We start from the raw sequence: 57,671 nt of genomic DNA, 5'->3' as shown, positions 1-57,671 counted from the left end.
GGACTTAAATCTTTGATAGCGCAAGAGTATATCGAGGTCATCCGTGCTCAAGACTTCATACGAGAGTGTCTTAGACCTTTTGATTTTCTTTATACTTTGTGACGAATTGAAGAATAAGGAGTCGTTGCGAGCGTATGTGTTTTCCGTAAAATCTAATTCTACCTGATACCCAAATATTTTTTTCCAAATTAGTATAAATCCGCTGGCTCTTATCTCTACTGGTAAATTGATCTGTTTATAATCTGTATCCAAAACCAGATAGTTAGGGACATTTCTAAAACTGATGTTCAACGATACCTCTTCTTTATAGGCATCCTTATATTTCGAAATAAACCACAAAGTTGCTACTACACAAACTACCAGAACAAAACCTAAAATACTTTTATATTTCATCTATTTAAAAAATAATTCAGGAAACGCTTCGGTTTCATTTTTCTTTAAAATTTTAATTTTCCACCAAGATCGTAAAAACCCTGTTCCATAACCATAGAACTGTAAAAGCGTTGCTAAAACAGATCTCAAACCCACATGGACCCCATTTGTAATAGAGGAATGAATAAACAATATACAGAAATAAAAGAGATATAGACATAAAAGTAACTGATATCCCAGCACAGATGCACCTACTGCTATCAAAAACAAAATAAAAAATAGAGCAGGAAACCAATATATAATTTTAGCCGTCTCTGGATGCCATTTGTTAAGGATCATCCTCACCATACCGAATTTATAGACCTGCTTATAAAATGACCTCCATGAAATTCGTCTCTCGTGATAGACATAGGCATCTTTTATAAGTACTGTATCAAAATTATTTTTCCATAATCTAATGCTTAAATCTGGATCTTCACCTGGATGAATCTTTCCAAACCCACCAGTTGCTTCAAAAGCTTTTTTACTCAAACCCATATTGAAACTACGCGGCTGAAATTTACCTAATTGTTCACTGCCTCCCCTGATACCTCCTGTAGTGAGAAAGGATGTCATGGAATAATTAATTGCTTTCTGTAGATTATTAAAACCTGAATGGGCAGCATCTGGACCACCATAACAATCTATAAAATCAATTTTCAAATACTCATCAACCACTTTTAAATAGTGACTAGGTAAAATACAATCGCTGTCTAGAATAATAAAAAAATCTCCCGCGGCATTACTCATCCCAAAATTCCTTGAATCCCCCGGACCAGAATTAGGTTTATATACATAGTTGATCGTTAGGTTTTCGCAAAAGCGAGAACAAACTGCTTCACATGTTAAATCAGAACCATCTTCAATTACAACGACTTCAAAATTTCTATCGAAAGTTAGTTGAGCTATACTAACGAGTAACTTCTCCATCTCTTCTGGTCTGTTGAAGACAGGTATAATAAAAGAATAATTGATTGCTTTCACAGGTCAAAAATAGACAATAAAAAAAGGCCATTCTCTAAAGAATGGCCTTTTTATTAATTACCTATTTTTCTAGTTGCGCAGTACTTTAACTACTCTGCTCTGTTCTCCTGAAGCGACCTCAATAAGATACAGTCCAGATGGGAAACTAGATAAATCTATACTCGTGGAAGTCGCATTAGGCTTAGCAACTAATAGTTGCTGTCCCAACAGATTTCTTACTGTTATTCCATCAATAACTTGCTGACCGTTAAAGTTCACAAGGCTATTGGTAGGATTAGGATAGTAATTGAATTCAAAAGAATCCATATCATTACTTCCAGCAGTACCATCAATTACAAACAACCCTACATGAAAATCGTAATCTTCTGTATCATCTACAGTACCATCGCTAGCTAAGAAAGCAAATTGCACTACTCCAGAATATGATGATAAGTCTATTGAAAAACTAGTCCCTACAGTTGCAGGCTGATTTGCAGCATTCCATGTTGTTAAGGATGTCCAAGTAACACCACTATCTGTAGTTATCAAAAGATCTACTTGATCATCAGAACCCATAACTGCTGTGTCTGCTGCTGTAGAGGCACCTGTAAAAAGATAATCAGTAACGGCAACTTCAACCGTAAGTAAGTCGTTACTTGTTCCTGTCATATCATATACCTCAGAAATCAACCACTCTCTATCTACACTTTGCCATAAGTTAATGACATTAGAAGGAACCGCTGTTCCAGAAACATTTTCATAAGATCTATTTGCTTTCCAGTCAGAAGCTCCTCTGGTAAGAGGTCCGTCTGCGATCTCTCCAGAACCTGCTTCATCCCAACATTGATTTGGAACATTATTGGTAAAGTCAGTTGTATATGGAAAACCTGTCACTACGGCACATGAAGTGGTAAATGTAAAAGGCCCTACCCATGCAGAGAAGTTTCCACTGCCACAATCAGATCTAACGAAATAATCATAGCTAGTTGATGCTGATAAACCAGTTGCCGTTACCGGATTTGTAGCAATCATATCTTCAAAAATTATACTAGCAGTGGTGCCCTGATCGATTCCAATAGGCTGCACTTCCACTTGCCATAAACTAGCTGTTCCAGTCTCCATCCAAGCTAAAACAGAAGAAGTTTCAGCTATTTGAGAAGCGGTAAGTGCTGTTGGAGCAGGACAAGAAGGTGGCGGTGCACAAGTCACATTAGCAGACCAACCATCTCTCGTAATTGAACCATCTGACGACCATACGAAAGTTAAACAACCAGATGCGGTAGAACCGATTAGAGTTTCTAATGTCAAATCACCAGTACCACTAGTACCATCCCAACACCACTCAGTACCACCAGCTGGTGTATTGATCGTTGGAAAGGTAGTATCAGGACCATCATAAATGGTAAGCCCATCATAACAAAATGCACCAAAACCTTCCATTTGATTCATAGTAAAGTTTACATAAACTGTATCACCAGCGTTATCTGGACATATGTTATAGGTGATATTTTCATTACTAGCATACTGTCCAGTAGCTCCTCCAGAGTCAAGAAACAAATCACCTCCACAATAATCTTGTGACGTGGTAACACTTGAACAGGATTGAGTAGATACCACATTAGTTGCGCTGTCGCATATCGCAGTAACACATACTTCATATTCTGTTGAGCTCAAAAGACCAGAGATAGTCACGATAGTACTTGTAGGATTAGGTGCAACCACAGTAAAAGCGGTAGTTCCAGTCTCTCTATATTCTACTAAATATTCTGTAGCTATAGAATTGTTAGTCCAAGCAAAATCAAAAGCCGAAGAACCTACCGATGCAAAAGTCAACTGCGTTGGCTCTTGACAAGATGGTGATAGTTCATAAGTAATGTCATCTAGGTACAATGCATCAAAAGTTCCTGCAGGATTAAATTTAAAAGCTATAAAACCTGCTGTAGAGGTAAGCGAGCTGAAATAAACAATTTTTTCCTCATAAACATCATCAGCTAGATCAGAATCTGTAAACGTAGCAACCGCATTGAAAGTTGAGGCGTCCGTTGGATCAGTCATTGTACCTACTTCTAAACCGCCATTGTCACGATCATACACACTAAATCGCACTCGTTTATCTGAAGAAAGATCTGAAAATTCAGGTAATATATATATTACATCTGCACCAACAGTAGAGCCTGCATATAAATATAAGTGTTGGGTTCCAGTATTAGAAATCAAGTCTTCCACTTCTACTAGAGCGCCATTACCTCCGTTTATAATACTGCCGTCGCAATTGTTCAAACCATCTAAGGGATCAGACTCAAAGTCAGTAGTGTATACAGCCGTTAAGGGAACACATCTCGTTGAAAATGTAAATGGTCCTTCGTACACACTTTGATCAGAAATAGAACAGTTTGCTCTGACATAGTATTGATATACTGTATCTGGTGTAAGTCCAGTAATAGCTTGAGGATTTGTTGCTGGATCAACAACAGTACCTTGTGAAGTACCAGGAACTGTAATTACTCCAGTTTCTGCATATTCTATAGTCCATTCTGTAGCAGGAGTTCCATTATTCTCTGTCCAGGAAAAGCTAGCTGCCGATGAAGTTACTACATCTACTTCAAGGAAGCTTGGAGATAGACAAGAAGGAGCTTCTATAACTGATAAATCGTCAATAGCCATATCTCCCCAGTAATCATCTCCGGAACCACCACTTTCAGCTCTAAATCTCAACTGTACAAAACTAGTATTATATACAAATGAAGATAAATCATATCCATATTTAGACCATAAAGCGTCTCCAGTGTTAATAAGCGCAACTTGTTGCCATATTCCAGCACCATCGATAGCCTCAATATACAATTCATTTCCTGGTGCATATCCAGTAGTACACATCCAGTGGTATAACTCTACATAAGGAACTGTTAATGCTGAAACATCAATTTGAGGTGTTTCCAATATGACCGCTGTATCTGTTCCAGAAAAGTCTAACCATGCAAAAGAACCAGAATTTCCAGTACGATCTGAAGCTGCTGTAGAACATTCTACCGTGTTAAAACCACCTCCACCGTTTGTAGACCAAGGTCCACCAGTGGTAGCTGACTGAGTCCAGCAAGTTGGATCTGAATTCAAGACGTTAAAAGACTCTGTAAAGGGAGCTATTAAATCATCACATAACGTATCGAATTGAAATGGACCAGTATAAAGTGAAGTACCTAATCCTCCTCCACAATTAGCTCTTACATAAAAGTCATAAGCAGTACTACTAGCTAGACCTGTGACTGCATATGGATTAGATGTCGCCGTATTTGTCGGTGTTCCTGTAGGAGTAGTTCCTGCAATAACAATTTCAATATCCCAAGCACTCTCCCCACTACCTCCAGTGACCCATGATAATTCTGCACCATCTATAGTTGAATTAGTTGCTGCCAAACTAGTTACCTCTAAGCAAGTTGGCGGTGCTGCACAAATGTATTGAGCAATCCATCCATCTCTAGTTACAGATCCATCAGAACTGAAGGTAAGAGTTATAGCGCCAGCAGCGTTAGTAGCTCTAAAAAGATCTGGAGCTTCTAAATCTGTTGAAAAAGCAGTTGCTGTGTTATCTAAACCATCAAAAATTTGCAAGGTATCGCAACAACTTTCGAGATCAACAGCGGTAAAATTCAAAGTAACAACATCTCCCGCATTTTGAGGAAGATAAGTTATTGTATAGGACTCACCATTAGTATATTGCCCATTTGCACCACCCGTATCATAGATAGTATCTCCACAGGAAGGAAGTGTTGTAAAAACAATAGGACCAGTCCAAAGACTTTCATCTCCTACAGCACACACCGCTCTCAAATAGAATTCATAATTTGTACCGCTTGATAGATTTAACGCATCATAAGGATTAGTTGTCACAGCAGCTTGAGTTGGTGTTCCCGTAGGAGTAGATCCAGCGAGGACTAATTCTATATCCCACAAGGTCTCGGTATTACCATTAGTCCAGCCTAATATAGCAGAGACATCAGTAACACTTGAAGCTGTTAAACTTCTAGGCGCGGCACAAGAAGGTGCTTCATCGATAACTATATTATCCACAGCAATGTCTGATGCAGTACCATTTCCACGAGTCGCTCTAAAAACAATCTGAAATGTCTGACCCGCGTAAGCGGTTAAAGGAATGTTCATATTTATATAAGGGTCTGTAACGGCTCCCTGTTGAGCACCAGTTAAAGTACCTACTACGTTATCTATCCCGGCAACTCTTACTATAATTTCTAAAGAACCAATATTAGCTCCTACCATGTGGTAATCAAAACTAACAGAAGGAACGGTTAAAGCATTGGAGTCAAAAAGCGGCGTATTCAAATCAGCCACTGCACCGTCAGTTCCATTTCCTTCTGCATAAAAATAATTACCAGTAGTAATTGATGGATCTGGCCCCGTACCTGCAGTCCCTGTAAAAGCCCCACTAGCTATGGCCCAGAAATAGCTGCTATTAGTTGCAGAATAACAGTTTTCTCTATCAAATGCGTCTCCTATTCCAGGAAAATTTGTAGTTATAGGAGTGAAACCATTCTCAAAATCTTCTAAATATGGGGCAACAGCAGCATCACATTGTGTTGTGAAAGTAAAAGGCCCTGCCCAGGAACTAAAGCCATCAACTCCACAATTCGAGCGAACATAATAGTCATAAGTAGTTTGTGGCGTTAAACCTGTTGCCGTTTCTGGGTTAGTAGATGTAAGGTTTTCATAAGCAGCTCCTAGAGTACCTTGAAGAACTCCAGTAGGCTGTACCTCCACTTCCCAAGAAGTGGCAAGTCCATTCTCTGACCAACTTAAATCAGCTGTTGAGTCTGATGTAGCATCAACGGCTAATAGACTCGGATCGGGACATGCCGGTAACTCACCAACGGAGAAATCATCTAAAGCAATATCTCCTTCATAACTTCCTCCTGAGATAGCTCTGAACCTTATTCGCACCGTTTGACCAGCATAAGCATCTAAGCTTACAATTTGTAATAGCCAGTCATCTACTTGAGCAGTCTGTTGTGCACCAGAAATGGTACTCACCCCTGTCCATCCTGAACCGGAGAAATCGTCAACTTCTAAAATTAAATCACCTATTTGACCTCCAAACATGTGGTAATAGAATTGTACCGATGGATTTGTTAAACCTGAAAGATTAAATTGAGGACCTGTTAGTGTAGCGATACTAGTGCCCGCAGTAGCTCCACTAGCTTCTGTATAGAAGTAATTTGTTCCTGAAAAGGCTGCATTAGGGCCGGTTCCTGTAGATGGTGTTCCACCATTATCATCTAGATTCCAGTCATAACTATCAACTGCGGCGCCGGTCCAACACAACTCTTCTGTAAATCCTAAAGACGCTGGAAAAGATTCAAAATCCTGTAAATAAGGAGCGCTAGAAGTAGGAGTAAATTCCAAACATAAAGTTGTTACCGTAAGTTGAGTTGGTGCGCTATAATCTGGCAACATAGGATCACAAAAAGCTCTTACAAAAACATCATAGACTGTTGCATCGGTTAGACCTGTTATAGGTGTTGATGGCGTCGATAAACCATTAATTCTAGTTCCCTGCGGAAGAGTTGAGAATGGAGCTGTAATAATTCCAGCTGGAGCGTATTCTACTTCCCATGCTGTCTCTGCTCCACCGGCAGTCCATGAGACATCAAGAGAATTATCTGTGATCACATCAGCTTGAATTCCCGTTACTTCAGGACAAGAAATTTCTGTAGTAGCGGTATACGGACCTTGCCAAAGACTAAAATCTCCCATTCCACAATCATATCTTACATAAAAATCGTAAGTAGTTGCAGACATTAAGTTATCTATCAACGCAAAGTTTCCGAAATTTCCATTTGCAAACTGACCAGTTCCTGGGCTTTGTACAAATGGAGACACATCATAATTGACTTGATTATTGATACTTGAATTTCCGTTTGCATCCCAGGTGAATTGAATTTCAAAAGCTGACTCAGCTATTGAATCAAAGTTGGATGGAGATGGACACGACTCTGTCGTAGTAAACGAAATAGGACCTTGATTGCTGCTTATATCACCCATACCGCAATCTGCACGTACATATACGTCGTATGCCGTACTAGACATTAAACCATCTATATTCCAAGGATTTGAAATTGCGTTATCAGTGGTTCCTGCACCAGGTGTAAAACCTACTGGACCATATTCTACTTCCCAAGCAATTTCTGTTCCTGTTGCTGTCCATCCAATATCTGCACTGGTTGCAGTGACCGTATTTGTTGTGAGCTGCGTTACGGCAAAACAGGTAGGACAAGTAGCTGTATCTACATATATATCCATCATAGAACCTTGACTGAATGGAGAAGCATACACTTCAATCCCTTCAGAATCTAGAAACCTAAACCCTGCATCACCAGGAAAAAAGGTGGCACGATAGTCAATATCTAAGGCATCCCCGTCGTTTACAGATATCGTATAATTTTCTACAACGGGCGTATTAGGAATTGCCGATGGATTCACAACTAAATAAGTTGTTGTCGTTCCATTTAACGTAATGTCTACACCAGCATTTGCTGTCAAGTTGGCTCCTGAATCCCATTCACTACCGAAGTTATCGGTAAGCTCTAACGTATAATCACATTGAGCTGAAGAGATCGATGCGATTAGAAACGTTACGAGACATAGTAATTTTATTTTCATTTCATTTTGGATTAAAAAATTGAAATGTCAAGATATGGTTATTATACTAATTAACATTCTTTTAAAACATTAAATTTGTGTACATGTTGACATTTTAACATTTACCACTTTCGCGAAAGCTGAAAACAAAAAAAGCTGCATCGAAGGATACAGCTTTTTAAAATTAATTAAATAAAGGTGATTAAAATTTCTCGATAACTTCTTGACTTACCCCAGTATTAGAGAAACCACCGTCATGAAAGAGATTTTGCATAGTCACTTTTTTTGTGTAGTCTGAAAATAGGGTTATCGTGTATTCTGCACAATCTTGCGCCGTGGCGTTTCCTAATGGACTCATTTTTTCAGCATAACTTAAGAATCCATCAAATCCTTTTACTCCGCTTCCTGCAGTTGTAGGTGTAGGTGATTGAGAAATAGTATTCACTCTAACCTTTTTATCTTTTCCAAAGAAATATCCAAAACTACGAGCAATGGACTCTAGATACGCCTTGTTATCTGCCATATCGTTATAGTCTGGAAAAGTGCGCTGCGCCGCCATATATGTAAGCGCCACAATACTTCCCCATGCATTCATTGCATCATTTTTATGAAGCGTTTGCATGACTTTATGAAAAGAAACAGCACTTACGTCCCAACCTTTTTCCGTATACTTATAATTTTGGTCTGTATAGTGCCTTCCTTTACGTACGTTCACACTCATTCCTATAGAGTGAAGAACGAAATCTAGCTTACCGCCTAAAATCTCTACTGATTTATGAACTAAATTTTCAAGATCTTCAACGTTAGTAGCATCTGCGGGAATGATTTCACTGCCTGTTTGCTTAGCCAGTTCACTGATTTGCCCCATACGCATTGCTACAGGCGCATTGGTAAGTACAAAAGTCGCTCCTTCTTCATGAGCTAATTGTGCTGTTTTCCAAGCGATAGAATTCTCATCTAACGCACCAAATATGATTCCGCGTTTTCCTTTTAATAAATTGTAAGCCATAGTTCTTGATTAGACCGCAAAGATATAAAACTAATTGAGTAGGGCACGTGCATTTTCTCTTGCAGCGCTGGAAATAGTTCCACCGCTTAACATCTGTGCAATTTCTTCAAGACGTGCCTGTTTATCAAGACGCTCTATAGTGCTGTAGGTCATGCGATCATCAGTTACTTTCTTTACAATAAGGTGGTCATTACCGGAAGCAGCAATTTGCGGTAAATGTGTAATTGCCATTACTTGCATTTCTTTACTCATAGAGGTCATGATCTGGGCCATTTGAGTAGCAATTGCTCCACTTACCCCAGTATCAATCTCATCAAATATAATAGTCGGTAATTTTTTACACCTAGAAAGTATGGACTTGATCGCTAACATTAATCTAGAAAGCTCTCCACCAGAAGCGGCCTTATCCAATGCTAATAGTTGCGAGCCTTTATTTGCAGTAAACGTAAATTGTGTGTGATCGACACCATAATCTCCATAAGCACCTAGTGGAGAAACTTCTATAATAAATTGAGCATCGGGCATTCCTAAATCTTGTACTATACGAAGTACCTCAGCTTCAAGCGCTATTTTATGTTTGTCTTTAAAACCAGTAAGTTCCTTCCCTAATTTATTTAAATTATTTTCTACCTCCTGAAGCAGCTTCTCTTGTTTTTTGATTTTATTATCAAGACCCATAGAAACAAAAACTTTATCTGCCAGTTCATCCCTTAATTGAATCAATGATGGCACATCTTCTACCTGATGCTTTCTGTATAAATTTTCTAAAAGACTTAGAGAAGTATTTATTTTATGCAATCGTTCTGGATCTGCTTCTATCTTATCCACCTCGTTAGAAGATTCTTGATAGACATCTTCTAACTCAAGTAAAACCGATGATAGCCTTTCCTTAATAACACAATAGCTTGATGAATAACTACTGATACTTTGAAGTTTGTTTTGCAATTGCCTTAATTGATCTAAGATGCCTAAATCATCCTCAGAGAGAACCGCGTTGAATTCTGTAAATACATCAGTGATACTTTCTACATTACTTAGTTGTTCATTTTCTTCTTCTAGTACTCGTTGATCTAATTGATCTAAAGCAGCTTCTTCCAGCTCTTGTAATAAAAAAGTGTTGTAATCCAATTCTTTAGATAACTGAGCTTCTTGACTTCTTAAATTTTTGAGCTCTTTTTGAGTATTTTTATGAACAATCAACTCAGTTCTATAGCTCTGTAAAGACTGAGAAGCGGGTTTTGCTTCATTTTTTGTCGCTTCTATAATAAAAGCGTTCAAAACATCTGCTTGAAATATATCTTTTGAAAGTTGTAAAGTTTGATGTTGCGAATGAATATCTACCAAGCGCTTGCCTAGGTTATCCATTACAGCAAGTGTCACTGGTGTGTCGTTTATAAAGGCCCTACTTTTTCCAGAAGGTAAAATCTCTCGTCTCAGAAAACTCAAATCTTCATAATCGAGATCAAGTTCTTGAAATAACTCCATCAAACTTAAATTAGAAATTTGGAATTGGGCTTCTACGACACATTTTCGAGAGGTATCTCTTATGGCGCTTAAATCTGCTCGCTTCCCAAGTATCAAACCCAGAGCACCTAATAATATAGATTTACCAGCTCCAGTCTCTCCAGTAATCATGGTGAGGCCATTTTGAAGATCTAATTCTAAAGAATCAATCAACGCAAAATTTTCTATTTGAATATGTTTAAGCAATTTTTATAAACTGGGTTAAGCAACAATAAGGGTACTATATTACAAAATATAAATCTAGGTAAAAACTAGGAGGTAAAAAAGATACTATACTTTAATATTGCGCCATTTTGATGACTGGTTAGGGGCTATTTTTTGCAAAGTTTCCTTTAACTGTCTTATATCTACAGCTGGACCTGAGGAATAAACACTCATGATTTCGTCTGCTTTTGCGTCAAAAAAGGTGCGTTGCAACAGGCTGTTAGGCCTTCTATCATGAAGCTCATTAAATTTCTGAATATGCTTTTTAAGAAGGATCTTTCCCGCTTTTGAGTCCTTTGAAAACGTGTCTAGGCCTTTTAAGTGATACGAATACATGACTTCTCTATACTCTTTATAAGTTTCAGAAAGCATGTCATCGTTAAGTCTAAATCTAGAAATCAATCCGTCACTTGCCTTCCATCCTTCGACACCTTGAGATCCTTGAGCTAAATTAACTATATTTTGAGCCTCTTCATGAAAAGTTTGACCACCTCTTAACTCAAACGTATCGCCATCTATTCCTAAAACAGTGTAGGTATAAAAAGAAATAAGGGAGATCAAATTATTTTCGTATTGATTTCTATTATAAAAGAAAGGAGCATACTCAACGTATTCAAATGCAATGTCATTATCCTTGAAATTAAAAACAGGGGTTGTGTAGGAAGAATTAAAAACTGGTCTCGATACTGAAATTTGAAAATTACCTCTAAAACGATCATTATCGTAAGCAGTAACAACGAAGACTAAAGAAGCGTTTATTTTTTCTTCCTCTTTGAACTTTTGATCTGTCCACTTGGTATTATTTAAAAACTCTTGTAGAGATGTTTCCAAAGTTTTAAAAATCGATTGATCAGGCTGCACTACATTTTGCGCATTTACTTGGACTGTAAAATTAAACTCTTGAGCATAGCAAGAGCAAACTGTGCCTAAGGCAATAACGAGACTACAAAATCCTTTTAATAATTTCATTTACTATATCTTTTGCTACTTCCGTTTTTAATTTGGTTTCAAAACGAAAAATATTTTTATCCTTATCTATAATAGTTATTTTATTGGTTTCTACACCAAAACCAGCACCTTTATCTCGCATAGAGTTTAACACGAGCAAATCAGTTTGTTTTTTTTCTGCTTTTCCAAAAGCGTGTTCCATTTCATTCTCTGTCTCTAAAGCAAATCCCACTAAAAATGGCTTGTTTTTCATTACTCCTACACTCGCTAGAATATCAGGATTTTTGACCAACTCAATAGTTAACGTTTCAGACTTCTTTTTTATTTTCTGATCTACCGGATTTAATGGTCTATAATCTGAAACCGCAGCACTAAAGATAGCAACATCTACCTCATGGACAATTTTATGAACCGCATCATACATTTGTTGTGCGGTCTTAACATCTACTCGATTAATTAAATGATGTTCTGTAGAGACAGCACTAGGACCCATAATTAACTGAACTTGAGCCCCTTGATTTGCCAGTTCTATGGCAATCGAAGCACCCATTTTTCCACTGCTGTGATTTCCTATAAAACGCACTGGATCAATTGCCTCGTAGGTAGGCCCAGCCGTGATGAGACAAGCCTTACCGCTCAATGGAAGCTTGCTCTGAATATCTTGCTCTATAAATTCTATGATTTCATGCGGCTCTGCCAGGCGACCTTTTCCCGAAAGACCGCTAGCCAACTCTCCATCTCCCGCTGGAATCATGATATTACCGTAAGAAGTTAGCTTTTCAAAATTAGCTTGGGTAGAAGGATGCTTGTACATATCTAGATCCATAGCAGGAGCAAAATATACAGGACACTTTGCGCTGCAATAGGTGGCAAGAAGTAAATTATCTATAGCACCATTTACCATTTTACTCATGGTATTTGCTGTAGCAGGCGCGATGAGCAATAAATCTGCCCAAAGACCTAATTCTACGTGATTGTTCCACAAATCATTTTCATCTTCTTCATTTGTAAAATGGGAGAGAACAGGGTTTTTAGAAAGCGTAGATAAAGTGAGCGGTGTCACAAAGTCTCGTGCTGATGGAGTCATAATTACCTTAACTACAGCGCCCGCTTTTACAAGCAGGCGCACAATATAAGTAGCTTTATAAGCAGCAATACCGCCAGATATACCTAGCACTATTTTTCTTCCACTTAACACAGATTTCATATGACTTGAATTACTCTTCAGTAGCTCCAGTATCTCTAAAGTAAATCTTACCCTGCAACCATTCTTCAATAGCTATTGCAGCTGGCTTAGGAAGGCGCTCATAAAACTTAGAAACTTCAATTTGCTCTTTGTTTTCAAATATCTCCTCAAGAGAGTCATTGTAAGTAGCAAATTCCTCTAACTTTTCAATAAGCTCTTCTTTAACGTCTGTATTAATTTGCTCAGCACGTTTTGCGATAATAGAAATCGCCTCATACATATTACCTGTAGGCGCAGTTAATGCATCTCGGTTGTACGTAATGGTTGTATTAGGGGCAGTTAAGTTTTTAGTATCCATTGTTATTATTTGCTTGTATTCTTAAAATTATAATCCTCTATTTTAGCGAGTATCTCATCGGCATTTTCTCTATATTCACTAGAAGGATATCGTTTTGCAAAGGTATCATAATATTCCTTAGCTTTTGTCAGTCTTTCGGGAACTAAATCAGAAAAGCTATTTATCCCATATTCATATTGGGATTCTAATAAATAATACTGGGCATCATCTTGATAATCTGATCCAGGATGATCTAGGATAAAATTTTCAAAAGCACTTATAGCGGAGATGTATCCACCTCTAAAATTTCCAAAGTGATGGTACTGTTTAGCAGTCTCGTATGCCTTTTTATCTAGCTTGTCACGCAATTCACCAACTAAAACATTTGCTTCAATTGAAAATTCACCTGTTGGGTATACATTAATATATTCTTGTAATTTTGTCAACGCAATATTCGTGTCATTTTGATCCTTTGAAAATATAGGAGACATTTGGTAATGACTTTTTGCGGCCATGAATAAGGCGAGTTCTGCATTTTCATTTTGAGGGTGTGATTGAATAAAACGCTCGTATTGATAGGCACTGTTGACATAACTATTATCCTCATACAAGGCTTTGGCATATTTAATTGCCATAGGAGCGGCACTGTCAGTCCCTCGGTAGGCTGGTATAATTTGCTCAAATAAAGCTAAACTTTTACCGTACTTTCCTTTTGCAAAAAGCGTGTCAATCATGACCACTTTCTCCGTGTTATCTTCAGACTTAAGGGCTTTCTGATAGGAACCACAACTCACGACAATAGTGGCGATAAGGAATACAACAACTAGGTTTTTCATAAATAACTTTAATATACGTACAAAGGTAACTTTTTATAGTGAAAGAGAAAGGCCGTTCACACTGGTTAACGTGCAAATAGTATTTATTGTTAAAAACGTCCACAAAATGAATATATTTCTAGCTCGTCATTAATTTCACGTGAAATATAACCATAACGATTACTATTATTTGATTTCAACTTCATCTGGTTACTGTATGTAACCTACTGCTGTAGTCGTTATCATTAAAAACTGATACGTTATTAAATTTAGTAAGACTCTAAAAAAGTTTTTAAGCGTTTGTTGAGAAGAGTATCCACTTTTACCAGCGGCAATCTCACCTCATTACCACACAACTCTAGGTGTTGCAACAGTGTTTTTATGCCCGCTGGATTCCCTTGTTCAAATATCATTTCTACAACAGCTGCCATTTTATAATGAAGCTGATATGATTCACCAACATCACCATTTAAAGCATAACGTATCATGTCCGAAAAATCTTGGGCCATCGCTTGACCTATTACCGAAATAACTCCAGCTCCTCCAGCAAGTGTCATAGCATTTGCAATCATATCGTCTCCAGAAATAACTAGAAAATCTTTAGGAGTATATTGAATCATTTTCATAGCCTGCACTATATCACCGGCAGCCTCCTTGATGGCTATTATATTTTCAAAAGCAGAAAGTCTAACAACAGTTTCCACTTCCATGTTAGTGCCGGTTCTTCCAGGAACATTGTACAGTATGATCGGTATAGAACTCGCTTGAGATAGCATTTTAAAATGCTGGTAAATCCCTTCCTGTGTAGGTTTGCTGTAAGATGGGGAAACTGATAGAATAGCAATAAAATCAGTCAAGTTCATTGTTTTTAATTCATTTACGACGACTGCGGTATCATTGCCTCCTAAGCCCAAAACCATGGGAAGGCGTCCATTATTAGCGTCGTTAATAGTTTTAATCACGTCTGCTTTTTCCTGTTTAGAAAGCGTGATACTCTCTCCTGTAGTTCCTAGTACTACTAAATAGTCTATCCCGTTTTCTACTTGGTAATGAACAATACGGGCTAGAGCCAAATGATCTACTGCTCCTTGAGCATCGAATGGAGTTACAAGTGCAACGCCAGTTCCTATTAATTCTTGCATGCTATGGATTAAATATTTTTAGATACTTGGCAATTTCGGAGATAAATAGTTCCTGATTTGTTAATGGAACGTTAACAGCAAGATCGTAAGTGATTTCTTCATGAGTCGCATAACCAACTTTAATACTGCTATTAAGACTCATTGTTATAAATTTTTTAATCTGACTTGACACCTCGTAATAATTGATTTGCAAATCGTATTTAGAATTCAACAGTTCTGAAAGATGGTCATCTTTTACACCACCCTTCCATTTTATCGCAGAAGGATCAAAAAGAGTGGCTCCTTCTAGGTACTTTTTTTTGACATTTTTGGTATAGCCCAATAAAGTCATTTTATTTGAAGAAATATCAAGCTTACCGCACCATTTTTTAAAAACCTCTAAATCATCAAACTGATCTGCATTAAAAACAACAACAAGAGATTCAGGCCAATATCTCTGTTGGTCTCTTGAACTATTGCCTAGCCTAATACACTCTTTGCGCAACCATTGCTGCTTTAAAACGTCAAAAATCATGTACTTTTACTTTTGTAACTAGTTCGCATTAATATAGGGCGTTTAGATCGTTTACGGTAATCAACTATTTCTGTTTAAAAGAATACTCCCTTACAAGTATTCCCTTTTCACCTTTTAAGAACTAGTGAGAAATGATTGAATCTAGTACCGCCAAATTTTGAATCAAATTAAGAACATTTTAGTGTGTAAAACTAGTACAATAGCAAATGCTTTATGAAAAAAAATACGTTAGAAAACAAGAAACATTTGTTGGCTTATTCCGCTTTCGCGAAAGCGGTACTATTATCAACTGCCCTACTCGTTTCTTGCGGCAAAAAAGAATACCACTTGGTAAAAGTAGCTGGAAGTATAACGGAGATAGACTCCACCCTTAAAAGCGTTCCAAAGATAGAAGAGTACATTGCTCCTTTCAAAAAATCTTTAGATGTACAGATGAACGAACCATTGAGTTACAATCCAGTGTCTATGAACAAAAACGATACTAAATACAACACTGCCATAGGGAATATGCTTGCTGCGATAGTACGTGAACAAGGCGCACCTATTTATAAAAGTCGTACTGGAAACCAAGTAGACATGGTCTTGCTTAATCATGGAGGAATTAGAGCAGGAATGCCAGCTGGACCAGTTACCATGCGTAGTGCTTATGAAATCATGCCTTTTGATAATGAAATAGTAGCCGTAGAGCTGAATGAAACTCAAATGAGCGCACTTATCAATTATCTCATTGAAAAAAAACGCGCACATCCTTTTGACGGAATTAAAATACATATTCCAAAGAATGGGCTGCCACAAGTTACCAGGAGTCACAAGGAGACTTATCATATTCTAACAAGTGACTACCTTTACACTGGCGGTGATAACATGAGCTTTTTTAAGGATGCTCCTATGTTTAAAATCGATTTTAAAATACGTAATGCAATGATCGCTTACTTTAAAAAAGTGGACACTTTAAGATTTGAAAGTGACAACAGATTTGATAGCGCACAATAACAGTTTTTTAAGGTAAATTATTATGGAAAGAAGAAAATTTATACGCAATACCAGCGCAGGAATAGTAGCAGGAACCGCTTTGTGGTCCAATTATGCCCTAGCAAACGGAATTTTCACTGCTCCAGAATTAGAGCCTGGAACTAAGAAGATAAGCATTCTCCATACCAACGACACACATTCCCATATAGAACCCATTTCTGGTGGTCGCAACAATGGCCGTGGCGGTGTGGCAAGACGTGCAGCCTTAGTCAACAAAGTACGTAAAGAAAACCCAAACACACTTCTCCTAGACTGTGGTGACATCTTTCAAGGAACGCCCTATTTTAATTTTTATGGTGGCGAACTGGAAATTAAATTGATGTCTATGATGGGTTATGATGCTGCAACAATAGGTAATCATGATTTTGACAACAGTATAGAAGGACTTTACAAACAATTGCCCAATGCCTCCTTTGACTTTGTGATTTCTAATTATGATTTTTCCAATACCCTTATGGATGGTCATATAAAATCTAGAAAAGTGATCGTTAAAGATGGCATTCGCATAGGGCTATTTGGTGTTGGAATTCAGCTTCAGGGACTAGTTGAACCTAAAATGTACAAAGAAACAGTGTACAACGACCCTGTTGAAATTGCCAAAGATCAAGCGCGATTATTAAGAGAAGAAGACCACTGTGATATTGTGATTTGCATGTCTCATTTGGGATATTCTTACAGAGGCGATAAGGTTTCTGATTTATCGCTGGCAGCAGCCACATCAGGAATAGATTTGATTATAGGTGGCCACACGCATACTTTTCTAGATGCTCCAGAAATTGTGAAAAACGCAGCGGGCAAAAATGTCATGGTGAACCAAGTAGGTTGCTATGGAATCCATCTAGGACGTATTGATTTTTATTTAAAAGAAGGAAAAGTAGATAAAGGTATGGACATGGTTTATGAGATTTGACCCTAATACAACACTAAATAGCTAATTCAAATACTCTATTTAAGAATCATACCCTATAAATATAAGGGTTAATGATAAAATATCTTACGTATTTTAAACTCATACCCTATATTTGAAAAATCAACCAAATGATTTCAAAATGGGAAGAAAGGTCAATTTTATAGTTCTTGCAGCTTTAGTTTTAATTAGTTTAATATATAGCAGTCCTTATACTGAAAATGGAGACATGAGCGCTATTGATAGTGGTGATACTGCCTGGATGTTAATAGCATCTGCTTTTGTATTATTAATGACGCCAGGACTTGCCTTTTTCTATGGCGGCATGGTCCATAAAAAATCCATGATTTCTACTATGCTTCAAAGCTTTGTCGCACTGGGCGTGGTGAGTATTCTTTGGGTACTTATAGGTTTCTCTCTTGCCTTTGGAGAAAGTTGGTATGGTATTATAGGAAATCCTATGACCTTTTTCAATTTTAAAAATGTAGGACTAGCTCCTAATCCAGACTTTGCTGGAACCGTTCCCTTTTTAGTTTTTGCTTTATTCCAACTCAAATTTGCCATCATCACACCAGCATTGATTACAGGGAGTTTTGCAGAGCGTGTGCGTTTTAGAAGTTATATATTATTCATGGTATTATTCACCCTATTTATATACGCTCCACTGGCTCACATGACTTGGCATCCTGACGGATTACTGCGTAATTTAGGAGTATTGGATTTTGCTGGAGGAACAGTGGTTCACATGAGCGCCGGATTTGCAGCACTTGCTGGTGCTGTATTTTTAGGAAAGCGCAAAAAAATTACGCATGATCCTGCAAACGTTCCTTATATCATTCTAGGAACTGGACTGCTTTGGTTTGGATGGTTTGGATTCAACGCAGGTAGTGCACTTGCTGCAAATACCGATGCCGTGATCGCTTTTGCCAACACAAACATAGCCAGCGCAACAGCCATGATTACTTGGATGTTTTATGAACGATTTAGGAATCGCAAGATGAGTGCTGTAGGAGCCTGTATTGGCGCAATAGTAGGACTGGTAGCCATTACTCCAGCAGCAGGTTTTGTGACCATATCACAAAGTATATTCATAGGTTTTGTGGCAGCTATAACTAGTAACCTAGCTATCTCATGGTTTTCAAAAACAGGAATAGATGACACGCTTGATGTGTTTCCTAGTCATGGTGTGGGCGGTATAGTAGGGATGTTATTAACTGCCGTATTTGCTAAAGATGTAGGTTTGATACATGGCGAGACAGCTACTTTCATGTGGCATATCATTACACTGATAGGAGTTTCTATTTTTACATTTGCTGGCAGTCTGACACTTTATAAAATAGTAGACCTACTGCTACCCATTCGAGTTACCGCTGTACAAGAAGAGCGCGGCCTGGACGCAAGTCAGCATGGGGAAGAAGTAAGTTAACTACTCAAGCAGCACCTTATAAAAGAATCTCTTTTACAGGTCTAAACCATAATTAGAAACTCCTGCTCACTAATCATAGTGATATTTAACTTATTTGCTTTCTCTAATTTAGAAGGCCCCATACTTTCTCCACGCACTAAATAATCTGTTTTGCTAGAAAGAGAACTACCGACCTTACCTCCATTATCTTCAATGAGCTTTTTTAAATCATTTCTAGACATTTCAAACACGCCTGAAATAACAAAGCTTTTTCCTGACAACTTATCCGTTTGACCTTCCAATTGTTCTTCAGATAATGCAAATTGTAAGCCGGCTATTTGCAATCGATTCACTATTTCTACTTGTTGTTCATTGGCTATAAACTCTACGACAGATTGCGCTATGGCAATTCCTATTTCTGGGATACCGCTTAACTCTTCTATTTTCTTATCAGCTGGACTTGTAAGATCTGCAAACAGGTCTATGTTTTCTTTATCCGGCGCAAGTGACACAGCCATTAAAGCGTCCATATTTTTATAGAACTTAGCTAGTTTTTTAGCCACTGTTTCACCTACGTACCTAATTCCTAAACCAAACAACAACCGCTCAAAAGGAACTTGTTTACTCGCTGCGATACCACGGACCATATTTTCAGCACTTTTTTGTGCCATACGCTCTAATGGTAATACTTGTTCCACCGTCAGGTCGTATAAATCGGCATAGTTGTGAATGAGCCCAGACGCTACTAATTGACCTACTGTCTCTGCTCCTATTCCGTCTATATCCATGGCTTTACGCGAGATAAAGTGCTCTATTCTTCCTTTTACCTGTGGTGGACATGCCATTTCATTAGGACAAAAATGCTTGGCATCTTCTTCTTTCCTAACTAACTCTGTATGACATTCTGGACAGTGCGTGGCATAAACGGTAGGAACAGAGTTTTCTGGTCTCTTAGATACATCTACCGCGATTATTTTAGGAATGATCTCGCCCCCTTTTTCTACATATACCTCATCACCGACTCTTATGTCTAGCTTTTCAATTTGGTCGGCATTGTGCAAACTGGCGCGTCTTACCGTTGTTCCTGATATCTCTACTGCTTCAAGATTTGCCACTGGAGTTATCGAACCTGTGCGGCCTACTTGATACGTGATTTCTTCTAATCTGGTAGACACTTGCTCTGCGGCAAATTTATAGGCCATCGCCCATTTAGGAGATTTTGCCGTAAAACCTAGCTCTTCTTGCTGGCGCAGTGAGTTGACCTTTACTACTACTCCATCCGTTTCATAAGGCAATTCTTTTCTTGCGATATCCCAATGATTGATAAACTCAAAAACTTCTTCAATAGAAGGAACTAGTTTCGATTCCTTAGGTGCTTTAAACCCCCATTTTCTCGCATATTCTAAAGAGTCCGATTGTGTTTTCACAGGCAAATTATCTCCAGCGAGCGAATACAACAGACAGTCTAAAGGTCGTTTTGCCACCTCAGCACTATCCTGAAGTTTCAAACTCCCACTAGCCGTATTGCGCGGGTTGCGGTATAAATCAAGACCTTGTTCAGCACGTTCTTTATTCATTTTATGAAAACCCTCCCATGGCAATACGATCTCTCCTCGTATTTCAAATTTTTCAGGAATTTCATCACCTTTCAATTGCAATGGAACCGATCTAATGGTGCGCACATTTGCCGTTACTTCATCGCCTTGATTTCCATCACCACGAGTGACCGCTTGAACAAATTTTCCGTTTTCGTAATGCAAACTTATACTGGCACCGTCGTATTTGAGTTCGCAGGTGTATTGAATCTCTCCATCAACGATTTTTTTTATGCGGGCTTCCCAATCTTTCAGATCCTCTATGGAATAGGAGTTATCCAGTGAGTACATGCGATTGATGTGCTTAATGGTCTTGAAGTTTTTAGTCACCTCGCCACCTACTCTTAGGGACGGACTGGCCGCATCATACAGCTCAGGATGAGCGGTTTCTAGCATTTTTAATTGCTCCAGCTTTTTATCAAACTCAAAGTCTGATATGGTAGGATTATCATTAACGTAGTAGTTATAATTGTGCTCACGCAACTCGATACGTAAGGATTGTATTTGTTCTTTTGGACTCATAGAAAATGTGCTATCTTCTGCTCTAATTTTAAAATTCTAAAATACAATAATGAGCGCTAGATTTTTAATTCTTTGCAGTTTGATATTAACACTGTTGTCATGCAGGGAGCCAGAGATAAAACTGTCGAGTCCCTCTGTCATTCCCGCACCTCAATCGCTACAAGTTCTTCCTGGTCGTTTTACTATTGACCAGTCGACCGTTATCAGAAATGCAGATGACTTTACGCATTCTGTTAATTTTTTAAAAAGTTTTTTAGAAGTTGAAACCAACCGCAGTTGGGAAACAAAATACGCCACAGAAAATGTCATTCTATTTGAATTTGATCCCTCGATAACAGCCGCCGAAGGCTATACCATAGAAACTAATGCGCAACAGGTACTCCTTAAAGCCAGCACAGACGCAGGAGCTTTTTATGCCGTCCAGACTTTGATCCAACTCCTTCCCTTGGAGTTGGAAAAATCTAAGGAAAATCACCTCCTTCACATTCCTGCGGTCGCCATAAAGGATGAACCGCGTTTTTCTTATCGCGGCATGCATCTCGATGTTTCGAGACACCTATTTGATGTGGAGTTTATCAAAAAATATATAGATGCGATGGCCCTGCTCAAGATGAATACCTTTCACTGGCATCTTACAGATGATCAAGGCTGGCGCATTGAGATTAAGAGATACCCCAAACTTCAAGAAATTGCGGCTTATCGCGACAGTACTCTGATGGGACATTATAACGACTCACCACGTTTATATGATACTAAAAAGTACGGTGGTTTTTACACACAGGAAGAGATTCGTGAGGTGATCGCTTTCGCGAAAGCGCGACACATCAACATCATCCCAGAAATAGAAATGCCAGGTCACGCACAAGCTGCCATTGCTGCCTATCCAGAATTGGGATGTACCCCAGAAAAGGTGAACGTAGCGACAGAATGGGGCGTTTTTGAAACTATCTATTGTCCGGACGAAGAAACTTTTACCTTCTTAGAAAACGTACTGGATGAAGTCATGGAATTGTTCCCGTCGCCCTACATTCACATAGGCGGTGATGAAGCGCCTAAAACACAATGGAAATCAAGTCCAGTTGCGCAACAAGTCATCAAAGAAAATGGACTGAAAGATGAGTACGAACTGCAATCCTATTTTATTCAACGCATAGAAAAATACCTAAATTCTAAAGGCCGCAACATCATAGGATGGGACGAGATTCTTGAGGGTGGACTGGCGCCTAATGCAACGGTGATGAGCTGGCGTGGGACCACAGGCGCTGTTGAAGCAGCAAAGTCGGGTCACGACGTCATCATGACGCCTACTTCTCATTCCTATTTTGACTATTATCAAAGTGAGAACGAAAACGAACCCACCGCAATAGGCGGCTTCCTAGCATTAGAAAAAGTCTATAATTTTAACCCGATTCCTAAAGAACTCACTGCCGAAGAAGCAAAACGCATTATAGGACCCCAAGGAAATCTATGGACAGAATACATGACCACCAGCGACCAAGTAGAATACATGGCTTTTCCTCGCATGCTCGCTATGAGCGAGGTGGCTTGGACTCAAGCAGAAAACAAAAACTATTCTAGTTTTATAAATCGTGTGGAATATTTTCATCAAAGAATGGAGGCACTAGATATCAATTATGCCAACCATCTGTATGAAGTTAAAGGATTTTTAAACGACCAACAGCAGTATAAATTAAGCACAGCAAGCCTAGGGAAAGAAATACGCTTCACAACAGATGGCTCAAAACCTACTGCCACTTCTGCGATTTATAAGCAAGCCATTCCTTTTACAAAAAACCTCTCCATAAATGCTGGTGTATTTAAAGAAGGAAAATTATTAGGCAAGGTTTTCAAACAACAGCTGCTTTACCATAAAGGCGTAGGCGCAACGATTACCATCAATAAAGAACCCAATAAATCCTATCCAGGCAGTGGCGCACAAGGTTTAATTAACGGAATTAAAGGAAGTGACTCGCGTTATGGAGATAGCGAGTGGCTAGGGTTTTGGGGCGATGATATAGAGATTGAAATTACTTTTAAAGAACCTATTTTAGTTGACGAAATTAAATTGAGGTTTTATAATGCGACAGGGCAATGGGTTTATGCGCCAGAAAAATATTATATTTTCTTAGAAACTAAAAATGGGATGATAAGTGATTTAGTTGGATTACCTAAAAATGATAACACTCTGATATTGTCGAATTACAACTTGAAACGCTTTAAAGGGTTTGAAAACAAAAAAATTAATTCACTAAAATTTAATATTCCCAACTACGGCATTATCCCAGAGGGCAAACAAGGTGCTGGAAATAAAGCTTGGACTTTTATAGACGAAATCATCATCAACTAATATGCTACTAGAAATTTGCGCTTCCAATTATCAAAGTGCCATCAATGCTCAAAATGCAGGAGCGCACCGCATAGAATTATGCAGCGAGCTGGCCGTAGGTGGCATCACTCCTAGTTATGGATTACTTAAAAAAGTGATGGAAGAACTCACTATCCCAGTAATGGTATTGATACGTCCACGTTCTGGAAATTTTGTTTATCGTGATGACGAATTGGATATAATGAAACGTGATATCCAGCTTTGTAAAGAATTGGGCTGTGCAGGAATTGTTTCTGGCGTTTTAAATGAAGATTTTACGATTGATTTAGAATCTACAAAAGCATTGGTTGAACTAGCTAAACCAATGAGCTTTACTTTTCACAGAGCTTACGATCATGTCTCAAATACATTTGAAGCAATTGATCAACTTATTGAAATCGGTGTGGATAGAATTCTATCTTCTGGTAGTTCGAAAAGTGCGGTTTTAGGTATCGATAATCTTACCGAAGACCAAAAAATCGCTGGGAATAAACTTATAATTATGCCAGGTGGCGGAATCAATGCTGCTAATTGTATCGCATTTTATCAAATGAGATTTAAAGAAATTCATGCCAGCGCAACAGAGATTATAGAACAAACTACACGTACTTTAGCACCTATGAATTCGCTTAAATTTATTCAAGAAAACATAGAAGTAATTTCTGATACCAACCAAATAAAAGCCATTCTTAAAAATAGTCATCATGAGGTATAGTGTGCTTTTACTTTTGCTCGTCTTCTGTTATTCTTGTCAAGAAAAAAAACCTAATTTACAAAGACAATACTTAGATACTCCTTGGGAATTATATCTAGAAGAATTTACACATCCAGTCGCAGATTCCATTGGAATACCGTCTACCGTTCACAGTGCCATTATAGGTAAAACAAAACATCCATTTAAAGGGAATAATGAAGATCAATTGCAATGGCTTACTGAGACTACCTGGACATACAAAACGCAATTTAATGTAGGTGCTAAAACGCTAGAAAAAGAACACCTAGAATTACATTTTGAAGGAATAGATACCTACGCTTCTATTCTTCTCAACGGCATCGAGATTCTAGAAACGGACAATGCTTTTTTACATTGGAAAAAAGAGGTGAAGCCTCTTCTAAAAAAAGAAAATGAGCTGGTAGTTGTCTTGCATTCCCCACTAGAAATAGGGAGAGAAAAAGCTGCGGCAAATCCATATGTATTACCCGAAGGAAACCGAGTATACACGCGCAAAGCGCAATTTCAATACGGCTGGGATTGGGGACCCAAACTCAATACCATGGGAATTATAAAACCTATCTATCTGGAAGCCTACAATCATTTTAAAATAGAAGATATTTATATCAAACAGAATTATATACAAGATTCTACCGCAAATCTAACAGCACAAATAAAGCTTTCTACAGCTGTCTCGGACCCACTAACCTATCAAATTAAGGTGAATGACAGCATCTATCCTATTAAAATCACAGATTCCTTGTTACAATCTCAGTCCCACGCTACACAAGAAGTACATTTTGAAATTAGCAAGGCGCATCTCTGGTGGCCCCATAATATAGGTAAGCCCTATTTATATGACATCGAAATCTTGATTTCAAAAAAAGGGGAACTCATCGATTCTAAAAAGCTCAAAAGAGGTATCCGTACCATAGAGCTGATCAATAAACCTGATAAAGACGGCACTTCTTTCTATTTTGAGGTAAACGGCGTTCCTGTTTACATGAAAGGTGCTAATTACATTCCTCAAAACTCCATGCAGGATCTTGTCACCGACCAGCATTATGAGAAGCTTCTCAGTGATGTAGTGGACGCCAATATGAACATGCTGCGCGTTTGGGGTGGTGGTAGTTATGAGAAGGACATTTTTTATGAAAAATGTGATGAAAAAGGAATCTTAATCTGGCAAGACTTTATGTTTGCTTGTGCGATGTATCCTGGTGATGCACACTTTCGTGAAAGCGTAACCAACGAAATAACCCAGCAGGTCACTAGACTGCGCAATCACAGCAGTATTGCGTTGTGGTGCGGTAATAATGAAACCAGTGAAGCCTGGCACAATTGGGGCTGGCAAAATGGAAGATCACAAATAGAACGGGATCTTATTTGGGAAGATTACCGCTCTGTTTTTCAAATTGCGATGCCTAAATACGTGAGCGAGCTCACCAAAGAACCTTACTGGGAAAGTACACCTCAGTTAGGTCGTGGGAATCCGCGCTATGAATTTGAAGGCGATGCGCACGATTGGCGGGTATGGCATGATGGCTATCCGTTTGAACATTTTGAAGAACATGTACCTCGGTTTATGAGCGAATTTGGCTTTCAAGCGCATCCTTCCTATGAGGCGATACGTTACATTAATAAAGATGGGAGTCTGGATATAAAATCGAAAGATTATGCCTCACACCAAAAACACGAACGCGGGAACGAACTTATCCTAGAATACATGGAACGCAATTTCCCAGTCCCTACAAACGATGAAGATTATGTCTATGTAAGTCACCTATTACAAGCCTATGGAATGTCAAAAGGTTTCCAGTCGCATAGGCGCGCCAGACCTTATAATATGGGAACGCTTTACTGGCAGTTAAATGACTGCTGGCCTGCTGTGAGTTGGTCCAGTATTGATCATTTTGGGAATTGGAAAGCTTTACATTATCAAGTAAAACGTGATTTTGAGAATGTATTGATCAGTAATTATGTAAAAGAGGGTGTATTGTACAGCTGTATAGTGAATGACCATCTGTACGACATCACTGGTGGCTATACGATGGTGATCAAAGATTTTGATGGCAAAGAATTATATAAAAAATCTTTTATAGGAACTGCTAGAACGAATTCCAGCAATCAATTTCATGAAGTCAAGTTGAAAACTTTAGGTATAGATCTGAGAAAAGTTTATGTTTCTACTGAGTTTGATTCCAGCAAAGTAATTGATATTTTGACAAGCCCAAAGGTTTTGGACTTACCTAATGAGAATTTAGAATGGATCAGTAAAAAAATAGACGGCGGCTATCAAATTAAATTGCAATCGGCCGCTTTTGCTAAAGATGTGTTTTTCTTTACTAATTTAAAAGGGCATTTCAGCGATAATTTCTTTGACTTGGAGCCGAATAAGACAAAGACCATAATCTTTGAAACAGCAAGTGATGTGGAGCCCGTGTTTGAATATAAAAGCCTGAACAGGTTGATCACTGATCTCGATCTATAATGAATTTCAATAAATTAGGCAAAAGCATTCTTCCCATTAAAGACAATGCCACTAAAGTTTTTAGAAGAAAAAGGTTGTGAAAATTGATTTGAAAATTATTTTTGATAGCAAATACCAGTTCGAGCGAGAGTCCAAAAACGTTATAATGTCTCTAACTTAGTTTATCGTAGATTCGAGCATAAAGTTAAAGTCAAACCTAAATCCCTTCCAGCGGAAGGGATTTAGGTTTGACTTCATTTAATGTAAAATTTCGATATTCTCTAATCGTTATTCAAGTTCTAGTTGGAGTTCAAATTCAAATTCTCTCGCACTTCATCATTCTATAATTACCATTCAAGTCTTTAAAAACTTCAGAATCAAAAGCTAATTCTGTGCCGAGTGCTTTCATCTCTTCAGATAAGTATTGATTGATTTCAAAGTATACAGTTCCTTTTGGTTTTAAAGAGTTTTGGGCCAGCTCTAAAATCTTGCGATAAAAAATCAATGCATTGCTGTCGTCTACAAACAATGCTATATGAGGCTCGTTCTTGAGTACGTTATCATGAATCTCTTGTTTCTCTAAATTTCTGACATATGGCGGATTGCTAACGATAACATCATACTTTTCTGGCAACTCCTTTAATCTAAGTACATCTTGTAAGATGGTTTTTACAGGAGTTTTTAAGTGGCTGGCATTTGATTGTGCCGTTTCTAACGCTTGCTTGGAAACATCAACCAATGTCATGCTACAGCTAGGCATAGCGTCTTTAAGCGATAAACCTATACAACCAGTTCCTGTTCCAATATCGATCATATTGAGGTAGGTTTCTGACTTATGATTTTTGATAATCATATGAACTAACTCTTCTGTTTCCTGACGCGGAATTAAAGTATGCTCATTTACCGCAAACTCATGACCGTAGAAATGTGCTTTACCAGTAATGTATTGAACCGGTTTTGAAGTGCGTAAATCTCTCAATGACTTGTGAAGAACCTCTTCTTGCAGATGATTCATTTCTTCTCTATTATTCCTCATAAAATCAGAGCGTGACCAGTTCAATAGATCTTCACAGACTATTTGTAACAGGCTATAAATTTCATTTTCTGGGTAGAGCGGCGCCAGTTGTTCTTGATACAGAGTTTTGAATTGGTTGAGAGTCATTGGGCAAAGGTAAAAGCATTTTTCAACCTTTCCGATCAAATTTCCATAAACTCCCATTTGCCCTCCTTTCCCTTCCCAAAAATACCTTTTAACAACTTATCAAGGACTGAGAAAAGGAGCTCTTGATTTTGATAAAAATAAAAAGCAACTAAAAGCTGAGAATCAGACATAAACCAATACATACTCCTATTTTGAGCTTGTTGAAAATCTACCCGACTAATGCCTATTGCCACTCCTCATTTATCATTAAAATTATTTTTAGGCAAACCATCTTTACCGTGCGGTGCGTTATTTTGATCTATTCCTTGTTTTATGGAAACACCGTTATCGAGTACTACCATTTTTTTTTAAATCGCTTGTAACTAAATTGAATCGTTTTTACGTTTATAGAAGCAAAAATCGCAGCGTAGCCTGTGTTAAAGAAATGTTTTATTCAAGAACAAGAAAGGTGAAAAAAGCGATTTATATGCGGCAATTGAATCCTAAATCGGTAGAAGCTAAAAAAAAGAAAATACCTTCCTCAAGGGCCAAAAACAATATTCTAGACATAACTTCCACTATTTCACTTTAAATTTCAGGATTAAATTTTTGAACAAATTATAGATCCCGACTGCCGCTCCACCATACATTTTATGACAACAACAGAGATTTGAGCAGCTCAGTACTTAATGCAAGTTTAAAAAGTTTTAAGCATCTGCACGGGACATGAGAAATGACCCGTATCCCCTAATGGCTGCTTAAGTAGTGTAAAACCTACGTTTTTATACAAGCCTTGTGCCTCGTACATATTATCCATGGTTTCTAAATAGATGCTTTCAAAACCTAATTGGACAGCACGTTTCAGACAAACCTGCATCATTTTCTTTCCGTACCCTTTACCGCGCGCTTCTGGTTTGAAATACATTTTTTGAAGTTCACTCACATTACCCTTATAATTATCAAGTGGAGCAACACCTGCACCACCGAGTACGACACCATCCACTTCTAATACATAATACGTCCTGCGTGGTTTTTGATAGTACTCATACATAGCTTGAGTTGAAGCATCACTGTACGCTGTTCCTATTTTAGGAGCACCATGCTCTAAAATGGACGCCTGTATAATATCTTTCATAGTTTTATTATCTTTGGGCACTATTTTGCGAATTTCCATAATGCAAATCTAATTTATCGCGATTAAAGAATGAGTTTTGCTTTACAAAAAATTAGGCGCTTCAGTACTCATTTAAGAACATAGCTCCGACTGCTATTTTGGTCTGATATTAATGTAACGTTACTGTTATTTGAACAAAATTGATCATTATGCCTTCTCGGTAGCTATCGACTGCGGCTCCAGCATAGCTTTTATTATTTTGGCTTAAATTTTAGCAAAACCATTATGTAGTTATCACAGACAGTACCAGAACTAATATTGTAAATGGGTATCATTTTGATTTTAAACTGCCGACTTCGAGAGCCTCAGTCCTCGCTCTTAACATACTTCGAGCAACATGTTTACAGCATATAGATGCTCCTTAAATAGCATACAATTGTAATAAAATATGAAATAAACCCAGAGACTCACAAACTCAAAACTTGTTTTTGATTTTATTTTGATTTTGATTTTAATTCGTCCGTACCTTTGTAATCGATGACTATACAAGAAGACTACATGCAGCGTTGTTTGCAACTGGCACAAAACGGATTGGGCACCACCTATCCTAATCCACTAGTGGGAAGTGTTATTGTTTCTGGTAGTGGAGATATTCTAGGGGAAGGATGGCATAGAAAAGCTGGAGAGCCACATGCTGAAGTAAATGCGGTGCTAGATGCTGAGAAAAAAGGTTGTGCGGAGTCCGCTTTTGCGAAAGCGGTATTATATGTCAACCTAGAACCCTGTTTCCACACGGGAAAAACACCACCCTGCGCATCCTTGATTATCAAAAAAGGCTTTAAAAAAGTAGTCGTAGGAACGCTAGATCCACATGAAAAAGTAGCTGGAAAAGGTGTTGCTTTATTAAAAGAAGCTGGAATTGAAGTAATTGTGGGCGTTTTAGAAAAGCAATGCAACGAATTGAATAAACGTTTTTTTACCTTTCACACAAAACAACGTCCGTATATTATATTAAAATGGGCAGAAACTAGCGATGGTTTTATAGCACCCGTTCAAAAAGAAGAGCAAAAACCCATCTGGATTACTACTCCGTATTCCAGACAACTCTCGCATCGATTAAGAGCCGAAGAGAATGCTATTCTCGTAGGTGCCAAGACCGTGTTAGACGACAACCCGTCGCTTACCTGCCGCGACTGGAAGGGAGTTCACCCTAGACGTGTCGTACTGGATTCAAAAAATAGCATCACTGCTGATTTTAAAGTTATGAACAGCACTGCTCCGACTTTAAAATTAAACCATACATCCACTGATGTAGAGGGAATTCTAAAAGCACTTTATAAAAACAGAATTCAATCTGTGATTATAGAAGGCGGTTTCACCACTATTCAGGCTTTTATCGATGTGCAAAAATGGGATGAAGCCTACCAATTTATGGGCACTGAAATTTTATTTTATCAAGGCTTAAAGGCACCTATTTTGAAAGGGAACTACCAGATCAAAAAACGCAAAAACATCAAAAATGATGTTTTAAAAATATATTGGAATATATGATTTGGCTAATTTTAAGCATTACCACATCAAGTCTGCTTTATGTGATTTTTAAGTATTTTGAAGTTTTTAAAGTCCATACACTTCACGCGATCATCCTTAATTATATCGTTGCCTGTGTCACTGGCTTTATAGCTCATGGAAGCGTACCAGAGGTAGAACAAATCATAAGTGCCGACTGGTTGTTCTACGCTCTATTTTTAGGCGCTTTATTTATATTCATATTTAATATCATGGCGCTAACCAGTCAAAAAAATGGCTTGTCTGTTGCCGCTGTAGCTGGTAAAATGTCACTAGTTATTCCCGTAATGGCTGGATTCTGGTTGTATGAAGAATCTATAGGATGGATAAAGATAGCTGGCATTCTTCTGGCTTTAACCTCCGTTTACCTCACCTCTGTAAAGTCTAGGGATCGTTTAAAATTTAATACGAGCTTGCTCGTTCTACCTATAATTTTATTCATAGGCAGCGGCGTTATTGATACGACACTAAAGTATGTTGAGAAAACGCATGTTCTTCCTGGCGAAGAGCCTTTATTCAGCGCCATGTGTTTTGCGACGGCTTTTGTACTAGGTATACTTATCCTTATATACGAAGCTACTCAAAAGAGATTTCTTACTATTAAATCTCTAATCGCAGGAATTATTTTAGGAATACCAAATTACTATTCCATATATTTCATTATTAAAACACTTAAAAATGGTATGGAAAGTAGTGTGGTATATCCCATCAACCACGTAGGAACCGTCCTTTTCACCTCGTTATTAGGAATTTTACTCTTCAAGGAAAAACTGATTCCTAAAAATTATATAGGAATTGTAGTGGCTGTTGCAGCTATTCTTATGATTGCTTTCTAATTTTATTTTAAAATTAAAAAATGAGCATGAGGCAGATCAGGTCAGGAACCTGACATAAAAAAAGTTTTTAGATGAAGAGATACTTTTAATTAGAATCTATCAGTTCTATTGCCTTTCAAAGTCGGCTGAACCATCAGTATCTATTACTAAAGTCCCTCCACCAGCATTTTGAGTTGTGGAACCAGTAATTTCAAAAACTAAATCAACAGCATCCAGTGTGTCGATTATGATCTCGGTATCATCTGAGGCAAATAGAGACGAAGAACCAGGCGTGGTACTACTGAATTCTATAACATCTCCAGTGATTAGATAAGTTCCAGCATCGTTAAGCGCGCTGGTTTGATTCCCAAAAGAGACTCCATCAACAAATGATTCAAATGTTAAATCTCCTATGCACGTATAGGTTCCGTCAGAATTAAAAGTTAGGAGTACATCTGAACTTACAAATTCAACAAGGGCAACAAAAGTAACAGCGTTCCCCATTACAGTAGTCGTTGTTGTCGTTGTAGTTATCACATCTGTATACAGCCAATCACCAACTATAGAGTCCGTAACATTCCCTCCACCAGGTACGTTACCAGTTGTTCCGCCAGTGTTAAGACTAGGGTCTAGAGGTTCTGTATCACAAGCGATTAAAGCCGTTACGAAAAATAATAAGGTATAGAACTTTTTCATGATGAAGTTTTATGGTTATTTTGCTAAAATATATCAATCCATCACTTCTACATACTATTAAATTTTCTTTAACATAATTTTACAATTGACTGACTCGTACAAAACCATCGTAAAACCAACAAAAGAAATCCTATATAAAGACCGCGGAAGTAAATTCTATGGTTATGCCTTTCCCATAAGCAGTTCGGAGGAAGTAAACGACCTTATTGCTCCATTGCGCAGTACACATTCTAAAGCGGGACACCACTGTTATGCCTGGAAATTGGGTGCCGGAAACGATAATTATAGAGCAAATGATGATGGAGAACCTAGTCACAGTGCTGGAGACCCTATTTTAGGTCAGATTCTCGCTCATGAGCTTAGTGATGTTCTTATAGTGGTCTCGAGAATCTTCGGTGGTACAAAATTAGGAATAGGTGGTTTGATTTCTGCTTATCGTGAGACTGCAAAACTAGCCCTAACCGACGCAAAAATAATTACAAGAACTATTACAGCAAATGTAGAGATCCATTTTGAATATCCACAAATGAGTCAAGTAATGCGGTATATCGATGAAAACAACTTTAAAATAAACTTTCAAGAACTAACCACCACCTGTATCATAACTGTTGCGGTTCCAGTATCCCAACAAAAAGAGATTTGTGAAACCATACATAGGATGTACCCTATAACTTCAAAAATTCCCGATTAAGGAACTATCCACTCGCCTTTCCAACCGTCTTCAATTTTAAAAATAGCGCGCAAATGGTTAGGTCTTTTAAGTCTCAAATACTCCACAGAATGAGGGACGAATTTTAGAGCTAAAAAATTATTTTCTTTTCTGGTGACATAATTAACGTGCTCTGGACTATCGATAATACTCCCAGGGGGCATTGTAGTGGTATAATCCTTAATCGCGTTTTCTGAGACTTTTTGAAACAATCTTTTAATTTCTAATGGGTTTTCGATAATTACTAACTCACCATCCAGTCTCAGTTGCATCAATTTCTTAGGATGATAGGCAAGCATACAGGCTTTATTATTCCTATTGAGATGAACAGCTTTCTCAGATCGAGCATCTGTAAAGACAATACATTCGAGAGATTCTGAAACTTCTCTCAACACTATTGTTCGGGATCGCGGTGCCATTTGTTCATCAACGGTTGATAAAGTCACATATTTAAAAGGATGCTTCTTTTTATGAAGCGCACCTCTTAGCTCGTGTTTTAAGTCAGAAAAAAGTTCTTGAAGCATTGTTTTAAAGGATATTTATTAGAATTTTATAGTTCGAAAAGCGAGTATATAAGATATTTCAATTTAAACTAGTTGTTGACATGCAGATAAAAAATTTGCTATAGGCCTTCTAGGTCTAAATGTTTGAGCATCTGTAAAAACTAAAGTTAGCTCACAAGTACTACAAATTTGATCCCTTTGATTAACTATCTCGTAATCAAAAATAACCTTCGTTGTAGGGAGAGATTTGAGCTTAATTCTGACCGTAATTTTATCTCCCAATTTAATCGGTTTTTTGTAGGTAATATCGATATTATACACGGGTAGAAGGACACCATCTTTTTCCATTTTGGCATATGAGAAACCCAACTGCTCTAACCATTCTAACCTCGCTTGTTCTAGGTAGATCAAATAGTTAGCATGATGAATGATTCCCATTTGATCCGTTTCTGAATATCTAGGATTTATTTTTATACTTACTGGTAACATATTATTTATTATTATTAACAATGTTTAAAAAAGCGAGTTATGCAACTTTTTTTTCAGAAATCAAACCTAAAATAAATTTTTTTTTAGGTTTTTTATACACATATTTGTCATCGATTAAAACGACAAGATCTCTTTGTAATTTCAGATTATAAATCGACCCAACTCTAATACAAAAAACAACCTTTATGGCACTGACTTCAGAATCGGTATGGGACAATTGTCTTGCTTTCATAAAAGATAACATTGCACCGCAAGCTTACAAAACTTGGTTTGCACCTATTAAACCTGTAAAGCTAACTGATACTGCTCTAAGTATACAAGTGCCTAGCCGTTTTTTTTATGAATGGCTAGAAGAACATTATATAAAATTATTAAAGGCTGCGCTCACCCGTGAACTAGGGGAAGGAGCAAAATTAATATATGCTATCAGAATGGAAAACCCTACGAAAGGTATGGAAGCCTTCACGGAGAAAATACCTAGTAGCAATCGTTCTATTAACAACTCACAGTCGGTAGATTCTCCAGTGAGAAGTAAAAGTCCAGAACTTAAAAACCCATTTATAATTCCTGGTATAAGAAATGTGAAAATTGAGTCCCAATTGAATCCTTCTTATAATTTTGAAACCTTTCTAGAAGGAGATTCAAATAGGCTAGCACGTAGTGCTGGAATGGCAGTTGCTAACAAACCTGGAGGCACGTCTTTTAATCCGCTACTCATTTTTGGTGGTGTAGGATTAGGAAAAACACACCTTGCCCACGCTATAGGCGTAGGAATAAAGGAAAACTACCCTGATAAAACGGTTCTTTATATCAGCGCAGAAAAGTTTACACAACAGTATATAGAGTCGGTACGTAAGAATAACAGAAATGATTTTATTCATTTCTATCAGATTGTGGACGTGCTTATAGTAGATGACATCCAGTTTTTTGCTGGTAAAGCCAGTACCCAAGATGTATTCTTCCACATATTTAACCACTTGCATCAAAATGGCAAACAGGTGATTCTAACCAGTGATAAGAAACCTGTAGATATGCAGGATATTGAACAAAGACTTCTTTCTCGATTCAAATGGGGATTGAGTGCAGAGTTGAATCATCCAGATTATGAGACTCGTGTTTCGATAATTAAAAATAAACTATACCGAGATGGTGTGGAGATGGATGATGATGTTATTCATTATCTAGCAGACAATATTAAAACGAACATTAGAGAATTAGAAGGGGCTATAATCTCTTTAATTGCTCATTCTTCTTTTAACCGCAAAGACATTACTATAGAGCTTGCTCGTAAGATTGTAGAAAACTACGTTAAGAATACAAAACGTGAAATCTCCATAGATCAAATACAGCAGGTAGTCAGTGACTATTTCTCTATGGATGTAGAGACTTTACAATCAAAAACGCGTAAACGACATATTGTACAAGCGAGACAACTTGCCATGTATTTTTCTAAAAAACTAACTAAAGCCTCTTTAGCAAGCATAGGGACCCAAATAGGGAAACGTGATCACGCTACCGTTCTCCACGCTTGTAAAACTGTTGACAACCTTGCTTCTACTGATAAGCAATTCAATAAATATGTGGAAGATCTTCGTAAAAAACTATCCAATTAGTGAGCGAGAAAACAAACATATTGATGATATGTTTAGGGAATATTTGTAGATCTCCACTTGCCGAAGGCCTGATGAGATCAAAACTTAACTTCACAAAATTCATGGTCGATAGTGCGGGAACCAGTAATGGCCATAAAGGACAGGCTCCTGATAAAAGATCCATTGCTGTTGCACGTAAAAATGGCATTGATATTTCTCAACAAAAAAGCCGCCAGTTAGTAAAGAGAGACTTTAAAGTCTATGACTATTTGTACGTAATGGATGGATCTAACTATCTAGACGTTATTGCCATGACTAGCGATGAAGAAGAGATGAAAAAGGTAATCAAAATCATGGACGAAGTATTCCCTGATGAAAACTTAGACGTACCTGATCCTTATTATGGTGGCTCTCAAGGTTTTGAGAACGTGTATCGCATGTTAGATCAAGCTACTGACCTTATCCGTAAAAAGATAGATAAGTAGTTTACAGCCGTATTTTTTTTCTTTACCATCCTTCCGTTACTTAAAATAAGCTACTAAACTTATCGTTCAACTGGTCATCGATCTTTGAAAACTGATACTGTACCTTACCTTTTATCGATGATCAGAAAATAAATTTTCTAAAATCACTCGTTTATCCATTTTACCAGTATGTGTCAAAGCAAATTTGTCAACAAAGTGAATCTTTTTAGGCACTTCAAATTTTGCCAATTTTTTAAAGGCACCTAGCAGGTCTCTTTCTTTTCCCTCAATAATTAAAATTACTTTTTGACCCAATTCTTCGTCTGTTTCTCCCGATATAAAAAACAACTCTGAAATATGATGCGATAATCTTTCTTCTACTTGAGCAGGATGAACTTTTACAGAGCCCGTATTGATTACATCATCTACCCTACCCAATATTTTGAATTGATTAGAACCGATCAATTCGACTAAATCATTTGTGGTCAAGGGGGCTCTAGTAAGTTCTGGTGCATGAACGACTAACTTTCCTTCTGAATCTTTATGGATGGTGACATTTTCCAATACCGTATAACTCTCTTCATAAGTGGGATTTAACTCCCTTACCGCGATATGAGAAGCTGTTTCTGTCATTCCATACGTATGATAAGCACGGGTTTGTTTTCCCTGTAAATTCTCAACAAGCTTTTGAGAAACTGCGCCACCGCCTATAATGACTTTTCTCGTCTTATGTAGATGTTCTAAAGACTTAGACACTTGCAAAGGGGACATGGCTGTAAAGTCGTAACACTTTTCGGATTTTTTGAGTGGCATCGTACTGGGCTCTACTAAGTCGAGGTGCCATCCTAAAGTCATCGCACGTACTAACATCATCTTTCCAGCGATGTAACTCAAAGGTAAACAACAAAGCACATCTTTCTCTACACCTATATCAAAATGTTTTCCTGTCATCACAGCACTGTTAATCATGTGCTGTTTATCTAGTTTGTACTCCTGGGGAGTACCTGTAGAGCCACTAGTTTTAACAGTAACTACATCAAAGTCATCTAACCAGCTGAGAAGAAAATCACCTATTTGTCTTTCCCATTCTTCACCTTCTTTTATATAACTGTAGGCAACAATCATGACACCTTCCTGATTCAAGGAATGACCGTTTAATTTAAAGGCTGGATGTATTCTGGGGATCATAAGTATTGTTTAAAACTGGGACATCTATTTTACCGAACAATTTTTGACTCCAATTGTTCCATTTATATTTTTTAGCAAATAACAAGATCAATGCTGGATAATATATCAACATAGGTATAAATGTGGTCCAGTCTGCTGTTGGGTCTGAGGTATCTATCAATAAAGAATCTGTTTGGAAAGCAGTCCAATCAGCGGTTACTAATAAGGCTATAAAAAGATTATTTGCCGCATGAAAACCTATGGCAAGTTCAGTTCCTTCGTCCATTAATGTAACTGTTCCCAGTAAAAAACCAGTTCCTATATACCATATCATTACTATATAACCCATTTTTGCAATCTCTGGATTAAAAATGTGCATCATCCCAAAAACTAACGAGGTAATAACGTATGGAACCGCTCTGTTACCGGCAATAATTCCTAAACCTTGCATCGCATAACTTCTAAAAAGCAACTCTTCCCAAGTGGTTTGAATAGGAACTAAAACGATAGCAATCACAGCAAGTAAAGCAAAATTAGTCGCATCAAAATTCCATATATAAACTTCTGGTTCTAAATAATACCCTAGCGCTGTCGTAACAACAGAAACAAGACCTACAACTCCAAAGGCAAAAAAGGCTCTATTCCAATCAAATGCTACACGTGAAGTAGTCGTTTCTGTCCAAGATAATTTATGAATGTATTTGATCCAAATCCACCAGGTTAAAGTTCCTACCACAAAACTGAACATCAATAAGAAAAAAGTGAGGTTTTTAGAAAAAGTAGTCATTAAGGTAGATTCATCCATCGAAGCTACTGCATCCACCCCATTTGCTGAGATTTGTTTGTAAAATACCGCAATAGTGAACGGTAAAGCTCCTAACAACTGGCATCCTAGAAAAATAACAATGGCGCCTATCACCCATTTCCATGTATCGTGCAATCCGTTAGCGCCTCTTTTAATAAACATATCTATAATTTTAAATCATTAGTATTCCAGCTGGTGGATGTGTTACACCATAAATGACCTTTTTTAATCTCTAATGGCGCTTCTATATTATTGGTATAAAGCGATCCAGTTCCCAAACCTTGTGGCATTTTATTACCTAGCGTATAAGTGAATTGTGCAATGGCATTAAGACCTACGTTAGATTCTAGCGCGCTAGTAATCCACCAGTTTATATTTTTTTCCGTAGCCAGATTGATCCATTCTCTGCTGCTTTGAAAGCCACCTATTAAGGCAGGTTTTAAAATAATGTATTGTGGCTTGATGGTATCCAAGCATTGACTCTTTTCTGCGCTGTCGTAAAGACCTATTAACTCTTCATCAAGAGCGATAGCAAGCGGTGTTTGCTCGCACAGTTGCGCCATTTCTTGCCACTGACCTTGTTGGATAGGTTGTTCTATACTGTGAACTTGGTATTTTGAAATTTCTTCTAGTTTTTGCAATGCATTTTGTGGAGTGAAAGCACCGTTTGCATCTACTCTTATGGTAATCTCGCTTTCGCGAAAGCGAGAACGTATTAATTTCAACAGACCCATTTCTGCGTCAAAATCTATAGCTCCTATTTTCATTTTAATACAATGGAATCCAGAAGCGATTTTTTCTTCCAACTGTTGCATCATAAAATCAGGATTTCCCATCCACACCAGTCCATTGATGGAAATAGCGTCTTGCCCTTCTGTAAACATGGAAGGAAACAAGGTAAAAGGATCATTGGACTGCAAAGACTTAATCGCCATTTCATAGCCCAACAAAATAGAAGGCCATTGTTGCAATTCTCCCATCATTTCTACAGGTGGCAAGTTGATGTGGTCACAAGTCCATTGCAGTTTTTCTTCAAAGTCTGGCCGATCATCGATAGAGAGGCCTTGAAACATATTCACTTCTCCTACTCCTTTCTTCTCACCAGTATCTATCATTAAAAACCAAGTGTTTTTAGTTTTCAAAACACCACGAGATGTTCCCGCAGGTTGCTTAAATTCTAAAACGTATTTCTGGAAAGCTGCTTTCATAAAGTAAAATTAGTCACTAGAATCATAATTATTTATAAATTCAACATAAAAAATCCTGGTTTTTTTGTGCTACATACCTCATCCAGCGATTGCAAAGCTAGTAAGGTTTTAGAATTATAAAAATAAATGTTTTACGAGTACTATTTAAGGCGTTTTGATGAATTCTAAGAATAAAAACTACCATTTCTCAACTCTAAGAAAAAATTAAGCAAGCGACATTTTCCTTACTTCAACAGCAACTCAGAACAGGTCATACAGTTCCCCAAAGGGGAAAGTATTGGAGAACGTTCCAACTAACATTGAGATAACAAAAGCAGATCCCTCACAAATATGAAATTAACAATCCTATTCAATTATAAATCTCCAACCAGGTTATCTGGGAGTTCACTACCTAATAACATTTCGTGCGCAGTACAAAAGCAACCTACCTGCTAGAGACCAAAACGGTAAACTATTTCTTCTTCACGGTCCATTCAAATTGGAACTCACTTACTTGAATTCCCTTTTCATTGACTCCTTTTGAGGTCATCCACAGGGTTTGTCCTTCTCCGGTAGCAACAGTTTTCTTTATTGCTTCTTTTATGGCAAGACCATCGTGGCATTTAAAAGTAATGCGTCCGGTTGCTTTTTTAGTAAAAGTGGCTTTGTTATTTGCTACGAGCATAGAAACCTTAGCCTCGCTTTTTTGTATATAAGACATGACCAAAGCTCCAGTAGAAAGCTCAGCTGCCATAGCTTGTACGGCAAAATACATGCTCTTAAATGGATTCTGATTGAACCATTTGTGTTGGACACTTACGGTACAATTTTCTGCATCAATTTCTTGACATCTCACACCTGTCCACCAGCAACTCGGCAGCTTTAAAAAGGTAAAAGCATTGATTTTCTGAGGTGTGATCATAATTTTTAAATTTACTTTCAAGGCTGTAAAAGTAGTGAAAAGGCGTGTATTTATAACGCTTTCCAAAAATCGAAGCGGTCAAAAATATTGAGATTAAAAATATTTTAGTACTTTGTATTGCATATTACTATCTTTTAACCATATATTTGCATAAGAAAATAATAGGCTATGGATTCAACAAACCAAAACAACCACAATAATATCGCTACAGGTATTCATTTACTCACCTTCGGTAAATGGCTTTTTCCTTTAGGAAATTTTGTCTTGCCCATTCTTTTATGGATGATCAACTCTAAAAAATCTGACTTTATAGACCGACACGGAAAACAAGCCATCAACTTTCAAATCAGCATCACCCTGTATACTATTGTACTGGCTTTTATAGGTGGTGGTGTCATTATAGGATCCATGATTTCTGGCGGCCCAAGTCTTTGGGAAGCGATGGATAACAGTACTAATTTTCCCTTTTGGAATGATATGGGAATTTTTAGTACGGTAATAGCTAGCGGTATTATATGTGGTACAGCGATACTTATCCTAGGTATTATCGACCTGGTTTGCACTATAAAAGCCGCTATAAAAGCACATGATGGTGAAGATTATGACTACCCTATAACGATTCATTTTATACCTCATCATGAAGAGGTGGAAGGATCTAATAAAAAATAATATGAAGATAGAAAACACAAAAGCGCAAATGCGTAAAGGCGTACTAGAGTACTGCATTCTATCCATCCTAAAGGAAGAAGATGCTTACGTGGCAGAGATTCTGAGCAGCTTAAAAGATGCTAAAATGCTGGTGGTAGAAGGAACCATTTACCCACTACTAACTAGACTTAAAAATGCTGGACTGCTCAACTACCGTTGGGAAGAAAGTACCGGTGGACCACCACGTAAGTATTACGGACTTACCGAAACAGGTAAAATTTTCCTGACAGAACTCACCACAACATGGGACGATCTCAAAAATGCTGTTAATTTAGTGACCAAATCCAAAACAACAAAATCATGAACAAGACCATCAATATAAACCTCGCTGGGCTGTTCTTCCATATAGATGAAGATGCCTTTCAAAGACTGCAACGTTATCTCGCTGCAGTCCGTAAATCATTTGCCGGTACTAGCGGTGCAGACGAAATAATGACCGATATAGAATCGCGCATTGCCGAGCTTTTTCTTGAGAAAAGAGCCAATGAAATGCAAGTCATTTCCATCACTCATGTTGAGGAAGTCATTAATATTATGGGGCAACCCGAAGATTATGAGGTGGACGAAGAAATTTTTGAAGAGCAAACTTCTCAGAGAAAATACAGGAATACCGGCAAAAACAAACAACTGTTTAGAGACACACAAAGCGGATATGTAGGTGGTGTTGCTGGCGGGATTGGTTACTATTTAGGAATAGAAGCTGTCTGGGTGCGTGTTATTTTGGTTGTTGCGGTTTTGATAAGCTGGGGCTGGGTGATACCTTTATATATTTTACTTTGGATTCTTGTGCCCGATGCGGTGACTACCAACCAGCGCCTTACCATGATGGGTAAAGAAGTGAACATATCAAATATTGAAGAGAATTTTAAGCAGGGTTTTGAACCTGTGGTTGATGGGCAGACCGACGCCAGCCACCATATCGTAGGTCAAAAGGGAAAACGTGGATCGATTAGATTCTTTAGCTTTCTAGGAAGATTGATCAAAGGGTTTTTAAAAGCTTTGGTTAAAATAATAGGGCTGGTTGTTTTCTTAGCTGCCACTACTGCACTTATAGGATTAATAGTTTCTATGGTAACAGCAAGCTTTGTAAATGTAGATGGACAGCCTCTCATTCACTTCTTTGATCTCGTTGTTCCTCAACAGGAAGCATCTTGGATATTACTTACTGCTCTAGTTATAACCTTCGGAATTCCTTTATTGATACTAGCTATTCTAGGTTTGAAATTATTAGTAAACAGTTTGAAGTCTATAGGAATGCCTACAAAGATAGTTTTGATTGTTCTATGGATTATATCGGTTATAGTTCTTAGTGTATCTGTTGCGAGAATAGCCGCTAGTCAAGCCTTTGACGGTAATGTAATTGAGGTAAATGAATTTGAGATAGATAAAACCAAGGTATTCAACTTGCAATTATTAAAGGATAGAGATCTAGGGAACCAGATTTATGTCAATAAAAACGGGATTAAAGTCATTGATTACGAGGGGAAAAAAGCTATCAGAATCAATCAAGTTCATGTTGCCATTGCAGTGAGTAGGGATAGTTTAGCTCATGTAAATCTCAACTTTAAAGCAAAAGGAGGCTCTTTTGAAACCGCAAAATTACATGCTGAATCATTGGTATATGATTATGAAATTACGGACTCTACGTTTATCGCACCCAATTATATCATCGCTCCAAAAGGCTCTGGGTTATTGGGGCAAGAAGTTAATGTAACAATATATTTACCTGAAGGTACTAAGGCAAAACTCAATAATATATTTCAACAAAATTACTATAAATGGATAGCAGATGATGTTCTCGATTTGGGTAGAAATAAAGATAACACCTACCTAATTAAGAATGGTAAAGCGGTATGTATGGACTGTCATGAAAAAGATAAAAAAGAATCTCAAGACAATAACGCTAGAGACTCTAACGATATGGATACCGACAAAATTCTTGATTCTACAAATACCACAGATGGTAAATGGAAGTATTCTGAGGAGGAGGACGAAAAAGTGACTGTGACAAAACCGCTGACAGTAGGTGGTGTAAGAGTGGGCAAAATAACGATTACAAAAACTAAAACTATAGGCGGCGTGACCGTTACAGAAACTGATATGTATTAGAAACAACTTTCTGTTGACGTTCTACACTTGTGATTGAGATGTAGAACTCATAGCCGCTCCAATTCATGTTGGGGCGGTTTTTGTTTATATTTGAAAATTAAATGATTGCCATGAAAAAAATAGTACTTTTTGTTATTGCATTGACCACTACAATAGTAAGTGCACAAGACCTTATCAAAGTAAAGGGAAACCGAGAGGTTACCACAGAGATACGATCTGTTGAACCTTTTAAAACTCTAGAAATAAACAGTGACTATGAAATCCAGATCGTTGCTGGCGCTTCTCCACAAATAGAAATCACCACAGACTCTAACATACACCAACACCTCAATACAAGTGTGATAGATGGCAAACTAATAGTCACCACTACCGCGACCATACGCTCCAAGAAGGAAATGAGATTTCGTATTGTATATGGACCCGAACTAAAAACGATCACCGTTACTGATCATGCAGAGCTTTCTTCTTTAACCAGTCTGGTTTTTGAAGAACTAGAATTGAATATAAGAGAAGATGCAGAAGTTTTTTTAACTGCTAGCATAGAACGATTGACTCTAAACGCAGGGAAAAGCACTAAAGCCGAATTGAACCTGAGGGGTCATACAGCAGTTATCAATCTTAAAGATAACGCCGCAATACAAGCATTGATCAGATACGACAGTCTAGCGTTAGATATGAAAGATCGTGTCGATGCAAGAATAGAAGGAGATATTAAAAAAGGTCAATTGATACTGAGTGATAAAGCCTCTATCGAAGGGACCAACTTAATTTTTAATATTCTCGAATTAAAAATAAACCACAATGCTACTGCAGAGGTTAATGTAAAAAGCACCTTAAGTCTAGAAGCTAGCGATGATGCAAAAGTATCTCTATACAATACACCCGAAATAGATTTGAATCTTTTCACTGGAAAGGCAGTTTTGAAAAAAGAGTAGAGATAAAAGATCGTGGGTAAAGAAAACCCTTAATGAAAACTATGTTTTCATTAAGGGTTTTTACCTTTCAATATTACAATCATTGTTAAAAGCTACCTCATTCGTTTTTTTGAAATACTCTTTAAATAATTACTTTATACTGTAGTCTCCAGCTTTAACTTCTTCCACTATTCCTATTTCTGCTAGGTAGCGCTCAGAATCTAGAGCGGCCATACAGCCTGTTCCTGCAGCGGTGACCGCTTGTCTGTATATTTTATCTTGTACATCTCCAGAAGCAAAAACACCTGGAAGATTTGTTTTAGTAGAACCTGGAACCGTTTTCAAATAACCATCCTCTTCCATTTCCAATTGACCTTTGAAAATATCTGTATTAGGCTTATGACCTATGGCGATAAAGATTCCTGTAATATCAATCTCATGTTTTACATGCGTTTGATTGTTTACAATGCGCAATCCTTCCACTACAGTATCTCCTAAAACTTCATCTACCTCAGAGTTGTACAATACTTTAATATTCTTTAAACCGTGCACTCTGTGTTGCATCGCTTTTGAGGCACGCATGTGATCTTTACGCACTAGCATGGTGACGCTTTTACAAATATTAGCCAGGTACGAAGCTTCTTCTGCAGCAGTATCTCCCGCTCCTACTATAGCCACATCTTGATTTTTATAAAAGAACCCATCACAAACGGCACAAGCACTTACTCCACCACCTCGCAATCTTTGCTCACTAGGTATGTTTAAATATTTTGCAGTTGCTCCTGTAGAAATAATTATAGTATTGGCTTCTATTTTGGTCTTCCCATCTACGATTGCTGAGTGTATCCCGCCTACTTCTTTAGCAAGATGTACCTCAGTAACCATGCCTATGCGTACTTGAGTACCAAAACGCTCTGCTTGTTTCTGTAAATCAACCATCATTGTAGGCCCATCAACTCCATCTGGGTAACCTGGAAAATTGTCCACTTCTGTAGTTGTGGTCAATTGTCCACCTGGCTCCATTCCAGTGTACATTACTGGTTTCATATCTGCACGAGCAGCATAAATAGCAGCTGTATATCCAGCAGGTCCTGAACCAATAATTAAACATTTTATTCTTTCTATATTTTCTGACATAATTGTAAAACTTTGAAATACAAATGTAATAGGATGACTCCGGTATATCTCAGTATATTGATCACTATTTATTATCCGTTTATTAAGGAATTACATACTCAGTAATTACCTTTGGTTTACAGCACATTTTGAAATTTAATTGGTACTATGCCACAAGTTTATATCAACCCTATTACTAAAGAAAAAGCCACTATTCTTAAAACTAGTGCTACAACGAACGGCGCTTACACCTTAATTGAAGTGGAATTACAACCTGGTGGAGGAAATCCGATCCATTTTCATGAGCAGTTTACAGAAGATTTTTATCCCCAAGAAGGGATCTTAGGAGTCCACTACCTGGGTAAAGAACTCTTTTTATCACCTGATGAAAGCTTTAAGGTACCTTTCCTTGATGCGCATCGTTTTTACAATCCAGGCGAGCATCCCATCACTTTTAGAGCAAAATTAGAACCTGGACAACCTAATTTTGAAAATTTTATTGCGGTACTCTTCGGATTAGTGAGCGATGGAAAGACCTTTGGAAAGAACCAGATCCCTTACCATCCATTTCATGCCCTTTTGCTACTTCATTGGGGAGACACTCAAATAGATCATTTTCTCTTTAGATTCCTTAAACCCTTTTTATCTATGTTGGTTGCGCTTTCGCGAAAACTCAGTTACGAAAAAAAATTGATCCAAAAATATAAATCGATTTAAGATCCAGTTTGCAACACACTTTACAAAATCGTAACATTACAGTTCATCAAATGTACTTATGGAAAGCCAAAACATCAATCCCGAAGACCAAAAGATAATTGAAAATAGAGAACTGAAAATCTGGGAAGCGCTAATTCCTGTAATTCTTTTAATGGCTCTATTAGCTTATAATATATTTTTTGCTGATGGTGTGATGTTAGGAGATTACTCCAACCAATTTATTCTTATAATAGGTGGTATTATTGCCGCAATAGTGGGCTTTTTTAATAAGGCAACTTTTCAATGTATGCTTGTAGAAATATGGGGAAACCTAAAAACTACCTTTGTACCAATTCTCATATTGGTGTTAGTCGGTGCATTAGCTGGTACCTGGTTAATTAGCGGTGTTATTCCTGCCATGGTATACTACGGCTTACAAGTTTTAAGCCCGAGTGTGTTTTTACCTGCTTCTGTGATCATTTGTGCGATAATCTCCATAGCGACGGGTAGTTCATGGACTACGTCTGCTACCGTTGGTATCGCTTTAATAGGTATAGGAGGTGCTTTAGGGATAGACTCAGGAATGATTGCTGGAGCCGTAATTTCTGGAGCTTATTTTGGCGATAAAATGTCCCCATTAAGTGATACTACCAATTTAGCACCTGCACTTGCTGGCACAGATTTATTTACACATATAAAGTATATGGCTTTTACTACAGTCCCTACTATTTTAATAACATTAGTTGTGTTTGGAATATTAAGTACTACCATTGAAACATCTGGAAGCGCAGATATAAGTCTGCTATTAAAATCTATTGACACAACATTTCATATCACACCTTGGCTGTTTTTAGTTCCTCTAATCGTAGTAGCCTTAGTTTTATTTAAAACAAATCCATTAATAGCATTGGGCTCGGGTGTTGTCATGGCAATAATTTTTGCTTTTATTTTTCAGCCTGAGGTTTTAAATAATTTAGATAGTTCAAAAATAGACGCCGTAGTCACCTCTATTTTCACCGATACTCAGATTCAAACAGACAATGAAAAACTAAATGAACTTTTCTCCTCTGGAGGAATCATTGGGATGATATGGACTATTTTATTGATTATTGCCGCCATGGTATTTGGAGGCATTATGGACGCTATTGGCGCTTTGGCTAAAATCACTAAAGTATTGCTATCTATAGCATCATCCGCTTTTGGATTATTTGCAACTACGGTAATCAGTTGTTTAGGATTGAACATTATAGCTTCTGATCAATACTTGGCTATCGTTATACCTGGAAAAATGTTTAAAGATGCCTATAAAGATAAAGGATTAGCACCAGAAAACTTAAGTAGAACCTTGGAAGACGCGGGTACCGTTACCTCTGTTCTAATTCCTTGGAATACTTGTGGCGCATACCAATCTAGTGTTTTAGGAGTTGGTGTTGCAGATTACTTTATATATGCGGTTTTCAACTGGCTATCTCCTTTTATGACCCTTCTTTTTGCTGCATTTTCCATTAAAATCAAGCAATTAGTTGAAAAAGAACCTGCCATGAGCACTTTAAAAGAAGGTCCCTCACCATTATAAAGCAACTCTTTTTTAAATAACTTCCCATTACCTATCCATAAAAAATAATGATACAATTACTTTTTACACTCGCTTTTACAACAGCGTTACTCTCTAAGGCTCAAGATCGGTTTGAAAGTGTAGAAATTATAACTATTAAAGCGACTGATCAGGCGCATATGCTAAAAGAATCTGGAGGTAATGTATTGATTCGGACTTCTAAGGATAAAGTAGTGATGATAGGTTCGCACTATGCTTCTTGGAGCAAAAAGATAAAAAAGATCCTAAGCGATCTTACGGATCGTCCCGTCAATTTTCTAATTGACATAAACCTCATTATTCACTTACACAACACACATAAAGAAGGAGGTAGCTTTGTTTACCTTACTAAAAGTAACCTCGTACACATGGGTGGTATTTTTTTTAACGGCCGCTATCCGTATATTGATTTACCATCTGGCGGATCAATTACTCGATACATTGCCGCACAAAAACAGATATTGACCAACATAAACGAAAAAACTAAAATCTTTACTGGACGTGGAACACTTGCCACCTGTAAAGAACTAACAGACGATAGTAACGTGTTAACCGATTTAAAAACTCAAATTAAAAAAGGCATAAAAGATGGTGAGTCCCGCAAAGACATGAAGAATAATAGTTTGATAACGAGAAAATACGATGACTCAGGTTATGCCGATGGATACATAAGCTGCTCAGAAATTAGAACTACTATTTACGATAGTTTACTTTTAGAATCTAACAATAAGTAATACCAATTTATATGAGAGCTCTTGTTATTTCTGGCGGAGGCAGCAAAGGCGCTTTTGCAGGTGGAGTAGCCCAATATCTTCAAGAAGAATTGGGGCATGAATATGATTTGTATATAGGTACTTCTACGGGAAGTCTCCTTATTTCGCATCTTGCATTAAACAAAATAGCTAAGATCAAAGAAGTATATACCAATGTCAATCAGTCTTCCATTTTCAATCGCCGTCCATTTTTAGTCAAGAAAGACAAATACGGTCAAGAGCAAATAAGTATCAATCACTTTAAGGTATTGCGTAATTTTTTAAGAGGATCTAAAACCTTTGGCGAAAGTAAAAACCTTAGAAAACTAATGAAGAATACTCTTTCTGAAAAAGAATTTCTAGAACTTAAACATAGCTCTAAGGATGTTGTCGTTACTGTTTCTAATATTTCTTTAAATGAAACTGAATACAAATCCATCAATGATTTTGATTATGAAGATTTTCTAGATTGGATCTGGGTGTCCTGTAATTATATTCCGTTTATGAGTCTTGTTAGAAAAAATGGTTGTGAATATGCCGACGGAGGTTTCGGTAGTATGGTGCCTATCAAAGCAGCCCTGGATAGAGGTGCCACTGAGGTAGATGTAATCATCCTAGAAACAGAGGTTGCTTTTTATAATAAGATGCCTTCAAGAAATGTGTTCTCACTACTCTCTAATTTACATGAATTCATGATGGACCGAATTGAGAAGCAAAACATTACCATAGGGAAATATGTGGCTAATAAGCAGGACGCCATTATCAACCTCTACTATACACCTACGGTCTTAACGACAAATTCGCTTGTTTTTAAAAAAGAAAAAATGAAAATGTGGTGGGAAAGCGGTTATCAATATGCCGCAAGTAAAAATACAGATTTGAATGAGATCAAGCCAGAGGAGTAAGGATACACGATAAAATTTTATTGATTTATTCACTCCTATGAAGATTCCATTAGATACCAAGAAAGATACCAGCAAATGCTGGATCCAATTCAGCTTGATAAAAAAAGTTTGAATAATCCCTATTCCACTACATTGGGTATCAGGATTATTTAAAAAAAAATCACGGTTACCCCCTCTTTATATGCTGTTTAACTCCAGAAATAACTGCTTGAATCAAAATAAATAATGGCCAAAGTATCCTACAACAAAAACACCTCCTTTGATAAAATCTCAGCTATAATCCAGAGTATCCTCTGCCTTATCTGAAAAAAGAACCGCATAAGTATCTGCCTCTTTTTGGTATGTTAAAATTTAATATAGTCCAACTAGAGATTTCTTAATGATACTTATTCCTTCCTTATTTCAAGCCTTCCTTCTGCGGCTTCTATATCATCTTAAAAGACGCTTAATTTTCTTCAGCTCATAGAAATGCGTTTGCTGTTTTTAATTTGCTGGAACGGATTTGATCATCCTTTCCAAATACTTCTTTTTTTGTGTCAAATATTATAGTCAGGTTTACATAGCTGGCCGTAATATCTTGACTGATTATGTTTTGTTTTAATTCGCAACACCTTATTCATCAACACAAACTATTATTAAGGTTTACTTAAATAGTTTTAATCTATCGTAACATATGTTAATCAAATAGAAATTGTTCCGCTTTCGCGAAAGCAGACATTACTTTCGCAGTCTCAAAAAAAGACTAACTTTTAAATAATAAAAAATGGCTATAGTAGGCAAACAATTTCCAAATCTCAATGTAGATGCAATGAATGAAATGGGAGATACATTCAAATTAAATGTATTTGAAGAAGCTAAGAATAAAGGTAAAAAAGTACTTTTATTTTGGTACCCAAAAGATTTCACATTCGTATGCCCTACCGAGCTTCACGCTTTTCAAGAAGCTTTAGGGGAATTTGAAAAAAGAAACACCATTGTTATAGGTGCTTCTTGTGATACTCCAGAAGTACACTTTGCATGGTTAAACACGGCAAAAGACAACGGAGGAATCGAAGGTGTTACTTATGACATACTTGCAGATTCAAACCGTAATCTTGCTGCCTCTCTAGATATTCTAGATGCAGAATTAGAATATAATGACGAATTAGAAGATCATATTCTTGTAGGTGATAATGTAACTTATAGAGCTACCTATCTTATTGATGAAGAAGGAACTGTATTTCATGAAGGAGTCAACCACATGCCTGTAGGAAGAAATGTAAACGAATTCCTTAGAATGATAGATGCCTATACCCACGTACAGAAAAATGGTGAGGTATGTCCTGCAAACTGGGAAGAAGGTAAAGAAGCAATGGGTGCAAATCGCAATGCTACTGCTGAGTACCTTTCTAAAAACTAAATCTAGTGCCTGGTATTAAGTTTTAAGTGCAACCACTTGATGGTAAAGTTACTTAAAACTTACTACTTCGTACTTAATACTATAAAAAATGCAAACATTAGATCAAGACAATCTACAAGAGATCGTTGCAAACAACGATACGGTTGTAGTACAATATATGGCTACTTGGTGCGGCAACTGTCGCGTGATGAAACCTAAGTTTAAGAAACTAGCTTCAGAAAATGAAAAAACTGTTTTTATTCTGGCCGATGCTGAGAAGTTTCCAGAATCCCGAAAATTAGCAACCGTGGATAATCTACCCACTTTTGCTACTTTTAAAAACGGTGCCTTTGTGAACCAAGCGCAAACTAATAAATTTGAAAACCTTAAAGAGTTAGTACATGAAGTTACCAGTAATTAGACATTTACAAAAAAATGCTAGCGCAGAAGCTTTAGAAACTACTTTAGAAGTTTTAGAAAGTTTTTCAGAACACAGATCTGTGACGGAAGAAGAAATGGATGTGGTAGGGGAATTAATCACTAATATCTGTGGAGCTCTTGAAGTGCATAACAATGTAGCTCAAGGAATGAGTGGTATTGAAGCAGCAAATGCGTTTGCTCAAAAGGTAATGGGTTCTATTGATCAATAGATTGGAATTTCCTTTTTTAATAAAGTCTTTGACCTGTCTGGGTTAGAGACTTTATTGGTTTTAGATTTATTTTGATAAAAAACCTATAAAAATTGAAAAAAATGTAAAATAAATAATCATAGTGGTATATTTTTACTTAATAAATAAAAACAACCTCATGAAATATCAAATTTACTTAGTAGTCATCCTTTTTGGTTTTGGTTTTGCATCTGCTCAAAACTATTTAGATCTCGCTCGTTTAAATGTTTCTAACACTTCTATGGAAACATTAGAAGGAGATAATGCAGTACATGAAACTAATATCACCAATTTTAATTTTGAATTTCTCTACCCTACACCTATAAATGATAAGACGATTCTTATTACTGGTATTACCGTAGAGAATACGGGTTTAAGTCTCACAGCTGAAACATCTAGTGAAAGTCTAACCATGACCAGAATTAACCTAGGAGCAAAAATTTCTCACTCCTCAAACTGGACTGGAACCTATCTATTACTTCCTAAAATCGCTTCTAACTTTGAAGATTTGGGTGGAGCCGATTTTCAATTTGGTGCTATTGCCTTATTAGAATACCGTCATAAAAACAGATTTAGAACGAAGTACGGTTTATACAGCTCTTCTGAAGAATTTGGTGCGATCATCACACCATTGTTAGGAGTGTACTACAGGACTCCTGACAGTAAATTTTACATTGATGCTGCATTCCCCATTAGAATGGAAGCAAACTATAGCTTGACTAAAAAGTTCAGTTTAGGAGCCGATTTGCGTACCTCTATAAAATCATACAATATGGGTGGTGACGTTTTGGATACTTATGTTCAAGAAGAGTCCATTAGATTTGGTTTTTATGCTGGTTATTCCATGTTAAACGACCAACTTATTTTGCGCGCAAAAGCCGGTCTAGACACCACAGATTATGGCTGGTATAATACAGGTGATACCGTAGGTGCACAAATACTTACTGTAGCAGTAGGTGGCGATGATAGAATTCGTTTGAATAATGAATTTGACAGCAGTATTTTTGTAGGGTTTGACATAATTTACAGATTGGATCTGTAAACACTCTTTACTAAAGACACTAATTTGCGCGGCATTAAGAAATTGTGATTTCTTAATGCTGCGCTTTTTATTACAATAATTGCTTTATTTAATTAGGTCTTGTTTCTCACAGCCTCATATAGGTTGCTTTAATGGTTCCCCCTTCGTCACCCCAATCACTTTCTAAAAACATAGTGTTACTTGATCTTCCTTGAGCTAACAGAAGATCTGCATTTGTGTCATTTCTTAAAATTGTCTTCTCAGTCACCGAAAATATGATCACAATTAAAGTGAAAAAATGACTTCCTTTTCTAATAACAAAATAGTTGTCTTTAGGTTTCCCTATTAGAATCATAGAATCTAGAAGTAAGTTGTATGGATACAATGCTACTTTAATTTCTTTTTCTTCCGTATATTCCATAAAGACTTGATTGCCTTCAGATACCTCATGTACTTTTTAGAATTATGCAAGCAAAGGTCATTCCACAAACTATTTTCTAAATCATCAAAAATTTGATTTTCATAGCGCCCAGTAAGTAGTGTTTTATTTAAGACAACCGATTGACTATCTATTCTACCTGCAAGTCACTGCATAGTGTAGCTACTTGTGAAAAATAATGAGATAAAAAGTAAAGAAGATGTGTTTCACGAGAAGTTTTTAATGCTCCCACAAGAGCAAATTTTATACGAATTTCATCCTGATTTTACATTCCTTTTAATAATGCCCCTTTCTTATATCTTTGAACAAATATTTTTCCATGAAAAAAATTACCTTTATACTGGTGGCTATGATTACTTTGAGCAGCTGCGGCAGCTTGCAAGAAATCGTAAATAATTTACCAAAAAATGATAGTGCACTATCTCAATTAGAAATAGTTAGTGGCCTAAGGCAGGCATTAAAGCAAGGAATTGACAAAGAAGTAAATAAGCTAATGGGGCAAGATGGTTTCTATAAAAATGATCTCGTTAAAATTTTACTTCCAGAAGAATTACAAAAAGTAGACCGTGGTTTAAGAAAAATAGGCCTGAGCAGTGTTGCTGACAAAGGACTTAAATTACTCAATCGTGCTGCAGAAGATGCTACTAAAGAAGCCCTGCCTATATTTGTAGATGCAGTAAGAGAGATCAGCTTTAATGATGCCGAAAATATTCTTCTAGGAGATCAACGTGCTGTTACTTCTTACCTTGAAAGTAAAACACAGCAAGCTCTTTATGCAAAGTTCTCTCCAGTGATTCAGAATAGCTTAGGAAAAGTAGGAGCTACAGATTTATGGGGTAAAGCCATCACAAAATACAACAACATCCCTTTTACCAATTCGGTAAATCCGGACTTAACCGATTATGTTACTCAAGAAGCTCTTAAAGGAGTTTTTAAGATGATTTCTCAAGAAGAAATAGAAATACGCAATAAAGTAAGCGCTAGAAGTACAGACTTATTAAAAAGAGTTTTTGCATTGCAAGATAAATAAGACCATTTATGTATTGGATAGTGTAAAATTAAAACAAGAAAAAAGCTGTGGACTAATACTGTTTACGGCTTTTTAAATCTCCTTAGAACAGTTTAACCAAAAACAATTGAACCTTAACAAATGAATAAGATTAAAATTTAAGCTGCAAAATATTTTGCCTTTTAAAATTAAATCCAATTCTTTTTAATAGAATATGGCTATAAATCGCACGAAGTAGATGTCGAGAACCTACAAAAGCCATAAATAAGGCATTGCTCTTTAATGAAACAATGATTTTACACTGGTATTGGAGCATGTGAGTAAAACAACAAACTTCATTATTTAATATTATCACTTAAAATAGAGCTTCATATACTTAAGAATCAATTACGTGCAGAAGCATGATTCACTTCCTGTTATTATGCTGTGTTTCTATAAGACGTAGCATTTTTTTAAGTGTTGTCTCTTAAATAGTCCAAAAGAAATGTATCTACTCTATTGATGCGTATGATACATAATGTGTTATTCTCTATGTAGTATTCCAATAAAAAATAAGAATCTACTTCTAACTTTTACCACTAATAATAATATTAAACTCGTCTTTTTTAACCCGATGGAATGCATTTTTTCTCGCAGGTTTAAAAATGGAATACAGTATGAGAAGCATATAAAATCATACTAATGTACAGGACGTAAAAATATAATTTCCTGCTATTTTGTCTAACCCCTCAACAAAGAAAATAGCCAAAGCCACCAGCAATCAAAATAGAAATATCGATTTCAGATAATCCTTATAGCGATCATTAAAAAAATACAGCTGAATTTTAGATTTTCTTTACAAAAGACCACGTGCTTTAATTTCTAGGTATTTGTTGATCGTGTTTACGGTTAACTGTTCTGGCTCCGTCAGTATGGTCTGAATACCGTATTTATTAAGTTCGTTAACAATTAATTTTTTCTCGTAAAGAAACTTCTCAGCAATCGTTTTTTGATAAATTTCTTGTGTGGATACGGCAGGCTGTTTTACCAGTTCCTTAAGTTCCGTATTTTCAAAAAATATAACTACCAATAAATGGTTTTTTGCTATTGCTTGTAGATATGGAAGCTGTCTGTGCAAGGCATCCATTGTTTCAAAATTAGTATACAACAATAACAGACTACGTTGTGTAATGGATCTTTTAACATCTATATACAACCTGGCAAAATCACTTTCCTTAAAATCCGTATCCAAATTATACAATGTTTCTAGAATCAGATTCATTTGAGAAGCTCGTTTTTGAGCCATAACTTGATTAGATACCTTATCAGAAAAACTAAACATTCCTGCCTTATCCCCTTTCTTTAAAGCAATGTTAGAAATTACCAATGTTGAATTAATCGCATAATCTACTAATTTCAATCCTTCAAAAGGCATTTTCATTACCCTACCCTTATCAATTACAGAATATACGGGTTGTGATTTTTCATCCTGGTACTGATTGATCATGAGCTGGTTACGCTTGGCACTCGCTTTCCAGTTGATATTGCGCACATCATCTCCTTGAACATGATCTTTGATTTGTTCAAATTCCATGGTATGCCCTATTCTTCTGATCTTTTTAAGACCATAATCTCGCAGCTTGTTCGTAAATGCCATCAACTCATACTTGCGCAACTGCAAAAAAGACGGATAATTAGGCACCATAGCATCTTGATTAAAAGAAAATTTGCGTTGCGCAAAACCCAAAGTAGAACTTGCAAAAATTTGTAACCCACCAAAATGATACTCCCCTCTTTCTGTGGGTCTTATAGCATATGAGAATGTTCTGGAAGCCTCACTCTGTATGATGTCCTTCATCTCAAAATCCCGCTCTTGAAACTGAACCGGAAGTTCATCAATAATTTTTACGTAAACAGCTGTATTGTATAGATTAGTCACCAGTATTTCTAGCGGGTTTTTATCTCCATTAGATAACTTGTCAGGCAAATTACGGCTTGCTTTGATCGCGTTCTTTGTTCTATATAAAAACAAGATATCTAAAATAAGCAAGCCTATCACTGTGAACAACCCTAGTATCAAGTAATCTATCAATCGCTCAAAAAAGAACGCGAAGACAAATAACACAACTAGGATTCCCAGTGCGATAAATAGGCGTTGTTGCAGATAAAGGCTTTTAAAAAATTTATTCACTATCTAGGAATCTCTATGTTTTCTAAAATTTGTGCTACCGCTCTGTCTGCCGTCAGTCCTTCCATCTCTCTCTCTGGAGTGAGTATTATTCTATGACGCATTACCGCAGTGGCGATGTATTTAATATCATCTGGTGTCACAAAATCACGACCCATAATAGCAGCATACGCTTTTGAACCATTCATAATTGCAATAGAGGCACGTGGTGAAGCTCCTAAATAAAGATTAGGATTATTACGGGTATCTAAGATAATTCTTGCAATGTATTTGATCAAGTTGTCCTCTATGACTATCTCTTTAACCGTTCTTTGATAGGTGGCAATCTCATCTGCAGTCAACACAGCGTTTACCGTAGATTCTGCATCGGTGTTTTTACGTGCGTGATGATCTGTTAAAATCTGGATCTCTTCCTCTAGGTCAGGATAACCCACATTAATCTTAAACAAAAAACGGTCTAATTGCGCTTCTGGAAGCCTGTATGTTCCTTCTTGTTCCACGGGGTTTTGTGTAGCAAAGACTAAAAATGGTGCATTCAATTGGTATTCTTTACCGTCAATAGTGACTTGTCGCTCTGCCATGGCTTCAAATAGTGCTGCCTGTGTTTTGGCTGGCGCACGGTTGATCTCATCGATCAATATAATATTAGAGAATATAGGTCCTGGCTTGAATTCAAACTCATTATTTTTCATCGAGAAAATAGAGGTGCCCAAAATATCTGAAGGCATCAAATCTGGTGTGAACTGGATACGTGAAAAATCTACATCCATCGTTTTGGCCAGTAACTTTGCAGTTACCGTTTTTGCAACACCAGGAACTCCTTCAATTAAAGAATGTCCATCTGCCAGTATAGAAACGATCAATAAATCTATCATTTCTTCCTGTCCTACGATCACTTTGCGCAATTCAGTTTTGATTTTATATACCGCTGCACTTAAATGATTCAAATCCAATCTATTTTTGAACTCTAGGGACATAGCAGGATCTTCTGCTGGTACTTGTTCCGATTTTTGAATCAATTGTTCTTGCGCAGGCTGCGATAATGGCTGGCTCTGCGGATTATCTTGCGGCGTATTCAGGTTGTTATTATTATCTTCCATTTCCTAGTCTTTAAAAAAGGCTTCAATCCTTTTATTGAGTTGTTTTAATTCGTAGTCACTATGCACAGATTTCTTGCGCAATTGATTGATATATTCTATAATTTCTTTAGTTTGTTCTTGTGAAACACCAGATTTAACAGCCAGACGTTTGATAAAGACCTCATCCATGTGTTCTGTGTTTACAAAGTATTTTGATCTTAATTTTTGTTGGAAAAAACTGATCTTTTTATGTATAATCCCGGACACATCACCACTTTGAAAATAAAGATTTCCTATGGTTTTGGTGAATTCTACAGTGCTATTTTCTAATGGCTTTACCACAGCAATGGCGCGCTGTTCTCGTTTAGCCTTAAAAACAAAATACAAGAGTATCGCTCCTAAGGTGATGTACCACGACCATTTCAAAGCCGCATTAGTCAGTATAAACCTCATGGGAGAAGAAACTACTCGCCTGCCAGATTTACCATAATCATCAAAGTAAACTGGACCGTCATTGAGATATGAAAAAACCTCACTTACATATTGCTCTTTACCTTCTTGTAGCAGGTAATAATTAGTGAAAGCGATAGGGTTTAAGTGGTAATAAATCGCTCCATCTCCCACTTTTAACTCTATAAAATTAGCTTGTGGGACCTGTCTTGATTTAGACTTTTCAATAGTCTTTTTAAGAATCGTTTTGGTAGAATCTTTATCTAAGTCGAATTTCTCTCCTAAAACACTTTTAAGGTATCCCTTAACAGGTTCAAACGGCAGTACCTCACCTAATACTGTGGTTCTAATGGTATCGTAACTTACAAAATGGCGGTAACTGCTCCCTTTTTGATAAATATAACTGCGGTTTTCAAACAACGGATTATTCAATCTGACTCTTACTGTGTCTTCCTTGTAGTAGCTATAGTACTTGTTGGATTCTAACTTTAAAGAATCACCTGAAACACCCGTAATACTTTGTGTGGAGACAAAAACCTTGTTGCCGCGTTCTGCAAACTCCATAATGTAATCCATCTCTGTTTTATCAAATGCTAAGTAATTATTAATAAATATATAATTGGTATTTGTTTCTTCTTGATGGTTTTTCAAAAAGCTAACCGGATCGACTTTTATACTTTCTACTTCTTGTTCAAAAAGATCCTCCAGCTGATTGTAGAGTACATAAGCCCCATATGGGATTTTATCACCACTGGTATAACTTTCTTCCCAACTCAGCGGC

At 37.1% G+C, this 57,671-nt stretch carries 50 protein-coding genes (1 of these 50 running past the window's edge); 24 read left to right on the top strand and 26 right to left on the bottom strand.

The features are described from left to right. From ACJAT0_RS01140 to ACJAT0_RS01090, 11 genes are all read right to left on the bottom strand, one after another. Positions 1–393, bottom strand: partial view of a hypothetical protein gene (locus ACJAT0_RS01140; RefSeq protein WP_415180168.1) — the beginning only. The gene continues 537 nt to the left of window position 1, outside the view; 393 of the gene's 930 nt are visible here — the first part of the coding sequence; it begins with the start codon at positions 391–393; its stop codon lies off the left edge, out of view. After that, positions 394–1,386: a glycosyltransferase gene (locus ACJAT0_RS01135; RefSeq protein ID WP_415180185.1), complete on the bottom strand. Its 993-nt coding sequence runs from the start codon at positions 1,384–1,386 to the stop codon at positions 394–396. A 78-nt stretch (positions 1,387–1,464) separates the two neighbouring features. After that, positions 1,465–8,046 (bottom strand): fibronectin type III domain-containing protein, encoded by a 6,582-nt coding sequence (locus ACJAT0_RS01130; RefSeq protein ID WP_415180167.1) that lies wholly within the window; start codon positions 8,044–8,046, stop codon positions 1,465–1,467. Between the two features lie 181 nt (positions 8,047–8,227). After that, positions 8,228–9,034, bottom strand: coding sequence for an enoyl-ACP reductase (locus ACJAT0_RS01125; protein ID WP_415180166.1), 807 nt, complete (start codon positions 9,032–9,034; stop codon positions 8,228–8,230). Between the two features lie 30 nt (positions 9,035–9,064). Continuing rightward, entirely contained in the window at positions 9,065–10,744 is a 1,680-nt protein-coding gene (gene recN, locus ACJAT0_RS01120) for a DNA repair protein RecN (RefSeq protein ID WP_415180165.1), read from the bottom strand. Between the two features lie 84 nt (positions 10,745–10,828). Then, the gene (locus ACJAT0_RS01115) at positions 10,829–11,731 is read right to left on the bottom strand and encodes a DUF4835 family protein (protein ID WP_374003693.1); all 903 of its coding nucleotides are present in this window, start codon (positions 11,729–11,731) and stop codon (positions 10,829–10,831) included. After that, positions 11,706–12,917 (bottom strand): bifunctional phosphopantothenoylcysteine decarboxylase/phosphopantothenate--cysteine ligase CoaBC, encoded by a 1,212-nt coding sequence (gene coaBC / locus ACJAT0_RS01110; protein ID WP_415180164.1) that lies wholly within the window; start codon positions 12,915–12,917, stop codon positions 11,706–11,708. The genes ACJAT0_RS01115 and coaBC overlap by 26 nt, the downstream gene beginning before the upstream one ends. 10 nt (positions 12,918–12,927) lie before the next feature. After that, positions 12,928–13,254 (bottom strand): DNA-directed RNA polymerase subunit omega, encoded by a 327-nt coding sequence (locus ACJAT0_RS01105; RefSeq protein ID WP_374003691.1) that lies wholly within the window; start codon positions 13,252–13,254, stop codon positions 12,928–12,930. Between the two features lie 5 nt (positions 13,255–13,259). After that, positions 13,260–14,069: an outer membrane protein assembly factor BamD gene (locus ACJAT0_RS01100; protein ID WP_415180163.1), complete on the bottom strand. Its 810-nt coding sequence runs from the start codon at positions 14,067–14,069 to the stop codon at positions 13,260–13,262. A gap of 248 nt (positions 14,070–14,317) precedes the next feature. Then, positions 14,318–15,190, bottom strand: coding sequence for a 4-hydroxy-tetrahydrodipicolinate synthase (gene dapA / locus ACJAT0_RS01095; RefSeq protein ID WP_415180162.1), 873 nt, complete (start codon positions 15,188–15,190; stop codon positions 14,318–14,320). Between the two features lies 1 nt (position 15,191). Further along, on the bottom strand, positions 15,192–15,704 hold the full coding sequence (locus ACJAT0_RS01090) for a DUF6913 domain-containing protein (RefSeq protein ID WP_415180161.1): 513 nt from the start codon (positions 15,702–15,704) through the stop codon (positions 15,192–15,194). Positions 15,705–15,917: 213 nt separating this feature from the next. Between ACJAT0_RS01090 and ACJAT0_RS01085 the strand changes: the two genes are divergently transcribed. The 3 genes from ACJAT0_RS01085 (at position 15,918) to ACJAT0_RS01075 (ending at position 19,069) form a co-directional block, all read left to right on the top strand. Further along, a complete protein-coding gene (locus ACJAT0_RS01085; protein WP_415180160.1) occupies positions 15,918–16,697 on the top strand; it encodes a 5'-nucleotidase C-terminal domain-containing protein in 780 nt (259 codons plus the stop codon). Positions 16,698–16,719: 22 nt separating this feature from the next. Then, the gene (locus ACJAT0_RS01080) at positions 16,720–17,646 is read left to right on the top strand and encodes a bifunctional metallophosphatase/5'-nucleotidase (RefSeq protein WP_374003686.1); all 927 of its coding nucleotides are present in this window, start codon (positions 16,720–16,722) and stop codon (positions 17,644–17,646) included. Between the two features lie 139 nt (positions 17,647–17,785). Further along, the gene (locus tag ACJAT0_RS01075; RefSeq protein ID WP_415180184.1) at positions 17,786–19,069 is read left to right on the top strand and encodes an ammonium transporter; all 1,284 of its coding nucleotides are present in this window, start codon (positions 17,786–17,788) and stop codon (positions 19,067–19,069) included. 41 nt (positions 19,070–19,110) lie between these two features. On the opposite strand, the gene ligA is transcribed toward ACJAT0_RS01075, so the two are convergent. Then, the gene (ligA, locus tag ACJAT0_RS01070; protein ID WP_415180159.1) at positions 19,111–21,165 is read right to left on the bottom strand and encodes an NAD-dependent DNA ligase LigA; all 2,055 of its coding nucleotides are present in this window, start codon (positions 21,163–21,165) and stop codon (positions 19,111–19,113) included. 49 nt (positions 21,166–21,214) lie between these two features. On the opposite strand from ligA, the gene ACJAT0_RS01065 reads away from it, so the two are divergent. From ACJAT0_RS01065 to ACJAT0_RS01055, 3 genes are read left to right on the top strand one after another with little or no spacing between them, the layout of a single operon-like run. Further along, entirely contained in the window at positions 21,215–23,512 is a 2,298-nt protein-coding gene (locus tag ACJAT0_RS01065) for a family 20 glycosylhydrolase (protein WP_415180158.1), read from the top strand. Between the two features lies 1 nt (position 23,513). Beyond that, complete coding sequence (locus ACJAT0_RS01060) at positions 23,514–24,245, top strand: copper homeostasis protein CutC (RefSeq protein ID WP_415180157.1); 732 nt, start codon at positions 23,514–23,516, stop codon at positions 24,243–24,245. Next, on the top strand, positions 24,235–26,733 hold the full coding sequence (locus ACJAT0_RS01055) for a beta-mannosidase (protein ID WP_415180156.1): 2,499 nt from the start codon (positions 24,235–24,237) through the stop codon (positions 26,731–26,733). The genes ACJAT0_RS01060 and ACJAT0_RS01055 overlap by 11 nt, the downstream gene beginning before the upstream one ends. 295 nt (positions 26,734–27,028) lie before the next feature. Here the strand turns inward: ACJAT0_RS01055 and prmC are convergent, their stop codons facing one another. Both prmC and ACJAT0_RS01045 read right to left on the bottom strand, forming a co-directional pair. Beyond that, on the bottom strand, positions 27,029–27,874 hold the full coding sequence (prmC, locus tag ACJAT0_RS01050; RefSeq protein ID WP_415180155.1) for a peptide chain release factor N(5)-glutamine methyltransferase: 846 nt from the start codon (positions 27,872–27,874) through the stop codon (positions 27,029–27,031). 676 nt (positions 27,875–28,550) lie between these two features. Then, a complete protein-coding gene (locus tag ACJAT0_RS01045) occupies positions 28,551–29,027 on the bottom strand; it encodes a GNAT family N-acetyltransferase (RefSeq protein ID WP_415180154.1) in 477 nt (158 codons plus the stop codon). Between the two features lie 477 nt (positions 29,028–29,504). Between ACJAT0_RS01045 and ribD the strand changes: the two genes are divergently transcribed. Continuing rightward, the gene (gene ribD, locus ACJAT0_RS01040; RefSeq protein ID WP_415180153.1) at positions 29,505–30,518 is read left to right on the top strand and encodes a bifunctional diaminohydroxyphosphoribosylaminopyrimidine deaminase/5-amino-6-(5-phosphoribosylamino)uracil reductase RibD; all 1,014 of its coding nucleotides are present in this window, start codon (positions 29,505–29,507) and stop codon (positions 30,516–30,518) included. Continuing rightward, positions 30,515–31,372, top strand: a complete 858-nt coding sequence (locus tag ACJAT0_RS01035; protein WP_415180152.1) for an EamA/RhaT family transporter — start codon at positions 30,515–30,517, stop codon at positions 31,370–31,372. Before ribD ends, ACJAT0_RS01035 begins: the two co-directional genes overlap by 4 nt. A 105-nt stretch (positions 31,373–31,477) precedes the next feature. Here the strand turns inward: ACJAT0_RS01035 and ACJAT0_RS01030 are convergent, their stop codons facing one another. After that, on the bottom strand, positions 31,478–32,047 hold the full coding sequence (locus tag ACJAT0_RS01030; protein ID WP_415180151.1) for a hypothetical protein: 570 nt from the start codon (positions 32,045–32,047) through the stop codon (positions 31,478–31,480). An 85-nt stretch (positions 32,048–32,132) separates the two neighbouring features. On the opposite strand from ACJAT0_RS01030, the gene ACJAT0_RS01025 reads away from it, so the two are divergent. After that, positions 32,133–32,738, top strand: coding sequence for an IMPACT family protein (locus tag ACJAT0_RS01025; protein WP_415180150.1), 606 nt, complete (start codon positions 32,133–32,135; stop codon positions 32,736–32,738). On the opposite strand, the gene ACJAT0_RS01020 is transcribed toward ACJAT0_RS01025, so the two are convergent. Next, positions 32,735–33,280, bottom strand: coding sequence for a pyridoxamine 5'-phosphate oxidase family protein (locus ACJAT0_RS01020; RefSeq protein WP_415180149.1), 546 nt, complete (start codon positions 33,278–33,280; stop codon positions 32,735–32,737). The genes ACJAT0_RS01025 and ACJAT0_RS01020 overlap by 4 nt on opposite strands. 63 nt (positions 33,281–33,343) lie before the next feature. Further along, complete coding sequence (locus ACJAT0_RS01015; RefSeq protein WP_415180148.1) at positions 33,344–33,748, bottom strand: acyl-CoA thioesterase; 405 nt, start codon at positions 33,746–33,748, stop codon at positions 33,344–33,346. 185 nt (positions 33,749–33,933) lie between these two features. Between ACJAT0_RS01015 and dnaA the strand changes: the two genes are divergently transcribed. Together dnaA and ACJAT0_RS01005 are read left to right on the top strand one after the other, a co-directional pair. Beyond that, positions 33,934–35,361 (top strand): chromosomal replication initiator protein DnaA, encoded by a 1,428-nt coding sequence (gene dnaA / locus ACJAT0_RS01010; RefSeq protein WP_374003671.1) that lies wholly within the window; start codon positions 33,934–33,936, stop codon positions 35,359–35,361. A 23-nt stretch (positions 35,362–35,384) separates the two neighbouring features. After that, on the top strand, positions 35,385–35,825 hold the full coding sequence (locus ACJAT0_RS01005; RefSeq protein WP_415180183.1) for a low molecular weight protein-tyrosine-phosphatase: 441 nt from the start codon (positions 35,385–35,387) through the stop codon (positions 35,823–35,825). A 111-nt stretch (positions 35,826–35,936) separates the two neighbouring features. Here the strand turns inward: ACJAT0_RS01005 and ACJAT0_RS01000 are convergent, their stop codons facing one another. The 4 genes from ACJAT0_RS01000 to ACJAT0_RS00985 form a co-directional block, all read right to left on the bottom strand. Then, entirely contained in the window at positions 35,937–36,992 is a 1,056-nt protein-coding gene (locus tag ACJAT0_RS01000) for an AMP-binding protein (RefSeq protein WP_415180147.1), read from the bottom strand. Beyond that, a complete protein-coding gene (locus tag ACJAT0_RS00995; protein ID WP_415180146.1) occupies positions 36,964–37,938 on the bottom strand; it encodes a lysostaphin resistance A-like protein in 975 nt (324 codons plus the stop codon). Before ACJAT0_RS00995 ends, ACJAT0_RS01000 begins: the two co-directional genes overlap by 29 nt. 2 nt (positions 37,939–37,940) lie before the next feature. Further along, positions 37,941–38,984 (bottom strand): o-succinylbenzoate synthase, encoded by a 1,044-nt coding sequence (locus ACJAT0_RS00990; protein ID WP_415180145.1) that lies wholly within the window; start codon positions 38,982–38,984, stop codon positions 37,941–37,943. 451 nt (positions 38,985–39,435) lie between these two features. Beyond that, the gene (locus ACJAT0_RS00985) at positions 39,436–39,888 is read right to left on the bottom strand and encodes a DUF4442 domain-containing protein (RefSeq protein WP_374003697.1); all 453 of its coding nucleotides are present in this window, start codon (positions 39,886–39,888) and stop codon (positions 39,436–39,438) included. 165 nt (positions 39,889–40,053) lie between these two features. Here ACJAT0_RS00985 and ACJAT0_RS00980 point away from each other — a divergent pair, with 165 nt between their 5' ends. The 4 genes from ACJAT0_RS00980 to ACJAT0_RS00965 all read left to right on the top strand — a co-directional run bounded on the left by ACJAT0_RS00980 (position 40,054) and on the right by ACJAT0_RS00965 (position 43,637). Then, a complete protein-coding gene (locus ACJAT0_RS00980) occupies positions 40,054–40,554 on the top strand; it encodes a DUF4870 domain-containing protein (RefSeq protein ID WP_415180144.1) in 501 nt (166 codons plus the stop codon). Between the two features lies 1 nt (position 40,555). Further along, complete coding sequence (locus ACJAT0_RS00975; protein ID WP_374003666.1) at positions 40,556–40,897, top strand: PadR family transcriptional regulator; 342 nt, start codon at positions 40,556–40,558, stop codon at positions 40,895–40,897. After that, entirely contained in the window at positions 40,894–42,702 is a 1,809-nt protein-coding gene (locus ACJAT0_RS00970) for a PspC domain-containing protein (RefSeq protein ID WP_415180143.1), read from the top strand. Before ACJAT0_RS00975 ends, ACJAT0_RS00970 begins: the two co-directional genes overlap by 4 nt. Positions 42,703–42,812: 110 nt before the next feature. Further along, positions 42,813–43,637 carry a GIN domain-containing protein gene (locus ACJAT0_RS00965; protein WP_415180142.1) on the top strand — a complete coding sequence of 275 codons (825 nt, stop codon included), beginning with the start codon at positions 42,813–42,815 and terminating at the stop codon, positions 43,635–43,637. 129 nt (positions 43,638–43,766) lie between these two features. Here ACJAT0_RS00965 and trxB read toward each other — a convergent pair whose 3' ends face one another. Then, positions 43,767–44,753 (bottom strand): thioredoxin-disulfide reductase, encoded by a 987-nt coding sequence (gene trxB / locus ACJAT0_RS00960; protein ID WP_374003663.1) that lies wholly within the window; start codon positions 44,751–44,753, stop codon positions 43,767–43,769. Between the two features lie 147 nt (positions 44,754–44,900). On the opposite strand from trxB, the gene ACJAT0_RS00955 reads away from it, so the two are divergent. The 8 genes from ACJAT0_RS00955 (at position 44,901) to ACJAT0_RS00920 (ending at position 51,767) form a co-directional block, all read left to right on the top strand. Beyond that, on the top strand, positions 44,901–45,449 hold the full coding sequence (locus ACJAT0_RS00955) for a cupin domain-containing protein (protein ID WP_415180141.1): 549 nt from the start codon (positions 44,901–44,903) through the stop codon (positions 45,447–45,449). Positions 45,450–45,507: 58 nt separating this feature from the next. Then, entirely contained in the window at positions 45,508–47,004 is a 1,497-nt protein-coding gene (gene nhaC / locus ACJAT0_RS00950) for a Na+/H+ antiporter NhaC (RefSeq protein WP_415180140.1), read from the top strand. A gap of 47 nt (positions 47,005–47,051) precedes the next feature. After that, positions 47,052–47,756 (top strand): MBL fold metallo-hydrolase, encoded by a 705-nt coding sequence (locus ACJAT0_RS00945; RefSeq protein ID WP_415180139.1) that lies wholly within the window; start codon positions 47,052–47,054, stop codon positions 47,754–47,756. 11 nt (positions 47,757–47,767) lie between these two features. Continuing rightward, complete coding sequence (locus tag ACJAT0_RS00940) at positions 47,768–48,679, top strand: patatin family protein (protein WP_374003658.1); 912 nt, start codon at positions 47,768–47,770, stop codon at positions 48,677–48,679. 763 nt (positions 48,680–49,442) lie between these two features. Then, on the top strand, positions 49,443–50,078 hold the full coding sequence (locus tag ACJAT0_RS00935; protein WP_415180138.1) for a peroxiredoxin: 636 nt from the start codon (positions 49,443–49,445) through the stop codon (positions 50,076–50,078). A gap of 88 nt (positions 50,079–50,166) precedes the next feature. After that, positions 50,167–50,478, top strand: coding sequence for a thioredoxin family protein (locus tag ACJAT0_RS00930; protein WP_415180137.1), 312 nt, complete (start codon positions 50,167–50,169; stop codon positions 50,476–50,478). Beyond that, positions 50,459–50,707 (top strand): DUF6952 family protein, encoded by a 249-nt coding sequence (locus ACJAT0_RS00925; RefSeq protein ID WP_415180136.1) that lies wholly within the window; start codon positions 50,459–50,461, stop codon positions 50,705–50,707. The genes ACJAT0_RS00930 and ACJAT0_RS00925 overlap by 20 nt, the downstream gene beginning before the upstream one ends. A gap of 157 nt (positions 50,708–50,864) precedes the next feature. Continuing rightward, positions 50,865–51,767: a DUF6268 family outer membrane beta-barrel protein gene (locus tag ACJAT0_RS00920; RefSeq protein WP_415180135.1), complete on the top strand. Its 903-nt coding sequence runs from the start codon at positions 50,865–50,867 to the stop codon at positions 51,765–51,767. Between the two features lie 106 nt (positions 51,768–51,873). Here ACJAT0_RS00920 and ACJAT0_RS00915 read toward each other — a convergent pair whose 3' ends face one another. Next, positions 51,874–52,167, bottom strand: coding sequence for a hypothetical protein (locus ACJAT0_RS00915; RefSeq protein WP_415180134.1), 294 nt, complete (start codon positions 52,165–52,167; stop codon positions 51,874–51,876). Between the two features lie 337 nt (positions 52,168–52,504). On the opposite strand from ACJAT0_RS00915, the gene ACJAT0_RS00910 reads away from it, so the two are divergent. Then, the gene (locus ACJAT0_RS00910; protein WP_415180133.1) at positions 52,505–53,215 is read left to right on the top strand and encodes a DUF4197 domain-containing protein; all 711 of its coding nucleotides are present in this window, start codon (positions 52,505–52,507) and stop codon (positions 53,213–53,215) included. An 814-nt stretch (positions 53,216–54,029) separates the two neighbouring features. On the opposite strand, the gene ACJAT0_RS00905 is transcribed toward ACJAT0_RS00910, so the two are convergent. The 3 genes from ACJAT0_RS00905 to ACJAT0_RS00895 all read right to left on the bottom strand — a co-directional run. Next, positions 54,030–55,364, bottom strand: a complete 1,335-nt coding sequence (locus ACJAT0_RS00905; protein WP_415180132.1) for a DUF58 domain-containing protein — start codon at positions 55,362–55,364, stop codon at positions 54,030–54,032. Then, positions 55,364–56,338, bottom strand: a complete 975-nt coding sequence (locus tag ACJAT0_RS00900) for an AAA family ATPase (protein ID WP_415180182.1) — start codon at positions 56,336–56,338, stop codon at positions 55,364–55,366. Before ACJAT0_RS00900 ends, ACJAT0_RS00905 begins: the two co-directional genes overlap by 1 nt. A gap of 126 nt (positions 56,339–56,464) precedes the next feature. Beyond that, positions 56,465–57,671 (bottom strand): DUF4350 domain-containing protein (locus ACJAT0_RS00895; RefSeq protein ID WP_415180131.1); only part of this gene is annotated, 1,207 nt, incomplete at its 5' end.

It is taken from the genome of Nonlabens sp. (assembly GCF_047636915.1).
Lineage (GTDB): Bacteria > Bacteroidota > Bacteroidia > Flavobacteriales > Flavobacteriaceae > Nonlabens.
The sequence above is the reverse complement of the archived record's forward strand: the minus strand, read 5'-3'. Positions and strand labels throughout refer to the sequence as shown.

Excerpts from the sequence above, each read along its gene's own strand:
- ACJAT0_RS00995 (WP_415180146.1), bottom strand. The coding sequence starts at position 37,938 with ATGTTTATTAAAAGAGGCGCTAACGGATTGCACGATACATGGAAATGG.
- ACJAT0_RS00980 (WP_415180144.1), top strand. The coding sequence starts at position 40,054 with ATGGATTCAACAAACCAAAACAACCACAATAATATCGCTACAGGTATT.
- ligA (WP_415180159.1), bottom strand. The coding sequence starts at position 21,165 with ATGAGTCCAAAAGAACAAATACAATCCTTACGTATCGAGTTGCGTGAG.
- ACJAT0_RS01130 (WP_415180167.1), bottom strand. The coding sequence starts at position 8,046 with ATGAAAATAAAATTACTATGTCTCGTAACGTTTCTAATCGCATCGATC.
- ACJAT0_RS00975 (WP_374003666.1), top strand. The coding sequence starts at position 40,556 with ATGAAGATAGAAAACACAAAAGCGCAAATGCGTAAAGGCGTACTAGAG.
- ACJAT0_RS00930 (WP_415180137.1), top strand. The coding sequence starts at position 50,167 with ATGCAAACATTAGATCAAGACAATCTACAAGAGATCGTTGCAAACAAC.
- ACJAT0_RS01105 (WP_374003691.1), bottom strand. The coding sequence starts at position 13,254 with ATGGATACTAAAAACTTAACTGCCCCTAATACAACCATTACGTACAAC.
- ACJAT0_RS00940 (WP_374003658.1), top strand. The coding sequence starts at position 47,768 with ATGAGAGCTCTTGTTATTTCTGGCGGAGGCAGCAAAGGCGCTTTTGCA.
- ACJAT0_RS00990 (WP_415180145.1), bottom strand. The coding sequence starts at position 38,984 with ATGAAAGCAGCTTTCCAGAAATACGTTTTAGAATTTAAGCAACCTGCG.
- dnaA (WP_374003671.1), top strand. The coding sequence starts at position 33,934 with ATGGCACTGACTTCAGAATCGGTATGGGACAATTGTCTTGCTTTCATA.
- ACJAT0_RS01065 (WP_415180158.1), top strand. The coding sequence starts at position 21,215 with ATGAGCGCTAGATTTTTAATTCTTTGCAGTTTGATATTAACACTGTTG.
- ACJAT0_RS01045 (WP_415180154.1), bottom strand. The coding sequence starts at position 29,027 with ATGGAAATTCGCAAAATAGTGCCCAAAGATAATAAAACTATGAAAGAT.
- ACJAT0_RS00900 (WP_415180182.1), bottom strand. The coding sequence starts at position 56,338 with ATGTCCCTAGAGTTCAAAAATAGATTGGATTTGAATCATTTAAGTGCA.
- ACJAT0_RS00955 (WP_415180141.1), top strand. The coding sequence starts at position 44,901 with ATGCCACAAGTTTATATCAACCCTATTACTAAAGAAAAAGCCACTATT.
- nhaC (WP_415180140.1), top strand. The coding sequence starts at position 45,508 with ATGGAAAGCCAAAACATCAATCCCGAAGACCAAAAGATAATTGAAAAT.
- ACJAT0_RS01080 (WP_374003686.1), top strand. The coding sequence starts at position 16,720 with ATGGAAAGAAGAAAATTTATACGCAATACCAGCGCAGGAATAGTAGCA.
- ACJAT0_RS00915 (WP_415180134.1), bottom strand. The coding sequence starts at position 52,167 with ATGGAATATACGGAAGAAAAAGAAATTAAAGTAGCATTGTATCCATAC.
- ACJAT0_RS01100 (WP_415180163.1), bottom strand. The coding sequence starts at position 14,069 with ATGAAAAACCTAGTTGTTGTATTCCTTATCGCCACTATTGTCGTGAGT.
- ACJAT0_RS01125 (WP_415180166.1), bottom strand. The coding sequence starts at position 9,034 with ATGGCTTACAATTTATTAAAAGGAAAACGCGGAATCATATTTGGTGCG.
- dapA (WP_415180162.1), bottom strand. The coding sequence starts at position 15,190 with ATGCAAGAATTAATAGGAACTGGCGTTGCACTTGTAACTCCATTCGAT.
- ACJAT0_RS00935 (WP_415180138.1), top strand. The coding sequence starts at position 49,443 with ATGGCTATAGTAGGCAAACAATTTCCAAATCTCAATGTAGATGCAATG.
- ACJAT0_RS00910 (WP_415180133.1), top strand. The coding sequence starts at position 52,505 with ATGAAAAAAATTACCTTTATACTGGTGGCTATGATTACTTTGAGCAGC.
- ACJAT0_RS01060 (WP_415180157.1), top strand. The coding sequence starts at position 23,514 with ATGCTACTAGAAATTTGCGCTTCCAATTATCAAAGTGCCATCAATGCT.
- ACJAT0_RS00945 (WP_415180139.1), top strand. The coding sequence starts at position 47,052 with ATGATACAATTACTTTTTACACTCGCTTTTACAACAGCGTTACTCTCT.
- ribD (WP_415180153.1), top strand. The coding sequence starts at position 29,505 with ATGACTATACAAGAAGACTACATGCAGCGTTGTTTGCAACTGGCACAA.
- trxB (WP_374003663.1), bottom strand. The coding sequence starts at position 44,753 with ATGTCAGAAAATATAGAAAGAATAAAATGTTTAATTATTGGTTCAGGA.
- ACJAT0_RS01020 (WP_415180149.1), bottom strand. The coding sequence starts at position 33,280 with ATGCTTCAAGAACTTTTTTCTGACTTAAAACACGAGCTAAGAGGTGCG.
- ACJAT0_RS01085 (WP_415180160.1), top strand. The coding sequence starts at position 15,918 with ATGAAAAAAAATACGTTAGAAAACAAGAAACATTTGTTGGCTTATTCC.
- ACJAT0_RS01000 (WP_415180147.1), bottom strand. The coding sequence starts at position 36,992 with ATGATCCCCAGAATACATCCAGCCTTTAAATTAAACGGTCATTCCTTG.
- ACJAT0_RS01055 (WP_415180156.1), top strand. The coding sequence starts at position 24,235 with ATGAGGTATAGTGTGCTTTTACTTTTGCTCGTCTTCTGTTATTCTTGT.
- ACJAT0_RS00925 (WP_415180136.1), top strand. The coding sequence starts at position 50,459 with ATGAAGTTACCAGTAATTAGACATTTACAAAAAAATGCTAGCGCAGAA.
- ACJAT0_RS01030 (WP_415180151.1), bottom strand. The coding sequence starts at position 32,047 with ATGAAAAAGTTCTATACCTTATTATTTTTCGTAACGGCTTTAATCGCT.
- ACJAT0_RS01035 (WP_415180152.1), top strand. The coding sequence starts at position 30,515 with ATGATTTGGCTAATTTTAAGCATTACCACATCAAGTCTGCTTTATGTG.
- ACJAT0_RS01005 (WP_415180183.1), top strand. The coding sequence starts at position 35,385 with ATGATATGTTTAGGGAATATTTGTAGATCTCCACTTGCCGAAGGCCTG.
- prmC (WP_415180155.1), bottom strand. The coding sequence starts at position 27,874 with ATGACTCTCAACCAATTCAAAACTCTGTATCAAGAACAACTGGCGCCG.
- coaBC (WP_415180164.1), bottom strand. The coding sequence starts at position 12,917 with ATGAAATCTGTGTTAAGTGGAAGAAAAATAGTGCTAGGTATATCTGGC.
- ACJAT0_RS01090 (WP_415180161.1), bottom strand. The coding sequence starts at position 15,704 with ATGATTTTTGACGTTTTAAAGCAGCAATGGTTGCGCAAAGAGTGTATT.
- ACJAT0_RS00970 (WP_415180143.1), top strand. The coding sequence starts at position 40,894 with ATGAACAAGACCATCAATATAAACCTCGCTGGGCTGTTCTTCCATATA.
- ACJAT0_RS01115 (WP_374003693.1), bottom strand. The coding sequence starts at position 11,731 with ATGAAATTATTAAAAGGATTTTGTAGTCTCGTTATTGCCTTAGGCACA.
- ACJAT0_RS01015 (WP_415180148.1), bottom strand. The coding sequence starts at position 33,748 with ATGTTACCAGTAAGTATAAAAATAAATCCTAGATATTCAGAAACGGAT.
- ACJAT0_RS01075 (WP_415180184.1), top strand. The coding sequence starts at position 17,786 with ATGGGAAGAAAGGTCAATTTTATAGTTCTTGCAGCTTTAGTTTTAATT.
- ACJAT0_RS00920 (WP_415180135.1), top strand. The coding sequence starts at position 50,865 with ATGAAATATCAAATTTACTTAGTAGTCATCCTTTTTGGTTTTGGTTTT.
- ACJAT0_RS00965 (WP_415180142.1), top strand. The coding sequence starts at position 42,813 with ATGAAAAAAATAGTACTTTTTGTTATTGCATTGACCACTACAATAGTA.